This window comes from Mesorhizobium sp. (assembly GCF_004962245.1).
Classification (GTDB): Bacteria; Pseudomonadota; Alphaproteobacteria; order Rhizobiales; family Rhizobiaceae; genus Mesorhizobium.
On sequence record NZ_SUHQ01000034.1, the window covers coordinates 1 to 56518 of the forward strand.

A 56518-nucleotide genomic window follows, 5' to 3' on the forward strand; every position below is an offset into this window, starting at 1 on the left:
GACAACCTCAGCTTTCTCGGTCGGGGCCGAATGGACAACCTCCTGAAGGCTCACATCTAGTGCACCTGGGATTTGACCGACATCTACTGCATACCTGCTTAGCCAAACGAAACCTTGCATTCTGCTTCCAGCCATCGAGCAAGATCGTGGGCTTTACCAGACAGTTCAGTTTCTCCTGTCCATATGAGCCCGTAGTGGCTTCCGTCAGGATCGAAGCCGACCGGTGCGAGAGCCGCTCTCTATCTATGTCGTCGTTGCGAGGACCATGGGACTGAGGGCAACGCCCAACCCCGCCGATGCGGCTTCAACGATCAGAAAGTGATGGTCTTAGAAGCGAATTTCCGTTGGGCGTGGCACCGAGGGGTAGAGGGTTGGTGCGCGTCAGGCCTGACTTCCGGCTGATCTTCAGATAGCGGCGATGTCCAGCTTCGAACCGTCGACCAGACGCGACAGGCGGAACGGTGTAGGATCGACGCAAGGCGTGTCGTTTACGACGAGCTCTGCGGCCAGATGACCAAGCCCCGGGCCCAAACCGAAGCCGTGGCCCGAGCAGCCCGCCGCGAGGACGAGGCCTTTCACCCCGTCCACCTGCGACACCACAGGCACTGCGTCCGGCGTGCAATCGACGAAGCCGCCCCAGGCGCTATCGATCTCTATATCGCCGAGTTGAGGGAAGGTTTTCCGGACACTCTCCACCACTTGGCTTACCAGCCATTTCAAGGGTGGGGGATCCAACACGCGATTCTTTTCGAAGATCCGATCGTCGCTGGTCAGGAGCGCCGGCAATGAATCCGGCCCCGAAACGAACGATTTGCCGATGCCGAGCCTGACGTTCTTCAGGCGACGCAAGAACTGCGGCATGAATTCCCGGCTATACCGAATAGCCTGGGGCGTGATTTCGAGGTTCGCCTTGCCGCTGATCGCAAGCGTATAGCTGCCGTCCAGTCGGCGCGTGATCGTGCAGTAGGGTGTGGAGACCGCCTCGCCTATGTTGATTGTCGGGGTGGAACGCAGCGCGGTCTGTCGGATGCTCGCTTGGGGGAAACTGATCCCGAGCGGCCTAAGGAAGCGCGAGGACCAGGCGCCAGCGGCGCACAGCACCGCGCTGGTTCTGATGTAGCCCTTCTCCGTGTGCACGCCCGCAATCTTGCCATTGGCCAAGTCGAGCGCCCGCGCGGCGCATCCCTGGTGGATCGTGGCGCCCAGAGCTCTGGCCCCATCGGCGATAGCCGGCGCGGCGAGCGCAGGTTCGGCCTTACCGTCCCGGTCCGAATAGGTTCCTCCGACCCATTTGTCGCGCGCTTCGGGGACGCGCTCGGCCACTTCCGCCCGGCTCAGCACGCGGGTGTCGACTTCGTACTCCCTGGCGACCTCGCGCCACCTTTCCCAGCCGGCGAGCACAGCCTCGTTGTGGGTTGCATAGACGAGACCGCAGCGTCGAAATCCAAGGTCCCGATTGATATCGCGCGTCAGTTCGTCCCACAGTCGCATGGAGATCACCGAGAGCGGTAGTTCGCGCCGATCGCGGTTCTGCTGGCGGCACCAACCCCAGTTTCGGCTCGATTGTTCACAGGCGACGTGGCCCTTCTCGAGCAGAGCCACAGAGAGGCCACGCTTCGCCAAGAAATAGGCGGCCGTAGAGCCGAGGATGCCGCCGCCGACGATGACGACGTCGACCTCGGCCGGGAGACGCTCATCGCTGTGAATGCGTTCGACTCGGGGCGACATGTTCCAACCAACCTCGGCTGCCAAGAATGCGAAGCAAAGTTCCGATCACCCCTTCATCGCATCGTGCGTTCGAAAGAATGTGCCGAAATCATCCAGGACTTCGCCAGATATGCGGGTTTTTGATCGCTTGATCGATACGAGCTGCTCAAGCCCGATCGAGTGCCAGTTCCGCGCAGGGCGGCACCTGCTCGCGAGTGCGTCGGATCGCGCTTGAGGGTCTTGAGCCTGCGAGCGAAGTTGTAAGCGGCAACGAAGTCGGCGAGGTGTTACCTGAGCTGATCGTGGCTCTCCTAGTAGAAGCGTTTGACCGTGGCGTCCTTGATCGTGCGGTTCATCCTCTCGACCTGTCCATCGGTCCAGGGATGCTTGGCCTTAGTCGTACGGTGCTCGATGTCGTTCATGGCGCAGGCATATTCGAAGGCATAGAGGCAGTCATCCAGCGGCAGCAGCGTATAGCGTCGAAAGGCGACGATGACGGCCTCTTTCTCGACCGTGAGCACGGTCGACCGCGCCTCCTTCGGCCCGGTCGGTAGATCGAGGACACAGATCCGACTCTGCAACTTCGCGACGGTCTTCTGGTTGATTCCATAGCGCTTCGCCAGCGCCCTCAAGCTCCGCGGTGCCTCCAGCCGGGCCGCAGCGACGAATGGTCAAAAGGCCGCCCCCTTTGGCCGTCAGCGGCGGGCCCGCCACCAGGCGATCTTGTCCCGCAGCGCATAGCCCTTGATGATCGCCGGCAAGAACCAGGGATCGCCCCTATAGAAAGGGATGGAAGCTGGCGGTCGGAAGTCGAAAGCCGTGCCGGCGTCTTGCGCGCGACCCATCAGCTTGTAGGCGGCACGCGTGCCGACCCACGGTGCCCAGACCACGCCCGAACCGCAAAAGCCGGTGGCATAGACGATGTCATCCTTTTCAAAGATGCGGGGCAGCATGTCGCGGTTCATGGCCACGTTGCCGAACCAGCTGTACGAAAGGCGAACCTTCTCCAGCTCCGGGAAAATTTCTATCAGACCGTTACGCAGGCGGTGCGTTGGGGCTGTCGGATCGCTGTTGCCGCGGGAGCTGTCTCGCCCACCGAGCAGAATGCGCATGCCGTCGGGTGAAGGACGATAGTAGAAGCCCAGCTCCCGGTTCTCGCCCATCATCATCAGCTTGGGCATCAGCCGCGCCATCAATTCAGGCGGAAGCTCCTCGGTGACGATGATCCGGCTGCGGACGGGAACCAGGCGGCGGCGCAGGAAGGGCGCGCCGCCATCGGTATATCCGTTGGTGCAGACCAGCACCTGCCGAGCCTGCACAGTCCCGGCCGATGTCGCGACACGGAACCCGGACACATCTTTCTCGATGGAAATCACGGGCGTTCGTGAGTGGACCGTCAGCCCGGAAGCCAACGCCACCCGCAGGAGCTCGGCGTGCAACTTAGCCGGGTGCAAACCGCCAATGTCCATCCGAACCGTGCCGCCGCGGTAGAAGTCGGTGCCGATGTAGTTGCACTGCTCGGCATGCGGAACAGCGTAGGATTCGATCCCCAGCCTCTTCGCCAGCGCCTCGGCGCCGCGGGCCATCTTCTCGTACTGGTCGTATCCGAGAGCACCCATGAACCGGCCGACCAGCTGGAAATCGCAGTCGATCCCTTCCGTCTCGATGAAGTCGTAAAGGAACTCGCGCGCTCGCCGGCCCTCGGCTTCGATGGCGATCGCCTTTGCCTCGCCGAAGCGCCTGGTGATCGTCGCATAGTCCGGTCGGATGCTTCCGCTGGTGATCCCGCCGTTGCGCGACGAAGCTCCTTCCCCGGGGTTCATCGCATCGAAGGCCGCAACTGACCGTCCTTCACGCGCCAGCACCAGCCCGGCGGACAGCCCGGCATAGCCAGCGCCGACGATTGCCACATCGAGCCGCTTTGCCAGCGGCTGCGACGGCAGCGGCCTGACAGGTGCGGCTTCCCACCAGTAGGGCGTGTTCTTATCGGCGACTTTCTCCCCATGCACGTGCGCTACTGCCCGTTGCGTTTTTAGGATCTGCAGTGGGTCGCGTTTGCTGACGAAATCAGACACGGTCATCTCGCACGTCGAGCGCGTCGCGCAGTCCGTCACCGATGAAGTTGAAGCTGGTGACTGCGATGGTGATGGCGGCGCCGGGGATGATCGCCAGCCAAGGCGCGCTCGCCAGATACTGCTGGGCGCCTTCCAGCATGTTACCCCAGCTGGCCAGCGGCGGCTGAATGCCATAGCCCAGGAAGCTGATATAGGCTTCCAGAAGGATCGCGTGCGCAACTGTCAATGTGGCGGCCACGATGATCGGTCCCATGGCATTGGGCAGGATCTCCCGGAACATGATGTGGGCGCCGCTCAATCCCAGCATGCGCCCGGCGAGTACAAACTCGCGCTCGCGCAGAGAGCGGACCTCGGCCTCGACAATTCGGGCCACTTCCATCCAACTGGTGACCGCGATGATCACCGTAACCATGGCCGGGCTCGGCTTCAGTGCCACGGCCAAAGCGAGCAGCAGGAAGATCGACGGGAAGGACAGAAAGCCGTCGACCGTGCGCATCAGCGCCGCGCCGATCCAGCCGCCGCGATAGCCCGCGACTACGCCGACGAGCGTTCCGATCAGCGTCGACAGCAACATGGCGAAGAAGGCCACCGCCAGCGAGATCCTTCCCGCCATGAGCAATCTCGCTGCCAGATCGCGCCCCAACGGGTCTGTCCCGAGATAGTGGTGGCCGGTCAGCGGTGGGGAAAAGCGGGCGCGCAAATCGATGTAAAGCGAGTCATAGGGCAGGAGATAGGGGCCGAAGACGCATGCCAGCGTGAGGAGGGTGATCATCGCCAGCCCCAGCAGCGCCAGATGATGGCTCGTGAAACGGCGGACCGTGCGGCTGCGCCACCAGCGGCCTTGTCCTGCATTTGCGACGAGAGCGGTCATGTGGCTGCCTCCTGTCAGGCGTGAGATTGCGCGTTCAACCCAGGCGAATGCGCGGGTCGACGATCGCCACCGCGATGTCTGCGATCAGATTGCCCAGGATGACGAGGATGGCCGAGAACATCAGCAGCCCCATCACGACCGGGTAGTCGCTGTAGCCGAGGCTGTCGAGGAACAGCCGCCCCATCCCTGGCCAGGTAAACACGGTCTCCGTCACCAGTGCGCCGGTCAGAATGCTGGGAAGTTGCACCCCTGCCAGCGTGATCATCGGCAACAGTGCATTGCCAACGACGTGTTTCATTATGACTCGGCGCTCGGTCAGGCCCTTGGCGCGGGCAGTCTTGACGAAATCCTGGCTGATCGCGTCGAGGGTGGAGGTGCGCATGTAGCGGCTCCAGATCGCGACATGCACCAGCGACAGCACGATGCTTGGCAGGATCAGGTGGTGCAGATAGTTCAGCACCGAACCGTCACCGATGGTGTACATGTTGCCCGCGGGCACCCAGCCGAGCTTGAGCGAGAAGATGTAGATGCCGACGAGCCCGAACCAGAACGTCGGGATCGACAGCGCGACCATGGCGCCGACCGTCGCCAAATGGTCGAACAGCGAATAGCGGTGCGTGGCGCCACGGATGCCGATCCAGGTGCCGATAGCGATTGCGATCGCGGTGGATGTGCCCATCAGCAGCAACGTGGCGAAGAGATGCCGGCCGATCACTGAAAGCACCGGCGCGTTATCGCGGAAGGAGTGGCCCCAGTCGCCCTGGAGAAGCCGCCAGATCCAGTCGAGATATTGCATCCAAAGTGGACGGTTCAGCCCCAATTGCTCCTTCAGGCGATCGAGATCGTCCTGTGTCATGCCGGGATCGAGCCCGAATTGCGCTAGCGGCCCTCCCGGTAGCAGGTTCAGGACGACGAACCCGATGATCGACACGATCAGGAGCAGGATGAGGCTCTGCGAGAGCCGGTTGAGCAGGAAGCCGCGCATTCAACTCTCCTCTTTCAAGACGCCCGACGACAAGCCGCCGCCCTGAGGCGGCGGCTTAAGCATGTCAGTCCTTCCAATGCCATCCGGCGGCATGCCAGGATGCGACGCGGGCGTTGGAATTTGCCTCGAAACCCTCCAGCCCTTTCTTGCGGCCGAACACATTGGCGTAGGCAAACAGAGGCAGGAACGGCAGATCCTGACGAACAATTTCCTGAACACGCAGATAGATGGCGCGCCGCTCTTCCCGATCGAAGGTGCGGGTACCCTTGTCGAGCAGCGCATCAACCTCCGGGTTGGAGTATTGGCCTGTGTTCGAGCCCTTTCCGCCCTTCGCGACGATCGCCTTTGTGTGCAGGCGGTTGGCAACGTCGGGGTCGCCCGCGATGACATTGGTTACACCGGAGATAGCTGACTCGAACTGCGATTTGAGCCAGAAATCGCCCCACATGACGGCGGCCGGCAGGTTCGAAATGGTCATCTCCACCCCGATCTCGGCGAATGTCTGCTGCAAGAACTGCTGCGTCTGCTCGCGCAGGTGGTTGCCGGAGGTGGTGGAGTTTGCGAACGACAGGCGCACCCCGTCCTTCACTCGTATTCCATCGGATCCGGGTACCCAGCCGGCCTCGTCGAGGATCTGGCGCGCGCGCTCGATGTTGAACTCCTGCGCCGGCAGGTTCGGATTGTAGTAGTAGGAATTCTGCGGCATGAAGGTCTCGGTGGGGTTGTGGACCCCGTAATAAAGTCCTTCGAGGATCGCTTTCCTATCTATTGCGGCGTAGAGCGCCTGGCGAACCGCAGGGTCCTTGAATTGCGGCTTCTCAAGATTGAGATAGATCGACTCGACCGATGCTCCGCGCTCCAACATGACCACGCGATCCGGTAGTGTGCTGGCTTCCGCATAGTTGTCGGCGGTTATGAATGCCTGGTCGACAAGATCAATGTCGCCGCTCTTGAACTGGGTGTAGAGCACTGTCATGTCGGGGATGTATTTGAAGACGAGCCGCTCCAAATAGGGGCCCGCCCCGGCATAGTCCGTGTTCGCGACGAGTTCGATGTGATCGCCAGCGATGCGCTGCGCCCACTTGAATGCGCCAGTGCCGACAGGCGCCTGATTGAACGCGGCGGCGTTCGGGTCGGCCTCTTTTTCGAGGATGTGCTTGGGAACCATGAAGGTTTCGGCGAGAAACGACAGGTAAGGGGCGAAAGCCTCCTCCATCCGCCAGGTGAGCTCGGTCGGCGAGACCACCTTGATATCGCGGACCAGTGAATGGCCCGCCGTGCGCCACGCGCGGAATTTCGGATTGGTGATGAGCTCAAGCGTGAACTTCACGTCCTCGGCCGTGAAGGGTTGGCCGTCGTGCCAGCGGACGTCATCACGCAGGCGGATGCGCCACAAAAGTCCATCCTCCGAGATGCCGCCATTTTTTTGGCTTGGCACTTCGGCCACAAGATTGGGCTGAAGAACGCCCTTGGGGTCCATTCGAACGAGTGCATCAAACACTGAGAAATGCACAGCGTCGTCGCACTCGGTATGCGGCATCAGTGGATTGAAGACGGTGGGTTCCTGCGAAAATCCGACGATGACGCGGCCGGTTGGGCTCGCTGGAGGGTTCTGGGCGAAGGCAGGTTTGCCCAACAGATTGGGCGCTATGAGGCCTGCAGCACCGCCTAACGCCATCAATCGCAGTGCATCGCGCCGCGAGTAGTTTGGATTGGTGTTTGAGCGTTCAGTCATTGGAATTCCCCTTGTTCTGGCGGTATCCGCCGTGGCTCTTACCCATTTGCTGCCACCGGACGGGTCCCGTCCGGCTGCTCTCCTGGAATCGCCGCCACCAGCTCACGCGTGTAGGCTGATTGCGGGTCGAGGAAGATTTGCGAGGGTGGTCCGCGTTCAACGATCCGCCCTTTCTGCATCACCGCGATTTCGTCGCAGATCTGGCTGGCGACGCGCAGGTCGTGGGTGATGAAGATCATCGACACGCCGGTCTCCCGCTGGATCTGGTCCAGCAGCTGCAGGATCTGGGCCTGGATCGACACGTCGAGCGCCGAGACCGCCTCGTCGGCGATCAGCAACTTCGGCTTGAACATCAGCGCCCGAGCGATGCCGATGCGTTGGCGCTGCCCACCGGAAAATTCATGCGGATAGCGGCCGAAGGCGCCGGCATCGAGCCCGACATGAGCCAGAAGCGCTTTCGCCTCTTCACGCGCCTGGGCATAGGGCGAGCCGTGCGCGACCGGGCCAACAGTCAGGATGTGGCCGACAGTCGAACGCGGGTTGAGCGAGGCGAAGGGGTCTTGGAAGATCATCTGGACCCGCGGCCTCAACGGGCGGAACTCAGCTTCGGAAAGCTTGGCAATGTCGCGACCCTCGAACAGAATTCCGCCGCCGTCGCTATCCAGCAGTTTGATGAGAAGGCGGCCCAGAGATGACTTGCCGGAACCGCTCTCGCCGACAACGCCCAGCGTGCGCCCGGGCGCCAGATCGAACGAGACCTCGTTGACGGCGGGCACGACTCGCTGCTTGCCGAACAGCACACCGCCCTCGCGGTAGGTCTTCACCAGATTCTCGACCTTGAGGATCGGCGCTTTGTTGGCCGTTTCCAGAGGAACGCGATCTTCGCCGGTCAGGCGCGGGACGGCCGCGATAAGGCGTCGAGTGTAGGGATGGCTGGGCGACTTCAGGACCTGCTGGGCGCTGCCATGCTCGACGATGCGGCCCTTCTCCATCACGACGACGCTGTCAGCGATTTCTGCCACCACCCCGAAGTCGTGGGTGATGAACATGACACTCATGCCCTTGCGGCGCTGAATGTCTCGGACCAGTTCCAGAATCTGCGCCTGGGTGGTCACGTCGAGCGCGGTCGTCGGTTCATCCGCGATCAGGATGGTGGGCTCGAGCGCCAGCGCCATGGCGATCATCACCCGTTGCCGCTGCCCGCCGGAAAGGCGGAACGGATACTGGTGATACATGAGCTCTGGGTCAGGCAGCCCGACCTCGGTCAGCAGTTCGAGAGCGCGGCCGCGGCGAGACTTCGGAGTGCCGACGCCATGCGCCGCCATGACCTCGTCGATCTGTGCGCCCACGGTCATCAGCGGATTGAGCGCTGACAGCGGGTCCTGAAAGATCATCGACACGATGCGGCCGCGCAGGCTACGCAGCTTTTCGGACGGCATGCGTATGATGTTCGTGCCATCCAGATGGATGGAGCCCGAGGAGATCCGGATCACCCGGGGCAGAAGCCCCATGATCGCGTTGGCCGTGACCGACTTACCCGATCCGGATTCGCCGATAATGCACAGGATCTGGCCGCGCTTCAGATCGAAGGAGATGTTCTCGACCGCATGGGTCCGTTCCATACCCTGCGGCAAGGTAACCGTGAGGTCGCGGACCGAAAGTGCCACATCGTGGGGGGCTACAGCCTGGATGCTTGCGGCCATCGCGATCACCTCCCTTCTCAACGGAGTGGGTCCACACTATCTCGGACCGCATCATCGCCCTTTGAGCAGAAGCACGTCACCGAAGGGGCCATCGTCCGGCCATCTCGTCGCTTGCTGCCCTGCGGTTGCGAAAGAAGGATCCTATTCATCCTGGCGGCTCCCTTGCCGAGATTCAGTCCGCAGAGCGGACGCCGTTCCCTTTTCTTGGAGAACTCCCCGAGGGGACAAAACGCTGCCTATCGGGAGTCCTCTGGAGCCTGCCCCGCCACTAGGAAGGGTTGCTCCGTTCTTTCAGCCAGTCTGAATGTTCTGGTTCCGCAGAGTCATCGAAACTTGGCCGTCTCGCGGCACGAACTTCTGAAAAGAACGTCCAGATCGGCATTTCACTCTGCACCTCTTCCAGCGCGGAAACCGCGATCAGACCGTCATGACTATCCGGTAGTACGCGCCTGCCTGCATGGCGATACCGTCGAGCGGTGGTATCCGTGCCGCCCATCGCAATGTCGGCCAAGGTACTCGGAGCAAGGTCGACAGTGGCGCGCCGCGTTCCGAAAAGCCCATGCAGATGACGCGGCTGCACGAAGTGTACACCTGCTTGGACCGGTGAGGCGGGAGCTTTTCGCGCAACAATTGCCCGTCCTATAGGCGGCTAACGGCAGGATATTTCGTCCAGACAAAAACTCCGCAGCCTGCCACTCCGGACCGCAGGTTAGGATGTTTCAAAATTCCGGAGCCCCTTCCATGCCCGCGCCGCTCATGAACATCGAGTCCAGCCCGTCCTTGCCCCGGGAGGTGGACGTCGTCGTCATCGGCGGTGGCGTGGTGGGCGTGTTCACGGCATATTATCTGGCGCGTCGGGGCGTCGGCGTCGCCCTGCTGGAGAAGGGGCGCGTGGCCGGTGAACAGTCCAGCCGCAATTGGGGCTGGTGCCGCCAGCAAAACCGGGACGCGCGCGAGTTGCCGATGGCAACCAAGAGCCTCGATCTCTGGGAGAAAGTGGCGCAGGAGACCGGCGAGGACACCGGCTTCCGCCGCTGCGGGCTGCTTTACCTCTCTCAGGACGAAAACGAAGTGGCAGGCTGGGCAAAGTGGCGCGACTTTGCCCGGACGGCCGGCGTCACGACGCATATGTTGAGCGCGGAGGAGGCGACGGAACGAGGCAGGGCGACCGGTCGCAAATGGAAAGGCGGCGTGTTCTCCCCGACTGACGGAACCGCCGATCCTTCCAAGGCCGTGCCGGTTGCCGCGCGCGGCATCATGGCGGCGGGCGGAACTGTACACCAGCACTGCGCGGCCCGCGGTCTGGAGCTGAGCGCCGGCCGGGTCAGCGCTGTGGTGACCGAAGCCGGCACCATCCGGACGAAGACCGTGGTCATGGCCGGAGGCGCGTGGGCATCGTCGTTCTGTAACCAGCTCGGCATTCGTTTTCCGCAGGCTTCCGTGCGCCAGTCGATTCTTGCCGTGGCGCCCGGAGCTAACGGCGTGCCGGATGCCTTGCATACCGCGCACGTCTCGCTGACGCGGCGCGGCAACGGCGGATACACGCTGGCCATCAGCGGGCGAGCACGCGTCGACCCGACACCGCAGCAGTTGCGGTTTGCACGAGAATTCGTGCCCATGTTTGCCCGCCGTTGGCGCAGTTTGACGCCCGGCGGCCTCGAGGGCTGGCGGCAGGGCCATGAAACGCTTGCCAAATGGGCACCTGACGAGGTGCCCCCCATGGAACGGAACCGGATACTCGATCCCCGGCCGGACTTGCGTCAGATCAATCTCACCTATCGGCGCGCCTGCGAGCTGATCCCGGAGTTCCGACGCGTCACCATTGCCGATGCATGGGCCGGCTATATCGACAGCACGCCCGATGGCATCCCGGTCATCGGTGAGGTCGAGGGCGTTCCGGGCTTCATCCTGGCGGCCGGCTTCAGCGGTCACGGCTTCGGAATTGGCCCCGGCGCGGGACATATGATTGCAGACATTATCACAGGCAGCGGGCCGATCGTCGATCCGCGTCCGTACCGGCCAGAGCGTCTGAAGACGGCTGCGTGGGGCAAGGTCGCGGAATTCTGAACCCCTACTCCAGAGACCACGGAGTCGTCTTTATGCGCGAATACAACATCGCCGCCATTCCAGCCGACGGGATCGGCCCGGAAGTCATAGCTGCCGGCCTCCAGGTACTCGAGGCACTCGAGCAACGCTGCGGCGACTTCAAGCTTCGCGTCGAGCACTTCGACTGGGGCTCGGACTACTACAAGACGCACGGCCGCATGATGCCCGAAGACGGGGTGGCACAACTGAAAAGTTTTGATGCGATTTTCTTCGGCGCCGTCGGCGCTCCGGATGTGCCCGACGACATCACGCTCTGGGGTTTGAGGCTGCCGATCTGCCAGGGCTTCGACCAATACGCGAATGTGCGGCCGACCAGGATCCTGCCCGGGATTTCCTCGCCGCTCGCCGGCGTCGGCCCCGGCGATCTGGATTGGGTGATCGTACGCGAGAATTCCGAGGGCGAATACTCCGGCCATGGCGGGCGAGCTCACCGGGGCCTACCTGAGGAGGTCGGGACCGAGGTCGCAATCTTCACCCGCGCCGGTGTGACGCGCATCATGCGCTACGCGTTCGGGCTCGCCCAGTTGCGGCCGCGAAAGCTTTTGACCGTCGTCACCAAATCGAACGCCCAACGACACGGCATGATAATGTGGGACGAAATCGCCGCCGAGGTGGCGCGGGAGTTCCCCGATGTCACGTGGGACAAGATGTTGGTTGATGCTATGACGGTGCGCATGACACTTAAGCCGCGGACTCTCGACACTATCGTCGCTACCAATCTCCACGCGGATATTCTGTCCGATCTTGCCGGCGCCCTTGCGGGCAGCCTCGGCGTGGCGCCGACAGCCAACATTGATCCGGAGCGGCGTTATCCCTCGATGTTCGAACCCATCCATGGCTCTGCATTCGATATTACGGGCAAAGGGATCGCCAATCCTGTCGCCACATTCTGGACCGCCGCCCAGATGCTCGAGCACCTGGGCGAGCACGAAGCAGCCGCCCGATTGATGCGGGCCGTGGAAGCCGTGACGGCCGAAGGTGTGATGACGCCGGACGTAGGCGGCGATGCCACCACGCAGGAGGTGACGAATGCTGTGTGCCGGGCGATCCACGGCTCGAACGTTTGAGGTCTCCGATGAAGCTAGACAAGATCGACGTCAGGATCCTGTCCGAATTACAAAAGAACGGGCGCATATCCAATGTCGAGCTGGCGGAACTCGTCCACCTTTCACCGAGTCCCTGCCTTATGCGGATGAAGAAGCTTCAGGCGGAGGGCTTCATCACCGGCTATTCAGCGCAGATCGATGTCTCCAAGCTTGGGCAAACACTAACCGTCTTCACTGAGATCACGCTCAGGAACCATCGGCAGAACGACTTCGCACGGTTTCTTGCGACGGTCGAAAAGATCGATTCCGTCATCGAATGCCATCTCGTTTCAGGCGGCTACGACTATCTTGTCAAGTTCATCACGGCGGGAATTACGGAGTACCAGACGATCATGGAGCGCCTGATCGAAATGGATATCGGTATCGACAAGTATTTCAGCTTTGTCGTGCTGAAGTCGCCTATTGTAAAGACTCACCTGCCGCTTGACGCAATATTCGACCAGTGAGTAAGAGGCTGCCCCGCCCATGCGCAGCAGCAGCCCCGTCGGTCATCCTTTCATCACCGCCCGCACGTCCTTGTCTTCGAGCGTCCGATCGAGCGTTTCCCGCGTGCGTTCGATGATCCCGTCAATATCCTCATCCGTGCAGCAGAGCGGCGGCGCATAGCCCAGCACGCCTTGGGCAAAGGCGCGGATCACGAGGCCGTTCTGCCATGCGCGGTCGAAGATGCGGCGCGCTGGATCGGCTTCCTGCGGCAGGGGCGTCTTGCGCTCCTTGTCGGTCACCAGTTCGATCGCGGCGAGCATGCCGCGTCCGCGCACGTCACCGACCAGCGGATGATCGGCGAGTGAACGCAGGCCTTCCATCAGGCGCTTGCCGGCCTTTCGCCCGTTCTCCAGCAGGCCGTCCTCGTAGAGGCGCAGGCATTCGAGTGCGACCGCCGCGCTCACGGGATGGGCCGAGTAGGTATAACCATGGCCGACGAGCGCCTTGCCGGCTCCATCTGCGATCGTGTTGTAGACATGGTCGGACATGAAAACGGCGCCCATGGGCACATAGCCGGAGGTCAAACCCTTCGCCGTCGTCATGAAGTCGGGGACGATGTCGTCCTCTTCGCAGGCAAACAGCGGACCAGTGCGGCCGAAGCCGGTGATGACCTCATCGACAACGAACAGGATGTCGTGCTCCTTGCAGACGGCGCGCATCGCCTTCAACCAGCCCGCCGGCGGAACGAGCACGCCGGCCGATCCCTGGATCGGCTCCACGTAAAATGCGGCGATGCGGTCGGCGCCCAGCTCCGCGATCTTGGCCCGCAGGGCAGTAACCGATGCTTCGATGATCGCCTGCGGATCGGAACCGATAGGATTGCGATAGGGATAGTGGGAGGGAATCTTGTGCTGCCAGTCGTAGGGTACGCCAAAGCCAGCGTGAAAGACCGGCAGCGCGGTCAGGCCTGACCCCGCGGTCGATGATCCGTGGTAGCCATATTCGACCGAGATGAACTGGTCCTTCTGCGGCGTCCCCTTAGCGTGGTAGTAGTAGCGGATGAAGCGGATCGTGCTGTCCACCGCGTCGGAGCCGCCGAGAGTGAAATAGATGTGGTTCAGGTCGCCAGGCGCCAGTTCTGCCAGCCTGGCCGCCAGCCGAATGGCTGGTTCGGAGCCCAGACCGAAATAACCCGTTGCGTAGGGAAGCTCGCGCAACTGCTTGGTTGCGGCTTCGACGATGCTGTCTTGCCCGTATCCGACATTGACGCACCACAGGCCCGCAAATCCGTCGAGCAGGCTGTGTCCCGCGGCATCGGTGACAGTCGCGCCCCTCCCGGACTTCAGCACCCGGACGCCCATCGCCTCATGGCTGCGATAAGACGCGACCGGGTGAATCAGATGGGCGCGATCAAGTTCGATCAGCGAATTCGCAAGCATTTCTTCCTCCAAATCAACCGACTGCCTGAGGTGCATAGGCTAAACCGCGGAAGGCAGCAGTTCGTCCCGACCGCCGGCCATGCGCAACGCGTTTTCGCTATCCATGGCCGCCCGCGCCGCATCTTCTGCCGAAGTACTACCGACAAACCCGCCCCGCCAAAGCCGGAGGGGGACAGCTGGCGCAACTCTCTGCCAAACGTGCGGCGGAATACGAAATGATCTGCTTCAGATCGCGACGAATGCGGCCACTAGTCTTGCCGCTCGCAACCTATCGTGCTTGCGGTACAGGCACGCTGTGCCGAGAGGATTAGGAGGATGGTCGCTATGACCAAGTTCAGACCGAAATACATCACCTTCGACTGCTACGGCACGCTGACCAATTTCGACATGGCCGGTGCCGCGAAGCGCGTCTACGGCTCCCAACTATCCGCGGTTGCAATGACGCAGTTCATCAAGGACTTCGCCGCCTATCGCTTGGACGAGGTTCTAGGTGCCTGGAAGCACTATACCGAAGTCGTGCACAATGCCATCGAGCGTACGTGCAGGCGCAACGGTGTCCCATTCCGCCCGGAGGATGCCCAGCGCATCTATGAAGAAGTACCAACATGGGGCCCGCATCCCGATGTGCCGGCTGGCTTGGCCAAGGTCGCTAAGGAGATCCCGCTGGTGATCCTGTCGAACGCGATGAAGAGCCAGATCATGTCCAATGTCGAGAAGCTCGGCGCGCCGTTTCACATGGTCATCACCGCTGAGGAGACCGGCGTCTACAAGCCCCAGATGAAGGGTTTCGAATACATGCTCGACAAGCTCGGCTGCGGACCGGAGGACATCACCCATGTCTCCTCCTCGTTCCGCTATGACCTGATGACCGCCTACGACCTCGGCATCAAGAGTAAGGTCTGGGTGAACCGCGGCCACGAGCCGGCTAACCCGTTCTACGAATACACCGAGGTCAAGGATATCGGCGGGCTCGCCGCCGCCGTCGGACTAGAGCCCATTCGCAAGATCGCTTGAGGCTGGTCTTCCGCCTGTCGCGGCATCTGAAATTTCGAAATGAGAAAGGGGCGGTTTGACCGCCCCTTTCTCATTGCTAGTCGCGCTGTCGACGCTGGGCAAAGCCTCTAGTTCAGCCCGCCGACGTGAAGCGCCTTGACCTCGAGATACTCTTCGATACCGAGTTGCGAGCCCTCGCGTCCGAGCCCCGACTGCTTCACACCGCCGAACGGCGCGACCTCTGTCGAGATCAGGCCGGTGTTCAGCCCGACCATGCCGAACTCCAGCGCCTCGGCGACACGCCACGACCGCTTGAGGTTTTCCGTGTAAAAATAGGCGGCCAGGCCAAAGGGCGTGCCGTTGGCGATCGCAACGGCCTCCCCTTCTGTTTCGAAGCGGAAGAGCGGGGCCACCGGTCCGAACGTCTCTTCCGACGCCAAGAGCATTTCGGTCGTCGCGTCGCCGAGCAGAATGGGACGGGCATATTGCTTGCCCTCCGGCACCGCATCGCCCTGAGCGATGATCGTTGCGCCTTTCTCCAAGGCATCGGCGACATGCCGCTCGATCTTCTCGATGGCGGCACCGTTGATCATCGGCCCGATGACGACGCCTTCCTCCGTACCGGGGCCAACCTTCATCTCGGCAACTCGGCTGGCGAGCTTTCCGGCAAACGCCTCATAGACGCCGGCCTGCACCAGAATGCGGTTTGCGCAGACACAGGTCTGGCCACCATTGCGGAACTTCGAGTTTACCGCACCTTCGACGGCGAGATCGAGATCCGCATCATCGAAGACGATGAAGGGCGCATTCCCGCCGAGCTCAAGACTGAGTCTTTTGATGCTATCGGCGGCGCCCTTCATCAGAAGCGCGCCGACGCGGGTCGATCCGGTGAAGGAAATCTTGCGCACCGTTTCGTTGGCCATCAGCTCCTTGCCGATCTCCGCCGGCATGCCGGTCACAATGTTGATAACGCCTGCCGGAATTCCTGCCCGTTCCGCCAGAACGCCGAGCGCCAGCGCCGAGAACGGCGTGAATTCCGACGGCTTGATGACCACGGTGCAGCCGGCGGCCAGCGCCGGAGCCACCTTGCGGGTGATCATCGCGTTCGGAAAATTCCACGGGGTGATGATGGCGCAGACGCCGACGGCCTCCTTCAACACCACGATGCGGCGATCGGAAGTAGGCGACGGAATGGTCGATCCACCGATGCGGCGCGCCTCTTCCGCGAACCATTTGACGAACGAGGCGCCATAGCGGATTTCGCCACGCGCCTCGGCCAGCGGCTTCCCCTGTTCCAGCGTCAGCAGGAGCGCCAGATCCTCTTCGTGCTGGCGGATGAGGTCGTGCCAGCGCTCCAGCAGCGCCGCTCGCTCGGCGTGGGTCTTGTTTTTCCAGCTTTTGAATGCCTCGGCTGCGGCGTCGATCGCGGCTCTGGTCTCGCCGCCGCCCATCTGGGGAACGGTGCCGAGAACGCTCAGGCTGGCAGGGTCGACGACATCGACGGCCGCCTTCGTTTCCGCATCCCGCCAGATGCCGCCAATCAGCGCCTGCTGCCGGAACAGGTCGGCATCCTTCAAAATGCCAATCTTGGTCATCGCATTCATGGTGTTTCCTCTGCCCTTTCAGCTCAATGCCGCAAGCACGGCTTGCGTGATTGTCTTGGTCCTGTCCTTGCCTGCGATCGTGCCGATCCCCCGCGCGGTCACGGACTCGATTGCCGACATCACTTCGGACGCCGCAGGCCCCTCGCCGAGATGTTCGAGCATCATCGCGCCGGACCAGATCGCGGCGATCGGATTGGCGATGCCGAGATGCGCGATGTCGGGCGCCGAACCATGGACCGGCTCGAACATGGACGGCGCGCTGCGATCGGGATTGATGTTGGCCGAGGCGGCATAACCCAGTCCGCCCTGGATGGCTGCCCCAATATCCGTGAGGATGTCGCCGAACAGGTTCGAGGCGACGATCACGTCGAGGCTTTGCGGCGCCAGCACCATGCGGGCGGCCATGGCGTCGATGTGGTAGGGCGAGACCTCAACATCGGGATAGTCTTTGGCCACCTCGCGCGTGACCTCGTCCCAGAACACCATGGAATGTTTCTGCGCATTGGATTTGGTGACCGATGCGAGCTTCTTGCGGCGCGCCCGCGCCTGTACGAAACCGAAACGGAGAATCCGTTCGACACCCGCACGCGTGAAAATCGCCGTCTCGATCGCGACCTCGTTGGCCGTGCCGGAATGAACGCGTCCGCCGGCGCCTGAATATTCGCCTTCAGTATTCTCGCGGATGCAAAGGATGTCGAAGCCCTCCGAGCGGAGGGGGCCTTCGACACCCGGCAACAGCCGGTGCGGCCTTATGTTGGCATATTGCGTGAAGGTTTTCCGGATCGGCAGCAGTAGTCCATGGAGCGATACTGAATCGGGCACTTCCGCGGGCCAGCCTACAGCGCCGAGGAGGATCGCATCGAATTTCCGCAGTGTCTCGATGCCGTCCGGCGGCATCATCGCGCCGGTTTCGAGAAAGTAGGCGCAGGACCACGGGAAGCTTGTGCCATCGAGGGCGAAGCCGCCTCGCTTTGCCACCGCCAGCAGCACCTGCCATGCCGCTTCGGTGACGTCCTTGCCAACGCCGTCACCGGGGATGAGTGCTATGGAGTAGGTTTTCATAGACGGCACCTAAGGTCGAAATGACGTTTCTTGGATTCTCGATTGGTGAAACAATAGTCGACCGCGCGTCGCATTTTTCGTCGAGGATGACGCGCCGGACGGCGTCGAATCTCGTCCGGCGGGTCTTGGAAAGTCGATTATTCTGCGGTCGCTTCGCGCTCCGTTCGGAACGCGACTGTCGAAGTTAGTCATTCACGACGACGTAGATCTTGCGCACGGTCTCGATAGTGCGCCAGACGCCGACAAAGCCGGGCTTCATCACGAAACTGTCGCCGGCGCGGTAGGTCTTGGTCTCTCCGCCCTTCTCCTCGATTTCGATCACGCCCGAAAGGATGTGGCAGAACTCGTAGGTGGTGCCCTTGATCGAATGCGTCTCGCCGGGGGTCGCTTCCCAGATGCCACTGAGAACCTTCTCGCCTTTCGAGGCATCCTGCGGCCAGCTCTTGAAGGATGGAGCGCCGGAGATGAGCCGCTCCGGCAGTGGCAATGACTCCTTGGGAGCGAAGGAAGGATTCGTGTCGATCGTGATCAGAAGTGACATGTGAGATTCCCTGTTAGTAGCCAAGTGTCCGATCGACGACGCCGATCAGTTCTTTCCCGGCGCGGTGACGCCGGATGTTTTCGACGACCGATTGCGCCGCCGTATGCGGCTGGGTCACGGACGCGATGTGCGGGGTGATCATCACCCGGGGATGCGTCCACAGCGGATGGTTTTCCGGCAGCGGCTCCGGGTCAGTGACGTCGAGCATCGCCGCCGCAAGTTGGCCGCTGTCGAGCGCCTCGATCAGCGCGGTCTGGTCGAGTTGCGGGCCGCGGCCGACATGCAGCAGACGCGCTCCGGCAGGCAGCAGGGCGAAGAGCCGCGCATTTAACATGCCGCGTGTTCGTTGCGTCAGCGGCAGCAGACAGACGAGAATGTCCGTCTGCTTCAGAAAGCCGGCAAGCTGATCTTCGCCGTGAAAGCAGGTGACGCCCTCGATCCGCTTTTCGCTGCGGCTCCATCCGGCCAGGGGAAACTGGAACGGCTTCAGGCGCTCGATGGCCGCTTGCGCCAACATGCCAAGCCCCAGAAAGCCAACTCGACATTCATGGGCCTGCCGCGCGGGGATGCCCCTCCAGGTCTGCCTGCTCTGTTGGTCGAGGTAGGCCGGTAAGTCGCGGTGGAGTGCCAGCACACCGAGCGCGACATATTCCTGCATCATGCGGATGATGCCGTCCTCGACCATGCGAACCAAATTCACGTGGCCGGGCACGATATCCGCCTTGAACTGATCGACGCCCGCCCCGATGGAAAACAGCACTTCCAGCTTGCGGTAGCGTGAGATGTCGTCCGGTACGGTCCAGGTGATGAGATAGCGGATCTTCTCGGGGTCAACCTCTTCGCTGCAATGGAAGAACTCCAAATCCGGCAGCTCCCGCGCGAAGACCTGGCGAAAGACAGCACTGCGTGCTGCATCGGAATTGAAGAGAAACGCCATCGAAACCGCCCTTCTGTCACGCCGCAAGTCGTGCGCCGAGGTCCTCGATCATCTTCCGGCATGCCGCGAGTTCGCCGAGTTCGATGTATTCGTTCGGGCGATGGGCCTGCCCGATCTCGCCAGGACCGCAAATGATCGCGTCGATGCCGGCCTGCTGGTAAAGCCCTGCTTCAGTTCCATAGCTGACTGCCGTGAGCGGCTCCTGCCCGGTCAGCTGCGTCAGCGTGGCCGCCAGCTCACTTCCGTTCACGGGCGCAAGGGCGGGATAGGCGCTCATCTCGTGCCAGGCCACGTCGAAGCCGCTGTCGCGCAGGGCGAACAGCCGGGCTTTCACCGGCTCCAGCAGCGAAGTCGGGGAAACGCCCGGCACGGCACGCACCTCGATATCGGCAGTGCAGCGGTCAGGGATGATGTTGACGGCCTGTCCACCGGCGATGACGCCCACCTGCAAGGAAGAGTATGGCGGAGCGAAATTGTCATCGAGCGGCCCGTCGGCGAGCGATTGGCCATAGGCAACGGCATGCGTGATCACGCCAGCCATGGCGTGTACCGCATTGAGACCAAGGTCGGGCCGTGACGAATGGCCGGATCGGCCGATCACCTCGAGCCGTGCGGCCGCCTTGCCCTTGTGCGCGCGCACAGGCTGCATTCGGCTGGGCTCTCCGATGACCGCGCCAAGCGGCTTCTCGCACAGGCCCGGTAGCGCAGCCAGGAGATGCGGCACGCCACGGCATCCCGCCTCCTCGTCGTAGGAGAATGCAAGATGAACCGGCTGCCGCAGGTTCATCTCCGCAAGTCCTGGGAGCGCGGCCAATGCGCAGGCGAGAAAGCCCTTCATGTCGGTGGTGCCGCGGCCGTAGAGCCTATCACCGTCGCGGCGCAGGATGAACGGATCCGAGCTCCATTCAGGCTCGCCGGCCGGCACGACATCCACATGTCCGGAGATGATGTAGCCCCGATACTCGCGGGGGCCGATCGTGACGAACAGGTTGGACCGGTCGCCCTCGGGGCCGGGGAGAACCCTTACGTCGGCGCCTGCCGCCTCGCAGTACCTCCGTATCCAATCGACAATCGCGCCGTTTGGGGTGCCCACCACAGTGGGAAATGCAATCAGCCTCGCGAGAATCTCTTCCACGTTCATGACGGCCACTTCTGCTTGCGCAACTCGGCGGACGCGACCAGCGTAACCACCGGCAGGAGTGTTCCCTGCCGAATCGCGTCCAGCTTTGGCCGAAGATTTCGAAAAAGCGTCTCGAACCAGCGGAACCTGCTGGCTTTCCGATGTAAGCTTGCGGCAAAAGAGGACTGTCGCACACATGGCAATCGGCGGCAGGATCAAACACCGCGTGCTCGCAACCCTGGGGGCATTGGTTGAAGGAGCGGATCGACTGACATGCAGAGATCAGTGCGCCTGAAATCCTTTGAACTGTTCGCGCGGGACATCAACGATGTCGACGTTGCGCTGCTGCATGCGCTGTCGATCTCGGTTCGCTGGCCGCATCGGCCCAAGGACTGGGACCTGCTGCGTCGCGCCGGGCACGGCATCGTTGCTGTTGACGGTATTGGGCGCGTGTTCGGAAGCGCGATGTGGTTTCCCCACGGGAACGACTTTGCCACCATCGGCCTCGTAATCACTACGCCCCGTACTCAGGCTCAGGGCGGTGGCCGATGGCTCATGGACCAGGTCCTCGAGCGGTGCGGAGATCGCAATCTGGCGCTGAACTCCACCCATGTCGCCTATCCCCTGTATGTTTCGCTTGGCTTCACGAGCGAGGCGATTGTCTACATGCGCCAGGGAGAGGCCCCACAAGCACTCTCCTCAATGCCGGCCCTGGACGGGGACCTGGGTGACTTGCCCAACGACACGCTCAGCGAGATTACCGCGCTGGACGCGCGTGCATTCGGGACAGATCGTGCGAGGCTACTCGCGCTGCTCGCAGAGGATGCCTCGATAGCCACTCTGAGCCGTGGCGGCGAGATCGTTGGCTATTCCATGTGTCGGGAGTTCGGGCGCGGCTTTGTGATTGGCCCCACAGTAGCCCGAAACGACCAGGACGCGGTGCATCTCACGGCCGCCCATCTGAAGAAGCTGCAAGGCCGGTTCGTTCGCGTCGATACGCGCGAGAGAGATGGCGTGTTTGCCGAGTTTCTTCAGCAGAGCGGCCTTGGCATTGCCGAGACCGTGACGACGATGTCCAAGGGCCGCCGGTTTCTGAACCGGGACAGCAACGAGCCTTGGGTCTATGGATTGGCCGGCCACGCCCTGAGTTGAATACCAGTTCATGTCCGCCCTCAAGCGGTGGTCAAAAATGCGGCTATCGCGTTCCGCACGCTATCTTGAAGAAGGTCGTCGCTTATCCGAGGGTGCCCAGGCGCTCACGGTGCTTGCCCCTGGCGGTCAGCGAAGCTGTCTAACACGCCTAGACGCGTCGGGGCAGCCCAGGCGCCTCGCTTCGAGGGCGCCAGCCGACAACGCACCAGCATCTCCGCAAGACCGACCGCGGCGCTGACGCCATCCACGACCGGAAGAAGATGCTCGCGCTGCAGGTCTGCCGCGAATTGCGCCATGCCGGCGCAGCCGAGCACCACCCCTTCCGCACCGAGTGCGACGCCCTGCCGGATGAACTCTGAAATTCGCTCGAATGCACCGCTGTCCGGTTTCTCCAAGTCGAGCACCGGAATGTCCGATGCGAAGATCCGGCGGCAGCGACGGGAAAACCCATAGCGATGGATGTTGTCTTCGATGATGGGCGCCGACCGCGACAAGGTCGTCACAACACAGAAGCTGTGGGCAACCAGGCTCACGGCGTGAAACGATGCTTCACCGATGCCGATCACCGGTTTTGTTGCGAGAGCCCTGGCGGCATCCAGGCCGGTGTCATCGAAGCAGGCGATGATATGGGCGTCGGCGCCGTCCACCTCGGCCAAAAGGATCTGCTTCAAAAGGCCAGGAACAGACAGCGCTCCGTCGAACGGCCCCTCGATTGCTTCAGGGCCAATCAATGGCTGCAATCCTACGATCGCTGTTTCGGGACCCGCTGCGGCAGTCGCTGCGGCGACGATGCGTCCCGTCATCGAGACCGTCGTGTTCGGATTAATGACGGCAATTCGCATCAAGGCGCTCCAAATAGGTCCAGGCTCTCACACCAATGCCAGCGCCTTGGACATACGCTCGAGCCCTTTGCGCAACATCGGACGAGGGCAACCGACATTAAGGCGAATGAAGCCTTCGCCACCGGGTCCATAGACGCGCCCGTCGTACAAATTGACCCCGGCTCGGTCGACGAAAAACTGCTGGATGCCTCCTACCTTCCGATCGAGCTCGCACGCATCCAGCCACACCAGGAAGGAAGCATCCGGTCGCATCGGTGTTATGCCAGGCAAGCGGTCCTCGGCGAACTTGAAGACCAGATCGACATTCCCGTCGATGTAGCCCGTCAACTGGTCCACCCAAGGCGCGCCGGTGCTGTAAGCGACCTCTAACGCCAGCCGTCCGAAGAAGTTGGCGTTGACCATGAACGATGCCCGCATGGTGGCCAGAAGCGCTTCGCGCCGCTCCTTGTTAGCCACCGACACCGTTGCAGAGGGCACGCCGGCGAGATTGAAGGTCTTCGTTGGAGCCGTGCAGATGAATGACTTTTCCGCAGCATCCTCCGAGAGGGAAGAAAAGACGATGTGCGGACGGTCTGACAATCTGATGTCGCAATGGATATCATCAGAGATTACAAGGACGCCGTAGCGCTCGCAGACATCGTTCAGCGCCGTCAGTTCCTCGCGCGTCCACGCTTTTCCGGCGGGATTATGCGGATTGCAGAGCAGGAAGGCCTTGGCGCCGCTGGCTGCCAACCTCTCGAAGTTCTCCAGGTCGAGCTCGTATCGGTTATTTTGAAGCCTTAGCCTGTTGACCAGCAGCCTTCTTCCGCTCCCGTGAATTACCTCGAAATAGGGCGAATAAACGGGAGACTGCACAATCACGCCATCCCCGGGCTTCGTGAAGGTACGAAGCATAGCCGCTACAGACGGCATGATTGCCGGCGCCGGCAACAATGTCTCCAGCGCCGGAGCCCAATCGTGCCGACGCGCGAACCATGACTGCACAATCTCGTAGTGACGGGGATCGCGACGCGTGTAGCCGTAAATTCCATGGTCCGCCGCTTCGCGCAGGGCCGCGATGACGGCTTCAGGCGCGCGGAAATCCATATCCGCGGTCCATAGCGAAAGCAGGTTTTCGCCCTCGACCCGAGGCGAAAACTCGTCCCATTGATTGGCCCATTTGACTGACCCGAACTGGTGGCGGTCATAAACCCGGTCGAAGTCGACCGTTCCAGCGCTCCGATCCGCAACCGCCGAATACGATGTATCTGCACAAACCATTTGCTACTTCTCTGGTAAGATCATTGGCGGCTGCTCCACCTTGTCGCGTTCTACTTGAGGACTTGTGCCAGAAACTGTCGCGCCCTACCCGAACGAGGGTTGCCGAAGAACTCATGGGGCGTGTTCGCTTCCACGATCTCTCCGCGATCCATGAACACCACGCGATCGGCGACTTCCCGGGCGAAGCCCATTTCGTGCGTCACGCACAGCATCGTCCTACCCTCGCCGGCGAGCGATACCATCGTGTCGAGAACCTCCTTGACGATCTCGGGATCGAGCGAAGATGTCGGTTCATCGAAGAGCATGATCTTAGGATTCATGCACAGCGCGCGGGCAATCGCGGCGCGCTGTTGCTGGCCGCCCGACAACTGCCCCGGAAAGCTGTGCGCCTTCTCGGCGATCCGGACGCGGTCGAGGTAACGCCTAGCGACCTCTTCCGCGGCCTTGCGAGGCATCCTCCTCACCCAGATCAGCGCCAAGGTGCAATTGTCGAGCACGGTCAGATGCGGAAACAGGTTGAAATGCTGAAACACCATGCCGACATCTCTGCGGATCTCATCGATCTTGCGAAAGTCCTCGGTCAACGCTCTCCCGTTGACGATGATCTCGCCGGTCTGGTGCTCTTCGAGATGGTTGATGCATCGGATCATGGTCGACTTCCCGGATCCGGAAGGGCCGCAAATCACAATCCGTTCGCCTGGAGACACAGAGAGATTAATGTCCCTAAGGGCGTGAAACGAACCGAACCATTTGTTGACTTCGCGCAGCTCGATGGCCATCGCCGCTTCGCTCGTCACCACGCGTCTTGCTGAAACTGTCTGTCGTACCATTTCGCTTCCTAGCTCTTGTGGCCGCGCGCGAACTCGCGCTCCATCGCCTGCGAGTACCGGGACATGCCGAAGCAGAAGATCCAGTAGACCAGTCCGGCGAAGAGATAGCCCGTCGAGGAGATCGTCGGCCCCGCCCAGTTCGGGTCGACCCGCGCCGTTTCCACGGCTCTCAGGAAGTCGGCGATGCCGACTATCGCGACCAGCGTCGTGTCCTTGAACAGCCCGATGAAGGTGGAGACGATGCCCGGTATGACGATAGTAAGCGCCTGCGGGAGGATGATCAGACGCATGATCGTAAAATAGCTAAGGCCGAGCGCCTTTGCTGCCTCATATTGCCCCTTGGGAATGGCCTGAAGGCCGGCGCGCACCACCTCGGCCATGTAGGCTGACGAGAACAGCGCAATCGCAATCAGCGGACGCAGTAGCCGGTCGGGCGTCAGATAATCAGGCACGAAGAGCGGCATCATGAAGTTCGCCATGAACAGCACCGTGATGAACGGCACGCCCCTCACGACCTCGATGAAGATCACGCACACCGCTCTGACGAGGGGAAGCTCCGACCGTCGGCCGAGCGCGAGAAGCACGCCGATCGGGAGCGAGAAGACGATGCCCACGACCGACATGAGCAGCGTGATGAGCAGGCCTCCCCACAACACGGTGTCGATGACGGGCAGATTGAGGGACGCGACGCCACGCAACAGCACGAAGGCGACGACGGGATAGGCAATGAAGAACAGCAACGCCGCCACGTTGCGCTGTGGCGCCCGTTTCCACAGTAGCCAGACGATCAGGACGGCGCCAATTATCAGCGTCAGGTCTACCCGCCAGCGCTCGGCTACCGGATAGGCCCCGTACCGGAGATAGTCGAATTTCTCCACGATGAACGGCCAGCAGGCGCCGTCAGGGTTCGCGCGGCATTCCTCCTGTCCGCCGGTCCAGACTGCGTCGAATACCGCAAAACTCAGCAACTGGTACAAAAGCCATGCCGCGAGAGCCGTGAAGCAGATCGTGAGCACGCCGGAGAACGGCGTCGAAAACAGGTTCTTTCGCATCCAGGCCGCTGGGCTCCGCCGGATCCTCCATGGCGGTGCCGTAGGCGGCAGAAGTGAGCTGTTGGCGAGGGGCGAATGCAGGGAGTGACCGCTCATGCATCACCTCTCGACGATCGCGAAACGTCGATTGAAGGCGTTCATGACCATCGACGTGACGAGGGAAATCGCGAGATAGACCGACAGGGTAATCGCCATCACCTGGACGGCCGCGCCCGTTTGGTTGAGCACCGTTCCCGCAAAAATCTGAACGAGATCCGGGTAGCCGATGAACACAGCGAGCGAGGAATTCTTCGTGAGATTCAGGTACTGGCTGGTCAGGGGCGGGATGATGATGCGCAGTGCCTGGGGAACGGTGACCAAGCGAAGCGTCTTGCCCGGCGCAAGCCCCAGCGCGTGGGCGGCTTCGGTCTGGCCTTTCGGCACGGCCTGAATACCGCTGCGGACAATTTCCGCAATAAACGACGCGGTGTAGGCGGAGAGACCGATCAGAAGTGCGGCGAACTCCGGATAAAGCTGGTGTCCACCCCGAAAATTGAACCCCCTCAACTCCGGGGTCACGAACGATACGGGCGAACCGACCAGGAAGAAGACGATCAGAGGCAGTCCGATCAAGGCAGCGAGGCTGACCCGAAGCACGGGTAGCTGTTTGCCGGTGCGGTCCTGCACGCGCCTTGCATGGAACCTGTAAGCGAAGCAGAGCATGGTGCCCGCCAGGAAAGCAAGTCCGACGCTACCTGCTCCTTCATGGAGCTGAATTTCCGGAATGATGAGACCGCGATTGTTCAGATAGATGCCGCCGGGGAGTTCGATCGACGCCCTCGGCGTGGGCAGCGGTTTCAGAACAGCATTGTACCAGAAGAGAAGCTGCAGCAGCAGCGGGACGTTGCGTATGACCTCGACGTACGATGCGGCCACCTTCGCAACGATCCAGTTCGGCGACAGGCGTGCAATGCCGACCACAAAGCCCAAGAGTGTGGCCAACACGATTCCCAGCAAACTCACATAGAGCGTGTTGACCACGCCCACCCAGAACGCCTGGCCGTAGGTGGAGAGCGTGTCGTAAGGAATAAGGGTCTGGTTGATATCGAAACCGGCGGTCTCGTTCCAGAAGCCGAAGGATAGCGGAATCCCGCGCGCCCTCATGTTCGACGCGGTCTGAATGGCAATGCTTACGACCAATGCTAGCAGGCTGCCGGCCAGCAAAACCTGATACAGGACGCCCCGGACCTTGGCGTCGTGCAGAGAAAGGCTCCACAGCGAGCGCGGGGCGAGCAGCACTTCGGACATGATCCTGTTCCTGTTGGTGCGGAACCAAGGCATCGGCGCAATCGCCGACGCTATGACCAGAATTGGCCCTAGCGGACAGGTGGGGCGTACTGGAGACCACCCTGGTTCCAAAGTGCGTTCAGGCCGCGCTCCATTTTCAGCGGCGAGTCCTTGCCGATATTGCGATCGAAAACTTCGCCATAGTTGCCAACCTGCTTGATAACGTCGACAGACCAGGTATCGGCGAGCCCGAGATCCTTTCCAATGCTGCCCTCCACTCCGAGCAGCCGGCGGATGTTCGGGTTCTCTGACGACTTCATTTCATCGACGTTCTGCGATGTCACTCCGAGCTCCTCGGCAGAGACCATGACGAGGAGCGTCCATTTGGCCACGTTGAACCAATGATCGTCTCCCTGCCGCACGGCCGGCCCAAGTGGCTCCTTGGAGATGAGTTCGGGAAGCACGATGCTATCGTCGGAGTTCGCCATACGCTGGCGAGAGGCATTCAAGGTGGACGAGTCGGCGGAGAGAACGTCGCAGCGACCTTCCTCGTAGGCCTTCACGACGGCTTCTTCATCGGCGAAACCGACGGTCGAGTATGATATCGAATGCGACCGGAAGTAGTCGGCGAGGTTCAACTCGGTCGTGGTGCCTTGGGTGACGCAAATCGACGCGCCATCAAGATCTTTGGCCGAACCAATGTTCTCCGCTTTGCGAACCATGAAGCCCTGGCCATCATAGAAATACGTGCCCGCGAAAAGTATGCCGAGGGATGTGTCGCGGGACGACGTCCAGGTTGCGTTATGTGCGAGTATATCGATCTCGCCCGACTGCAGAGCGGTGAAGCGGTCCTTCGGCGTAAGCGGAATGAACCTTACCTTCTGTGCGTCCCCCAGAACGGCCGCCGCGACAGCGCGGCAATAATCGACGACGAACCCGGTCCATTTGCCCTCATTGTCCGGAAGACTGAAACCGGCTGTCGCTGAGTTGGTGCCGCAGGTCAGAATTCCATTCTTCTTGACGTCTTCGATCGTCGCGGCCGACGCGTTTGATGCCGCCAGTGCAACGGCTGCTGCCATCAGTCCTTTGAGAATCGCTTGCATCCTGGTTCCCCTTTTTTGCTTGTGGAGCATCAGGGTTGCGCAGGCGAAATTATTCGTCAAATTCATTCTCTTCATGCTGAATATGAGCAGCGTTCATGATGCCAAGAGAACGAATGATGCCAGGTATCGTATCCGCCATAGGTGAGCGTATCTTATGAATGTCCGTATTTGCGTTGAATCGCTAAGCAGATTTCCTTATCTGTTTGTCATGACTTTCGTTTTGCAAGAATTTCGTTCTTTTTTTTCTGAGACTCTCCATAAATCTTTGAGAGAATTTCTTTAAGCCAAACAGTCCCAGGATCCGTGGCCATCTGGGGGTGCAGAAGCAGCCAAGCACTCACGTTTGGGATGGGCACCGGCGGAGAAAGGAGTGTCACTTCACTCGCTTCATCAAGAATTTGGAGGACTCCGTCACCACAATGAGCAACCAGTTCGGTGCCTCGCAACACCCAGGGTAGTGCCAGGTAGTTCGATATCGTCGCGACAACATTGCGCCGCAAGCCAAGCTCCTTGAGGGCTGCATCGGCAAGCCCGCTGGAGACACCGTCGGCTGAAACCTGCAGGTGGGACGCTGACAGATATGTCTCCAAAGACATCGTTGAACGTGCGATTTCGCTGCCGCTCCAAACTGCGCAGAAGAGCCGATCCTGGCCCAGTTCGATCTTCAAGAGGCTTGGGTCGTCCTTGATCACCGCACCGGTCAGTGCACAGTCGATCTGTCGAAGATGAAGTGACGACGCAATTTCGATCCCATTCGCTGGAATAATGTTCAGCGTGGCGTGCGGGGCCTGCGTGGAAAATTCCCGGAGCAGACGCGGGATGATAATCATTGCATGGTAGTCGGTGAGTCCAACACGAAAGTTACGTCGTGTGGTTGCAGGATCGAAAATTTGATGGCGATCGATCGATGCTCGAATGGCTGCTAATCCCGCGGAGATGTCTGGCAGAAGCTCAACAGCGCGAGGGGTTGGCCTCATCACCCCACCATCGCGGGTGAACAGCTTGTCGTGAAAAAGGTGCCGCAATCTGGACAACGAATGGCTAATCGCAGATTGCGTTCTTCCCAGTTCATGGGCCGTGCGCGTAACGCTTCTTTCGCGCATCATCACGTCGAACACGCGTAGCAAATTCAGGTCAAGGTCATTGAAGCTCATGAGATTGCCCATGGATGCTTTGTCATGACATGAATCAGCACCGAAAGTTGACCCATTCATAGAGCCGATAAGGCCTTGGTTTTTCATCATGAAGCGAGAACGCCCGGGAGTCACGCGGGCCTCGTTTGCTGGCCCTATCACGGCTGCGGATTTGCAAGCACTTCATGCTTACATGGGGCCTCGGGTCTGACGGCTACGTTCGTAGGAATCGATACCGGATTTCAATGCTTGAGTGCTGCCCTCGTGGGCAACGCTCAGGTGCCCGGCTACTTGCCGGACGCTCGATGCGCCAGAAAAAGCGCGGCTTTTGCAGTATTTCCAGACAAGAAAGAGCGTCTATTGGCACCGCGCAGCTTCCCGAAACCCGCGTCTGCCGCTTACGTGACATTCGCCGGAGGATAAGACGTCGACTTTTGCCTCACTCTAACCGATTGTAATAGAACGTAAAATTGGCGCACCCGACAGGATTCGAACCTGTGACCTCTGCCTTCGGAGGGCAGCGCTCTATCCAGCTGAGCTACGGGTGCCTTCAGGATCGGCGATCCGGAAAACGGAGCCGGTAAACCGGCCAGCCACGGCTTCTTAGCGGAAGCCGGGGCGGGCTTCAACGGGCAAGTGGGTTGTATTGTTGTAAAGGTAAAGCCCACAGGTTCCGCCCGTTCGGGCGCCTAAAGTTGGCCGGGAGTGATTACTCGGCTCTGTCACAGGGGTGTGCCGCGTTAACCCGTTGATTGAAAGATCACCAGTTGACACTTGCCAGTTGGGTCTGCCGGGTAGTTAATAACCGAAAATCCGCCGCCGGGGGGCGACAGTGCTGACTTCACTTTCATATTGCGTGAACCGGTTGCTGCCGGTCGTTTGGTTATTATTGGCAGTTCAGTCGTGTTCTGCCCACGCTGCAGTTCAGTCGTTCGGTCCGTTTACGGTCGATGACGCCCATTCCGACGTCATTTCTCTCAATGGAGAGATCGATGCAGGGGCGGCGCTCAATTTCCGCCGCGCGGCCGAGGCCGCGCCCAATGCCAAGCTGGTCGTTCTCAATAGCTCTGGCGGTGTGGTTCAGATCGCCCTTTTGATCGCAGACGACGTGCACGAGCGGAAGCTCGCGACCTTCATCCCGAAAAAGGCAGGCTGCTATTCCGCATGTGCATACGTCTTCCTCGCAGGAGTCGAACGTCAGGTTGAAGGAGAACTGGGCGTCCATCAGATTTCCTCTGACTCCGCCGATCTGGTCAGCGCCCAGCTTTCCATCTCGGACATCATTGATCTTCTCAATCGCTTTGATACGCCGATCGAGGTGTTGACGGTGATGTTTAAGACGCCTCCCAACGACATGCATGTCTTCACACCTGATGAGGTCGCGCGCTATGGGATCGATCGCAGGCAGGGCAGTCAGACAAACACCGCCTCGAATGAGGCAAGCCCGCCCAGCAGATCGGCGGAACCGCCTTCGGCCACTACAATCCAATCGGCAGCCCCAATGCCAAAGCAGACCGATGCGGCAGATAGCCCGTCGCTCTCCAAACTGTCCTCGATCGAGGAATATACCCGACGCCCGACACGAATGGCCGTCTTTGCCGGCCTCGACCTCTACGGCGATGACATCAGTTCTCGCCGAACGGACGACGCTGCAAACTGCGCGAGAGCTTGTCTATCCATGGGTGGTGAATGCAAGGCATTTACATTCAATGTGGACCCGCACGTCGCCAGAGGTCCAAACTGCTTCCTGAAAGCCAGCCAAGGCAAAGCCGATGGCAACTCGGCTGCGATCTCCGGCAAGTTCCTGAGCAGCGCTGATCCAGACCCCAATACGTTCTCTATGGGAGTGATCGACCCGAAGACAGCATTGTTCGAAAATGTCGACCTGCCCGGTGGAGATTTGTCGCGGAGGCCCTTTGGGAGGAATGTCACCGCGCAGCAGTGCAGGCTGGCCTGTGTGGCGAACAAGCGTTGCATTGGATTCACCTACATGAAGCGCAAGAGCGAATGCTGGCTGAAAGGCACAGTCGGCACACCGCGCTTTGTCGAGGGCATGATCAGCGGTCTCAAGAAGATGACGACGTTTGCGCCTGCGTCGATCATCACCCTCGAATGACAGGTCGAGCCTCCGGCCGGCAAACCTGCGATTTTATCGGAGAATGGCGCCGAAGCCTGAAATGAAAAACCCGCCTCGGCGGGCGGGCGCAAATCAGCACTGTGAATAAATTCCTAGCATAACTGCCGTCACCTGTCAAGGTGAAACTGACACAGATCGCTGATCACGAGCTCGCCCCCGCCGAACGTCACTGCTCCTGCGCATACAGCAACCTTGTCGTCGCAGCCGATGCCGTCGCCAAACTGCGCTGGATCAGCGCTTCGACGTGGTCGTTGCGCTGGCGCGCGCTGTCGGCGCCCATCACCACGAGGATGAGCCGGCGGCCGTCGGCGTCGTAGGAGGTGACGATGTTGAAGCCGGAGGCCCTGATATAGCCTGTCTTGATGCCGTTGACGCCGCGGACGCGGCCGAGCATGTCGTTGTGGCCGCGCACCAGCCGGCCCCGGAACATGAAGTCGTTTTCGGAGAAATAGTGGAAATGCTGCGGGAAGCGGGCGCGCAGCGCCATGCCGAGCACCGCCATGTCGCGCGCCGTCGTCTGCTGCACGCCGTCCGGCAGGCCAGAAGCGTTGCGGAAGACGGTGCTGCGCATGCCGAGCTGGCGCGCCCTGGCGGTCATCGTCGCGGCAAACGCGTCTTCGCTGCCGCCGAGATATTCGGCGACGGCGACCGCCACGTCATTGGCCGATTTGACGACGATCGCCCGGATCGCCGATTCGACGTCGATCGTCTCGCCGCGCCTGAAGCGCAGCTTGGTCGGCGGCTGCCTGGCGGCGTTGGCCGAGACCGGGATCTGCGTTTGCTTGCTGATGCGGCCGGACTCCAGCGCCTCGAACAGAAGGTAGAGCGTCATCATCTTGGTCAGCGACGCCGGATAGCGCGGCGCCGTCGAATTCACCTCGAACAGCGTCTTGCCGCTGCTGCCATCGATGACGACAGCCGCATATTTCTGCGGCGCCGCCGGCACCGCCAGCATGGTCTCCGGCGGCGTCGTCGTGCAGCCGGCGACAAACAGCAGCAGCGCAAGTGCGGCGGCAAATCTTGGGATGAGCGGAAAGAGGCGCGGTTTGGACAAGATGGGTCTGAACGCAAGCTGTTGCTGAAACGGGGCGGAACCTAGCGTAACCCAATCGCGCCGTCCATTTGGTTAACACTGGTCGTGCGCGGGACCACCACCTGTCCACAGATCCTGGGACGGAGCCGGCGCGGCACTGGTCCTGGCGCGGAAAATGCCGGCGCTGCGCTTGCGCAACCGGTACCGGGCGGGCTTTGCTGACGTGGACAGAATCAGCAGGTGCGCCATGGGCGGGATCACGATCAAGGCTAAGGGCATTTCGGTCACGGTCGATCTCACCGTCGGCCATCTCGCCGAGATGGTGGTCGATATCGACGGGCGCCGGCCAAAACCGCTGCATCGCGCGCCCTGGATCGACGAGCCGCGCGAAACGCTGCCGCAGGACCTGCCCGCCGGCACCGTCCGCCTGTCCGGCGATTTTCTCTGCGCGCCGTTTTCGCGAAGCGATGTCGAGGCGGCACCCCTGCACGGCTGGCCGGCCAACAGTCCCTGGGACGTCGTCGACAGCGCGGCCACGGCCGATGGCTGGCGGGCCGTTTTCAGGCTGCGGCGCAAGGTCATGGGCGCGACGGTCGACAAGATCCTCACCCTGCGCGACGACCATCCCTTTCTCTATCAGGAACATGTCTTTTCCGGCGGTTCGGGCGCGATTTCCGTCGCCCATCACCCGATGACGGTGATGAAGGACGGCGGCAGGCTCGCCTTCTCGCCAAAGCGGTTGGCGGCAACGCCGGATGATCCGCTGGAGCCTGATCCGACCCGCGGCCGCTTCCGGCTTGCCTATCCCTCGCGCTCCACAGACCTGACGCGCTTTCCCGCTGCCGGCGGCGGCACGCTCGACCTGACCGAGTACCGCATGGACCAGAGCCGAGAGGATTTCGTCACGCTGGTCGAGGCCGACCATGGCGGACCGGGCTGGACCGCACTGGCGCGCAGGGCGGAAGCCGATCTTGTGCTGGTGCTGAAGAACCCGGCCGAACTGCCGGTCACCATGCTGTGGATCAGCAATGGCGGGCGCGACTACGCGCCATGGAGCGGCCGCCACCGCGGCGTGCTCGGCATCGAGGACGGCCGCACGGCGGTCGGCCATGCGGCGTCGCTGGGCGACAACTGGCTGAAGCGGGAAGGGGTGGCGACCGCCTTCGCGCTTGGCGAAGGCCGCGATGTCTCGTTCCGCCACGTCATCGGCGCCTTGCCCCAAGAAGCCGGCGGCGAGCCGCCGTGCGACATCGCAACCGCGCAGGGACGGATGCGTCTCCTGGCCGCCGACGGTTCGACGCGGGACGTCGCCTTCGACAGCGATTTCCTGCGTATCGGCCGATCCGTTCCTGCCTGATTGGTCTGTGTCCCGGAGCGATCGCGCCGACCTCGACAAATTGGTCGGCCTTTAACACCAGTGCGGATTTGAAATTCCCGCGAACTATCGCCAAGATGTGATCGAGAACACCCAGCCAGAAAGGCTCCCCAGAAAGGCTCCGATGTCCGAGGTCGCTCATCTCGCCGCCACCATCTTCAAGCGCGCCGGCAAGGCGCAGCGCTTTGTCGTCGCCATTGCCGGTCCTCCGGGTGCCGGCAAGTCGACGCTTTCGGCTCGCCTGCATGAACTGCTGCCGGAAGGTGCTGCCGAAATCGTGCCGATGGACGGCTTCCATTACGACGATGTCGTGCTCGAGGCGCGCGGCCTTCGCGCGCGAAAGGGCGCCCCGGAAACGTTTGACTTTGCCGGCTTCGAAACGTTGCTGAAGCGCATCCGCGCGGCCGAACCCGACATCGCCATTCCGGTGTTCGACAGGAACATGGAATTGTCGCGCGCCGCCGCCTCGATCATCGCTGCCGAGACCAAGTTCATCCTGGTCGAGGGCAATTACCTGCTGCTTGACGAGGAGCCCTGGTCGCGACTGGCGCCGCTGTTCGATTTCTCGATTTTCGTCGATGTGCCGCGCGCCGAGCTCGAGCGCCGGCTGCTTGAACGATGGCACGAGCACGGCCGCTCCGACGAGGACGCCCGCGCCTGGATCGCATCCAACGACATGCCCAACATCGAACGTGTGCTTGCCCGCCGCCGGCCGGCCGATCTGGTGATCGGCGATCAAGCCTGATTTGCGGGGAAGCGCGGCCGGAACCTTAAGACTTTCCGGCCGTTATGTCAGCTACGGCAATGATGCTGACATGAGGGAGCCGTCTGATGGCAACCAAGGCAAGAAAGCCTGCGCCCGCCAAGGGCAAGGCAACTCGATCAAAGGCAATTGAATCCAAGACAGGCGCTGGCCCGGCTGTCGCCGCGCGTTCCAAGGATGCGGCAAAGCCAAGCTTTGGCAAGGCGGCACCGAAGAAGGTGGTGCCGGCCGCAGCCAAGGCCACGGCAAAACCCGCCAAGCCCAGGAAACCGGCAACCGGCGGCAGATCCATGGCAGGCAGCGCAATGCGCACGGTCAAGGCGACAGCCAATGTCGCGGCCGGTGCTGTTGTCGCCACGGCCCGGGGTGCTGCGTCCCTTGCCGCGTCCGTCATGGGCAAGGGCGGCCCAAAAACCGGGGTCAAGGCAAAATAGGCAGAGCTGCCCTGCGGCTCTGCCCGCGTCAGGCTCTCGCCGGAATGTTCAGTCCCCTTTGCACCGCCGGCCGGGCAAGGCCGCGCTCCAGCCAAGCCGCGACATCGGGAAAATCGTCGAAGCCGACGAGTTCCCGCGCCTCATAGAAGCCGATCAAATTGCGCACCCAGCCCAGCATCGAGATGTCGGCGATGGTGTAGTCGTCGTCCATGATCCAGTTGCGGCCCTTCAGTCTCGTCTCGAGAACGCCGATCAGCCGCCGCGATTCGTCGCGATAGCGCTCCAGCGGGCGCTTGTCGGCGATCTCGCGTCCAGCGAATTTATGGAAGAAGCCGACCTGGCCGAACATCGGTCCGATGAAGGCCATCTGGAAGAACACCCACTGGATCGTTTCGTAGCGCCGGATAGGGTCGGCGGGGACCAGCCTGCCGGTCTTGTCACTGAGATAGAGCAGGATGGCGCCGGATTCAAACAGCCCGATCGGCTTGCCGCCCGGGCCGTTCGGATCGATCATCGCCGGTATCTTACCGTTGGGATTCAGCGACAGGAACTCCGGTGTCCAGCTTTCGTTTTTGCCGATGTTCACCGCATGCGCCTCGTAGGGCAGGCCGAGTTCCTCCAGCGCGATCGACACCTTCACCCCGTTCGGCGTCTGAGCCGAATAGAGCTGGATGCGGTCGGGATGGCTGGCCGGCCAGCGCGTGACGATCGGAAAGGCGGACAGGTCGGTCATCGAGAACTCCTGGTCGAGGATTTTACGCGGATGTGCGCGGCGCACGAAAAGTCCGCCCTATCGGGATGTGGATGGACCCGCGGTCAGACCGCCTTGAACGCCAGCACCGCATTGGTGCCGCCGAAGGCGAAGCCATTGCTGATCGTCGCACGCACCTTGCGCTCGCGCGCCACGTTCGGCGTGATGTCGAGATCGCAATCGGCGTCGGTTTCGCGAAAATTGGCGGTCGGCGGCACGATGCCTTCGCGGATCGCCATCACGCAGGCGATCAGCTCCAGGGCGCCCGACGCGCCGAGGCAGTGGGCGTGCATCGATTTGGTCGAGGAGATCGAAAGCCTGTAGGCATGGTCGCCGAAGACGCGCTTGATCGCCGCCGTCTCGATCTGGTCGTTGGCTTTGGTGCCGGTGCCATGCGCGTTGACATAGTCGATGTCTTCCGGGTTGAGCCCGGCATCGGCGAGGCAGAAGCGCATCGCCGCCTCCGGCCCTTCGATGGTCGGCGCGACGATGTCGGACGCGTCGCCGGAAAGGCCGGCGCCGGCGATTTCGGCCAGGATCGTGGCGCCGCGCGCCATGGCGTGCTCGTAGGTCTCCAGCACGGCCATGCCGGCGCCTTCGCCGAGCACCAGGCCCTGGCGATCGGCCGAAAACGGCCGGCACGTGTCGGGCGCCAGCACCCGCAGCGCCTCCCAGCCCTTCAGGACGCCCCAGACCAGCGGCGCATCGGTGCCGCCGGCGACCATGATATCGGCGCGGCCGAGCCTGATCTGGTCGACCGCCGATGCGATGGCATGGTTGGACGAGGAGCAGGCGGAGGTGATGCCGAAGACCGGTCCGCGCAGGCCGAGATTCATGCTGACATGGCCGGCCGCGGCGCCCGGCATCACTTTCGGCACGGTGAAGATGCCGACGCGATTCTTTCCTTCGAGCAGGACGGCGCGATAGCTCTCTTCAATCGCCTCCCAGCCGCAGACCCCGACGCCGACGATGGCGCCCATCCGGTAGGTGTTGGCCTCTTGCGAGGTCAATCCGGCCTGTTGCGCGGCTTCCCGCGCGGCGATCGTCGCCAGCAGGCTGAAGCGGTCCATCGACACGACCTGCTTGCGGTCGATGCCGTGATCGGGAAGCGTCCTGATTTCGCAGCCGACCCTGATTTTCAGGTCATGCAGCTCCGAATTGACAATTGGGCCGATGGCCGAGCGGCCGGCGCGCATCTCGCCCCAGATCGCGGGCGCATTGGTGCCAAGTCCGCATAGGCCGCCGATGCCGGTAATGACGACGCGCTTGTGCATTCAGTCAGGCTTTTTTCGCGATCAGCGCGCGAACCGCCTCGATCATGTCGCCGACGTTCTTCAGGTTGCTCCAGGCATCGACCGTGTTCATCTCGATCTCGATGCCATACTGTTCCTCGAGATCGAAGATAATCTCCGTCAGTTCCAGCGAATGGATGCCAAGTGAGGTCAGTTCGGTATTGGTAGTGATTTCTTCGCCACCGGGTTCGGCATGAGCCTTGATCTTCGCGATAATGTCTGTTGCCAGCTGGTCAGCCATTCGGTTCCTTCCCCAACCTTGTCGTTTCCCGACGCCAACTGATCAGCGCCTCTTTTTTTCCCCGGGTTCGAATCGTCATCGTCGCCTTTCCCGCCCGGCGCTGCATGACCGTACCAAGATGGCTCCTCTATAGAAACCGAAACGCTGTCAAGCAACAAGCTATATATCGACAAAGCCGTCGCAGTGCTTAACGTTGGCGCCGTGGACACGATCGAACATGACTTGACCTTTGCGCCGCCGGCCCAGCGCGTCGCCGGATTGGCGCAGCTCGGCTGCGACAGGAATGGCGGCCGCACACGCCTTCGGCGCCTCTATCAGGATGGTTCCGCCAAGATCCGCATGCCGGCAGTCTCGGCCGATCCGCTCGAAGCCGTGTTGATCAACACCGCCGGCGGGCTGACCGGCGGCGACCGCCTCCGCTGGGAGATCGATGTCGGCGCCGGCGCCTCCGCCACTATAACGACCCAGGCCTGCGAGAAGGTCTACCGCGCCGCATCCGATCGCGCCGAGGTGCGGGTGAAGCTGACGGTCGGCGCTGGCGGCCGAATCGCCTGGCTGCCGCAGGAAACCATCGTCTTTGATCGATCGGCCTTTGCCCGCAGGCTCGACCTGGAGCTTGCAGCCGATGCCGAGGCGCTGGTGCTCGAGGCGACCGTCTTCGGCCGTCTCGCCATGGGCGAAGGCGCGGCGCATGGCAATTTCCATGACCGCTGGCGCGTCAGCCAGGACGGAGCGCTCGTTCATGCCGAGGATTTCCGCATCGGGCCCGGCATTGCGGCCACTCTCAACCGTTCCGCGGTGGCCGGCGGCGCCATCGCCATGGCGACGGTGCTGATGATCTCGCCGCGGGTGGACGCTCTGCTCGATCCGGCCCGGGACATTATCGGCGGCCAGGGCGACGCCAGTGTCTGGAGCGTGAGGAAATCTGGCAAGCTTCTTGCGAGGCTGTTTGCCGAGGACGGCTACCAGCTCCGCAAGCGGCTGGTTCCGCTTGTCGAGTTGCTCAACGGACGGGCGGGTCTGCCCAAATTATGGTCACTCTGATTCCGATTACGTCACTCTCGATTACACCACTCTAGGGAAACGCATGAACCTGACGCCAAGGGAAAAGGACAAGCTGCTCATCGCCATGGCGGCGATCGTGGCGCGCAAGCGGCTCGAACGCGGCGTCAAGCTCAATCACCCGGAGGCGATCGCGTTGATCACCGACTTCGTCGTCGAAGGCGCCCGCGACGGCCGCCCGGTCGCCGAGCTGATGGAGGCCGGTGCCCATGTCGTCACCCGCGCGCAGGTGATGGAGGGCATCGCCGAGATGATCCACGACGTCCAGGTCGAGGCGACGTTTCCAGACGGCACCAAGCTGGTGACCGTGCACGAGCCAATACGGTGAGGAGAGGAAAATGCTTGAGCTGCGCCCCAACTGCGAATGTTGCGACAAGGACCTGCCGCCTGAGGCAACGGATGCGCTGATCTGCACCTTCGAGTGCACCTTCTGCGCCGAGTGCGTGGAACATGTGCTGGGTGGCGTTTGTCCGAACTGCGGCGGTGATTTCGCACCGCGACCGATCCGGCCGGCGGCGATGCTGAAGAAGTATCCCGCCTCGACAAAGCGCGTCCTCAAGGCCGAAGGCTGCGGCCCGGCCAGCAAGGCCGCGTGACGGCACGATCCTGACAACGGAAGGCATATCGATGATCCCCGCAACGATCAAACGCACGTTCCTCTCGGCGATCCTGCTTCTCGCCGCTGCAATGCCCGCCTATGCCCATGTCGGCATGGGCACGACCTCGTCCTTCAGCGCCGGCTTCATGCATCCGCTCTCCGGCCTCGACCACATGACGGTGATGATCGCGGTCGGGTTGTGGGCGGCGCTCAAGGGCGGCAAGGCGATTGTTGCCTGGCCGCTCGCCTTCGTCGGCGTCACGCTGGCGGGCGGTGCGCTCGGCATGCTGCAGGTGCCGGTACCGTTCGTCGAGCCGGGCATACTGGCGTCCGTCGTGGTGCTGGGACTGCTGGTCGCGCTCGCTGTCGATCTTCCCGTCTCGGCCGGCGTCGCCATCATCGGCCTGTTCGCGATGTTCCACGGTCACGCCCACGGCACCGAGGTGCCTGAGAACGCCGGCGGGCTCGACTATATGGCCGGCTTTGCCGTTGCCACCGCGCTGCTCCATGCCGTCGGCATCGTTGCCGGCCTTGGCTTTGGCATCAGATCCCCAGGCCTCGCCCGCGCCGCTGGCGGCGCCTGTGCGGCCATCGGCGCCGGCCTCGTCTTCGGCGTCTTGTGAGGCTGGCGATGATCCCCGGCGAAGTCATCGCAGCAGGCGGCGAGATCGAACTGAACAAGGGCCAGCCGACCGTCACCATGAAGGTGGCCAACAGCGGCGACCGGCCGATCCAAGTCGGCAGCCACTACCACTTCTTCGAAACCAATGAAGGCCTGAAATTCGATCGCGACAAGGCGCGGGGCATGCGCCTCGACATCGCCGCCGGCACGGCGATGCGCTTCGAGCCCGGCCAGGAACGCGACGTCACGTTGGTCCCGCTCGGCGGCAAGCGCGAGGTCTACGGGTTTCAGCAGAAGATCATGGGCGCGCTGTGAGATCCCGCCCTGTGCTATCCAAGGCGTCGAGCACTTTCAGCTCAGCTGGGCGGCTTGGCCGCCGCGTAGATGACGACCTTTCCAGAATCGTCGAATTCCACGGCGAGGACGTCTTCGGTCAGCACGCGTCGCGAGTCGATGGCGTTGAACAGCAATGCGTTCGCCTCGATCTCCTCGCGCAGTTCCGCAATGTCGTCCTGATGCTGCTCGACCTTGGTTTCTATCGCCGGCGGCAAACCGCCTTCCGTGCGCGCGGCGTCCGTAAGGAACACGATATCGACCTTGTCGAGCTTGGATGTCTTGCGCACTGTGCCGATGTTTTCACGCGTCCGGTCGATCGCCGTGGTGACCTTCCCGGCTTCCACAGCCGTGTTGGTCTCTTCCTGCCCGACCTCCGAACCGATGATCTTGTTGACGGTGTCCGGGCCTTCAAGGCCCTGTGCGTTCAGCGCGGCCTGAGGAACGCTCGCCGCGAGAAACGCAGTTGCGGCAATCATATGCAGCCATCTTGTGTCGGGGAAGGTGGTGATCGCCATCGCTCGCTCTCAGGGTCCCTTTCGAGACTCGTTGCTACGCCAAATAATCGAAACGTATCCTGCCCTGCGAAGGTTCCCTCCCCGATGCGGCAGGCCGACCTTGTGCCGGCCCGCCATAGCGCATCGTCAGCTCGCTTTCTTGGTGATCAAGGTCAGGGCGCCATTGGCGTCCATGCTGGCGGCGATCACTTGCGCCGAGGTGAGTCCCTTGGCTTCGAGCGCGGACTTGACCTGGGGCGTCGCGTCGATCGAACCGCGCAATTTCTGCAGGCCGTCCTCGCCGCGCTTGGCCATCACTTCGTTGACCTTGGTCTGCGTTTCCTTGGGCAGTTCCTCGATATCGACGATGTTGACGGTCTGAATCGTCGGCACGGCGGGCTGAGCGCCGGGTGCCGCGGGAGCGGGCGAAGCCGGCGGCTCGCCGGGTTGCTGAGCAGGCTGTTGCTGGGCGCTTGCAGCGGTTGCGAGCAGGAGGGCGGCGGCGGCTGCGAGCCGTATCGTTTTGCGCATGGATCTTCCTTTCCATCGATTGGCAAACGGTCGTTTTGGGGTGACCCTGCCACCTCAAACGTTAAATGGGATCGGAAAGTGTCGCCCAGCGGGTCATTGCGTGACCATAAGATGGCGACAATGTGGGGCCAGGCTTCGACAAGCTGGATTTCGGGCCGTATTTCGGGAGCAATTGCTGATGGCTAGAATCACCCGCGCCGCCTATGCCCAGATGTACGGCCCGACCGTCGGCGACAAGGTGCGGCTTGCCGATACCGAATTGTTCATCGAGGTGGAAAAGGATTTCACCCTTTATGGCGAAGAGGTGAAATTCGGCGGCGGCAAGGTCATTCGCGACGGCATGGGCCAGAGCCAGGTGTCCCGCGCGCAGGGCGCGGTCGACACCGTCATCACCAATGCGCTGGTCGTCGATGCGTCAGGCGGCATCTTCAAGGCCGATATCGGCCTCAAGGACGGACGCATCGCCGCGATCGGCAAGGCCGGCAATCCGGATACGCAAAACGGCGTCACCATCATCATCGGCCCCGGCACCGAGATCATCGCCGGCGAAGGCAAGATCCTCACCGCCGGCGGCTTCGACGCACATATCCATTTCATCTGCCCGCAGCAGATCGAGGAAGCGCTGATGTCCGGCATCACCACCATGCTGGGTGGCGGCACCGGACCGGCGCATGGTACGCTGGCAACGACCTGCACGCCTGGGCCGTGGCATATGGCGCGCATGATCCAGTCCTTCGACGCCTTTCCGATGAACATCGGCCTGTCGGGCAAGGGCAACGCCTCCTTGCCGGCCGCGCTTGAAGAAATGGTGCTGGGCGGTGCCTGCTCGCTGAAGCTGCACGAGGACTGGGGCACGACGCCCGCGGCGATCGACTGCTGTCTGTCGGTCGCCGACGATTACGACGTGCAGGTGATGATCCACACCGACACGCTCAACGAATCCGGCTTCGTCGAGAACACGGTCGCGGCGATCAAGGGCCGCACCATCCACGCCTTCCACACCGAGGGTGCCGGCGGCGGCCATGCGCCTGATATCATCAAGGTTTGCGGCCTGCCAAACGTCATCCCGTCCTCGACCAATCCGACCCGGCCCTACACGGTCAACACGCTGGCCGAGCATCTCGACATGCTGATGGTCTGCCATCATCTGTCGCCGTCGATCCCCGAAGACATCGCCTTTGCCGAAAGCCGCATCCGCAAGGAAACCATCGCCGCCGAAGACATCCTGCACGACATCGGCGCCTTCTCGATCATTTCGTCGGACAGTCAGGCTATGGGCCGCGTCGGCGAAGTGGCGATCCGCACCTGGCAGACCGCCGACAAGATGAAGCGCCAGCGCGGTTCGCTGCCGCAGGAGACCGGCGACAACGACAATTTCCGCGTCCGCCGCTACATCGCCAAATACACGATCAATCCGGCCATCGCGCATGGCCTGTCGAACGAGATCGGCTCGGTGGCGGTCGGCAAGCGCGCCGACCTGGTTCTGTGGAACCCGGCCTTCTTCGGCGTCAAGCCGGACATGGTGCTGATCGGCGGGATGATCGCCGCCGCCCCGATGGGCGATCCCAACGCCTCGATCCCAACGCCGCAGCCGATGCACTACCGACCGATGTTCGGCGCTTATGGCAAGGCGATGACCAATTCGTCGGTGACCTTCGTTTCCAGGGCGGCGCTCGATGCCGGCCTGCGCGGCAGGCTCGGCGTCGACAAGCAGATGGTCGCCGTCGAGAACACCCGCGGCGGCATCGGCAAGCATTCGATGGTGCTCAACGACGCCACCCCGCATGTCGAGGTCGATCCCGAGACCTACGAGGTCCGTGCCGACGGCGAGTTGCTCACCTGCGAGCCGGCGACCGTGCTGCCGATGGCGCAAAGGTACTTTCTGTTCTAGCGCGATGGCGCTAGAAGGCCTGATGCAGAACAGGCCGCGATAAATCCATGGAACAGCAGCTCGTCTCTGCCCATGACATCTTCCCGCATATCCGCATCGTCATGGGCATGGTGATTGGCCTCGGCGTCACGCGCCTTCTGTCAGGGCTCGCCCGCATCGTCCAGCATCCCGGCCAGTACCGGCTCTATCCCGTGCATCTGGCCTGGGTCGGCTCCATGCTGTTGTTGCTGGTGCATTTCTGGTGGTGGGAGTTCGGTCTCTACACGCTGGAGACCTGGACCTTCGGCAAATACCTGTTCATCATCTTCTATGCCGTCACGCTGTTCCTGCTCTGTGCGTTGCTGTTCCCGGACTCGATGCTCGACTACACCAGCTACGAGGATTTCTTCTATTCGCGCCGCGCCTGGTTCTTCGGCCTGCTGGCGACGACATATCTGCTCGACGTCGTCGACACGCTGCTGAAAGGGCCGGAGCATTTCGCCCATTTCGGCATTGAATATTTGCTCCGTACGCCGGTTTTCGTCGCGCTTTGCATTGTCGCGATACTTGTGCGTGACCGCCGCTTTCACGTCGCCTTCGTCGCCGGCACGCTGGTCTATCAGATATCCTTCATCCTGCGGCTCTTCGACACGATCGCCTGACTACAGCGCCGCGTCCTTTCGGACGCGCAAAGGACGCTGTAGAAACTTGATTTGGCGCATGATCCTTTCCGAAATCGAATACAATTTCGGGGTCATGCGCCGCCATTGGGCCGGTGGTCGCGATGGGTTAGGGTTACGGAAAAGGCAGGTTTTGACATGAAGCTCGACATCCGCACCGACTTCACCAAATTCCCGCGCGCCGTCTCGGTGCTCTCCGCCGGCGAGGCGGGAACGGTCACGCCCTATGATCGTGCCGTGCTTGCCCATGACGAGCGGCATCTGCGCCGCCGGGTCATCGAAACTGCTGGCGGTGACAGGGTGTTGGTCGATCTGCCCGAACCAATTGCCTTGGGCGATCGCGACCGGCTGGTGCTGGAGGATGGCCGCCATGTCGAGATCGTCGCGGCTGAGGAGCCGCTCTATGACATCCGTGCCTACAGCGCCGTGCATCTGGCCGAGCTCGCCTGGCATATCGGCAACCGGCATCTTGCGGCCGCCATCGAGGCGCAACGCATCCTCATCCTGCGCGACCATGTCATCAAGGCGATGCTGGAAGGCCTGGGTGCAACCGTGCGCGACGTCTCCGAACCGTTCGTACCGGTGCGCGGCGCCTACTCCGGCCACGGCCACGATCACGGTCATGCCGAGGCGCATGCGCGCAGCCACGCTGAGGCACATTCTCATGCCCATAGCGAGTCGCATTCCCACTCGCACAGCCATTCGCACGACCACGACAGCCATAACCATGACTGACCAGCCCTCCAACGTCGCCTTGTTGCGGCTGATGGCATGGCTGTCGCCTGCCTTCCCGGTCGGCGGCTTTTCCTACAGCCACGGCCTCGAACAAGCCGTGCATGCCGGGCTGGTCGCCGACAGCAGAGACCTCGCCGCATGGCTGGAGACGCTGGTCGAGATGGGCTCGGGCTGGAATGATGCGGTGCTGTTCGCCGAAAGCTGGCGGCGCGCCCGTCAAGCCGGCGATCTCGACGAGATCGCCGCACTCGCCGAGGCGCTGGCCGGCTCGCGCGAGCGCCATGCTGAGACCATGCTGCAGGGCGCAGCCTTCTTGAAGGCGGCATCGGCCTGGCCGTGTCAGGTGCTGGACCGTCTGCCGGCCGAGTGCGCTTATTGCGTCGCCGTCGGCGCCGTTGCCGGCGGCAACGCAATCGCCCTGCGGGACGCGCTCTCCGCATTCCTGCAGACCTTCTTTTCCAACCTCGTCCAGGCCGCGATCAGGCTCGGCGTTGTCGGCCAGACGGGCGCCACCGCGCTGCTCGCCGGCTTCGAGCCATTGGCGCTCAGCGTCGCCGCTCGTGCCGCCGGCTCGACGCTGGACGATCTCGGCGGCTGTGCCTTCGTCTCGGACGTCATGGCGATGAAGCACGAAACGCAATATTCGCGGCTGTTCCGCTCATGATCGTCCTCGCCTTCGCGCTCTCGCTCGTTCTGCTGCTGATCACCGCGCTGCATGTGTATTGGGGCATTGGCGGCATCTGGCCGGGCCGGGACGCTGCCTCCTGCGCCCGCGCGGTGGTCGGCTTTCGCGGTGTCGACGAAATGCCGGCGCCCTTCGCCAGCTTCGCCGTTGCCGCATGCCTCGGCCTGGCGACACTGTGGCCGATGGCGCTCGAGGGCGTGTTTGCCACGCCCTTTCCCAAAGCCGGGCTCGCCGCCACAGCGCTGCTCATCGCGCTGGTTTTCCTTGGTCGCGGCATCGCCGGCTTCACGCCCTGGTGGCGGCGGCTGGCGCCCGAACAGCCTTTCGCGCGGCTCGATGTCAGCTATTATTCGCCGCTGTGCCTGTTGATGGGGCTCGGCTTCGCCGTCCTCGCTATCACGGAGTTCCCCTAGATGACACAAGCCAACGGTCCTCTTCGCATCGGCATCGGCGGTCCCGTCGGTTCCGGCAAGACGACGCTCACCGAAAAGCTCTGCAAGGCGCTGCGCGACGAGTTCTCCATCGCCGTCGTCACCAACGACATCTACACAAGGGAAGACGCCATGATGCTGGCCAGGCTGCAGGCGCTGCCCGAGGATCGCATCATGGGGGTCGAGACCGGCGGCTGCCCGCACACCGCCATCCGCGAGGACGCCTCGATCAACCTGCAGGCGATCGCCGAGATGACCAAGAAATTTCCGGATCTCGACATCGTCTTCATCGAATCGGGTGGCGACAACCTTGCCGCCACGTTTTCCCCCGACCTTGCCGATCTGACGCTCTATGTCATCTCGGTCTGCCAGGGCGAGGAGATCCCGCGCAAGGGCGGGCCGGCGATCACCCGGTCCGACTTCCTGGTCATCAACAAGAGCGATCTCGCGCCTTATGTGAACGTCAATCTCGACGTCATGGAGAGCGACGCAGCCCGCATGCGCGGCAAGCGGCCCTTCGGCTTCACCGACCTGTCGCGCGGCAAGGGCCTGCAGGAGGTGATCGATTTCATCGTCGAGCAAGGCGGGCTCAGGGTTCGCGCCTCCACGAGCACGGTTGCGTAAGGCAACGGCTCTCGTCTGTGCCAAACGAAACCGGTTGCACGCCCCTCCGGCGCGCGGCATCCTTTGCTCCTTTCACGGAGGTTTTCGATGAGCATCGCCCGCCTGCAGAAGGAACCGCTGACCAACCTGCCCTTCCACGAGGAGCGCGTCGATCTGGCTTGCGCCTTCCGCTGGACGGCGCGGCTCAACATGCACGAGGCCGTGGCCAATCATTTCTCGCTGGCCGTCAACGATGACGGCTCGCAATTCCTGATGAACCCCAACCAGGTGCATTTCTCACGCATCAAGGCGAGCGACCTGCTTTTGATCGACGCCAACGATCCCGACACGCTCTCCGGCCCGAATGCGCCCGATCCGACGGCATGGGGCCTGCATGGCGCCATCCATCGCAATGTGCGTCATGCGCGCTGCGTCATGCATGTGCACTCGATCCACGCCACGGTGCTCGCTTCGCTCGCCGACTCGACGCTGCCGCCGATCGACCAGAACTCGGCGATCTTCTTCAACCGCCACGTCGTCGACGGCCATTATGGCGGGCTCGCCTTCGAGGAGGAGGGCGAACGCTGCTCGCAGCTGCTTACCGATCCGAAGGTCAAGGTGATGGTCATGGGCAATCATGGCGTGCTGGTCATCGGCGACACCGTCGCCGACACCTTCAACAGGATGTTCTATTTCGAACGTGCCGCCGAGACCTACATCAAGGCGCTGTGGACCGGCCGTCCGCTGCGGGTCCTGTCGGACGAGATCGCCGAAAAGGCGGCAAGGGAACAGGAAGACTATCCCGGCCAGGCCGAACGGCACCTCAGCGAATTGAAGGCGATCCTCGACGAGCAGGAGCCGGTCTACCGGAATTGATGCTTAAAGCCCCAGCTCAGCCTTCAATTCGTCGGCGCTGTTGATATTTGACGCGCCGGGCGGCCCTTCCATGGGCACTTCCGGCCAGAAGATCGTCCTCATCCCCGCCGCCAGCCCGGCCATAACGCCCGTCACGCTGTCGTCGACGGCCACGGCATCGGCTGGATCGACACCGGCCAGCCAGGCGGCCCGCAGGAACGGTTCGGCGTGCGGCTTGCCTTCATGCACGTCATTGCGGCTGACTGTCTTCATGCCGGGATAGACGAGGCCGACCGCGCGCAGATTGGCGTCGACGATCAGCCGGTCGGAATTGGACACCACCGCTTGCGCCACGCCAAGCGCGCGCAGTTCGTTGAAGATCTCGATCGCGCCAGGGCGCGGCTTCAGCGTCTCGGCCATCGGCAGATAGTGGTCGTATTTGCGTACGATCCAGTCGTCGAAGGGCAGGTCGAGGCCGAACTCGTCGCGCAGCATCTCGTAGACCGGCCGTGCGGCAATGCCGAGCACCCGCTCATGCAGGTTGGTCGGCGCCGCGATGCCGACGCTGTGCAGCGCCGCTACCAGCGCAGCTTCGTGCAACGGCTCGCTGTCGACCAGCGTGCCGTCCATGTCCCAGAAAACCGCTTTCGGCGTCATGCAAGAATCCCTTTTTCGATCCCCTTAAAGCGTTTGCGGTAGGAGATAAACCTTCGAACCGCCGTCAGCGATGCCGGCATGGCCGGATCCTCGCTCGTCCTTGCAGAAATATGCAAGCAATTGCTCTTATGATAGGCAATTGCGCGCAAGCGCATTCCCTGCAAGACTATGGCGCCCGTCTCAAATACTCGGGCGGGCTTGGAGGCAAAGGCTTGAATTCGCGGCAGGACAGCGGCAGCAGCAGATTGGACGACGCGGCACGCGCCGGCTGGCTCTATTATGTTGCCGGCAACACGCAGGACCAGATCGCCTCGACGCTCGGCATTTCTCGGCAGACGGCGCAGCGGTTGGTGTCGCTGGCGGTGTCGGAGGGGCTGATCAAGGTGCGTGTCGACCATCCGATCGCCAATTGCCTCGACCTCGCGGCGCGGCTGAAATTGCGCTTCGCGCTCGATCTGGTCGAGGTGGTGCCGAGCGATCCCGCTTCCTCTTCCACCGTCATCGGCGTCGCCGAGGCGGCGGCTGCCGAGATCGAGAGACGGTTGCGGTCGCCGACGCCGATCGTCATGGCGATCGGCACCGGCCGTACGCTGAAGGCGGCGATCGAGCAGCTGCCGCCGATGGAATGCCCGCAGCACAAGGTCGTGTCGCTGACCGGCAACATCTCGCCCGACGGCTCGGCCGCTTTCTACAACGTCATCTTCACCATGGCCGACAGGGTCAAGGCACGGTCGTTCCCGATGCCGCTGCCGGTCATCGCCTCCTCGCCGGAGGAGCGCGAGATGCTGCACAACCAGCCGATGATCCGGCCGACACTGGCGCTGGCGGCAGAGGCCGACGTCACGTTTGTCGGCATCGGCGATCTTGGCCCCAAGGCGCCGCTTTACGAGGACGGCTTCATTTCGGAGAGTGATTTGAAGGCGCTGCAAAAGGCGGGCGGCGTCGCCGAGATCGTTGGCTGGGTGTTCGATCGCGAAGGCCGTATGATCGAAGGCATCACCAACGACCGGGTATCGTCGGCTGCGTTGCCGTCGCGCGAAAAGTCGCTGGTGATCGCGCTCGCCATGGGCGAGCGGAAACTGCCGGGCATCCTTGCGGCTGTGAATCGGCGGCTGGTCAACGGCCTCATCACCGATGAGCGGACCGCCGCCGCCCTGCTGGCGGCGGGTTGATCTCCGATAAATTCGGTAGGTAGGTTCGGCGAGCTATTGGCGCCGGCCGCGAGGATCGTTGCCGTCCAGAAAACCCATGTCGCGCTGCAGATGCGGCGGCAACGCCATGAGGTCGAGATAGGCCCGTTTCCTGGCCCCGCGCCGTGCCAGTCCGCGCACCAGCCACGAAAGCCAGCTTTGGCCTGGAGTTAAGAGCAGCTTTTCCTGTACCGTGGTCATGATCATCGGCCTCCGCTATGTCTAGGGCATGTTGATCGTCCCAGCTCAGATATTGGCGGGATCGGCCGTCGCTACCAATCAAACGTCGATCATGGCCCATAAGGAGGGCTTATGCCTGAACTCAAGTCCCGGCAGGTCGCCCAGCTCCCGCCGCTTCAGGCGATCCGGGTGTTCGAGGCGGTGGCGCGGCATCTTTCCTTCACCAAGGCCGCCGGCGAGCTCGGCATGACGCAGGCGGCGGCGAGCTATCAGATCAAGCTTCTGGAGGAGCGCGTCGGCGCGCCTTTGTTCCTGCGCCGTCCCAAGCAGATCGTGCTGACCGAGGCGGGGCAACGCATGGCGCCCGCGGTCAGCGAGGCGTTCTCCCTGTTGAGTGGAGCCTATGCCGCCGCGCGCACCGGTGCCGACGGGGTGCTTTGTGTCTCGACGCTGCTGACGTTTGCCTCGAACTGGCTGGCGCAGCATCTCGGCTCGTTCCAGGTCGCGCACCCCTCGCTGGCCGTTCGTCTCGACACATCGAATCGCGTGGTCGATTTCGCCCGTGAGGATATCGACATCGCCATCCGTTCGGGCGGCGGGAACTGGCCGGGCGTGGAGGTGCACAAGCTTTTCAATGCGGACTTCACGCCGATGCTGAGCCCGAAACTTGCGGCAAGCATCGGCGGGGTGAAAGAGCCGGCCGATCTGTTGCGCCTGCCCATCCTCGACCCCGGCGATATCTGGTGGCGGGACTGGTTTACCGCCGCCGGCCTGCCGGTCGAGGAACTGGCCAAGCGCCCTGGCTCCAGCATGGGTGCGCAGGCCTATGAGGCGAACGCCGCGATCGCCGGGCAGGGCGTTGCGATCTTGACGGGCGCTCTTTTCAAGGCCGAGCTTGCCGACGGCCGCCTGATCCAGCCTTTCGACCTGGTCGGCGACGACGGCCACGCCTATTGGCTGGTCTATCCCCAGGCACGGCGCAACGTGCCGAAGATCCGCGCTTTTCGCGAATGGATACTGGCCGAGATCGCCAGCCAATAGGTCGATAACCTATCCGATCAAGCGGGCGCGAAATCCGATATTTCGAGCGCCGTGACCCGTCCCAATCGTCGTCAAATATCCTCGAAAGCGTCTGGAACCGGGATGCCGCACGAGCTTGCGTGCTGCGCTGCAGCAACGAATCCGCCTTGACATAATTCACGCAAAGTGAGTAATTGCTCACAGCCAAGGCAAATGCTCAGCTTGGTCTATGGGAGGAATTGATGAAACTTCGCACGCTCACCCTGGGTCTGTTGTCGGCCAGCACCCTCGCGTTCGCCGCGCATGCCGAATCCATCACCATCGCCACCGTCAACAATGGCGATATGGTCCGCATGCAGAAGCTGACCGACGACTTCACCGCCAAGAACCCGGACATCCAGCTCCAGTGGGTCACGCTCGAGGAAAACGTGCTGCGCGAGCGCGTCACCACCGACATCGCCACCAAGGGCGGCCAGTATGACGTGATGACCATCGGCACCTACGAGGTTCCGATCTGGGCCAAGCAGAGCTGGCTGCTGCCGCTCGACAAGCTCGGCGACGACTATGACGTCAAGGACATCATCCCGGCCATCGCCGGCGGCCTGTCGGTCGACGGCACGCTTTATGCGGCACCGTTCTACGGTGAAAGTTCCTTCGTCATGTATCGCAAGGATCTGATGGAGAAGGCCGGGCTGACCATGCCCGACGCGCCGACCTGGGACTTCATCAAGCAGGCCGCCGACAAGATGACGGATCGCGCCAACGGCGTGAACGGCGTCTGCCTGCGTGGCAAGGCCGGCTGGGGCGAGAACATGGCCTTCCTGACCGCCATGTCGAACTCCTTCGGCGCCCGCTGGTTCGATGAGAACTGGAAGCCGCAGTTCGACCAACCCGAATGGAAGAACACGCTGCAGTTCTACGTCGACCTGATGAAGGCCAATGGCCCCGAGGGTGCATCTTCCAACGGCTTCAACGAAAACCTGGCGCTGTTCCAGCAGGGCAAGTGCGGCATGTGGATCGATGCCACGGTCGCAGCCTCCTTCGTCTCAGACCCGAAGAATTCGACGGTCGCCGACAAGGTCGGCTATGCGCTGGCGCCGGACAACGGCTTGGGCAAGCGCGGCAATTGGCTGTGGGCCTGGTCGCTGGCGATCCCCGCCGGCACGCAAAAGGCGGATTCGGCGCAGAAGTTCGTTTCCTGGGCGACCAGCAAGGCCTACGCCGAACTCGTTGCCTCGAAGGAAGGCTGGGCCAACGTTCCGCCCGGAACGCGGTCCTCGCTCTACGCCAATCCCGAGTACCAGAAGGCGGCACCCTTCGCCAAGATGACGCTGGACTCGATCAATGCCGCCGATCCGACGCATCCGACCGTCAAGCCGGTTCCCTATGTCGGCGTTCAGTTCGTCGCCATTCCCGAGTTCCAGGGCCTTGGCACCACTGTCGGCCAGCTCTTCTCGGCCGCACTCGCCGGCCAGACGAGCGTCGACGACGCCTTGAAGCAGGCCCAGGACGCTGCCACCGCGACGATGACCGAGGGCGGTTATATCCAGTAAGGCTCCTCCCGGTGCCCGAACGCCGGTTGCCCATCATGGCCGGCAGGGGCCGCCCGGATCCCAGTTCGGGCGGCCGCCTTCACACCTCAAGAATTTTGGCTGACCTTTGAAGGGTGACCGTCATGGCTACTCAGCAGACCCGTTCGCTTGCCCGCTTCATGATGGCACCATCCGTGGTGCTGCTGCTGGTCTGGATGATTGTTCCGCTGGCATTCACCCTGTGGTTCTCCTTCCAGCAGTACAATCCGCTCAACCCGATCCGCGACGGGTTCATCGGCTTCTCGAACTACGCCCTTTTCTATTCCAACCCGGCATTCCTCCAATCGATCCTCAACACGCTCGCCATCGTCGGCAGCGTGCTTTTGATCACCGTGATCGGCGGCATCCTGCTGGCTCTCCTGATCGATCAGCCGATATGGGGACAGGGCATCGTCCGCATCCTCGTCATCTCGCCGTTCTTCGTCATGCCGCCGGTGGCAGCGCTGGTCTGGAAGAACATGATCATGCATCCGCAATACGGCGTCTTTGCCGATATCGCGCGCTTCTTCGGCGGGCAACCGATCGACTGGTTCGGGCAGTATCCGCTCACCGCGATCATCATTATCGTCGCCTGGCAGTGGCTGCCGTTTGCGACGCTGATCCTTTTGACCTCGCTGCAGTCGCTCGACGGCGAGCAGAAGGAGGCGGCCGAGATGGACGGCGCCGGCTTCGTCAGCCGTTTCATCTATTTGACGCTGCCGCACATGTCGCGTGCCATCACCGTCGTCATCCTGATCCAGACGATCTTCCTTCTGTCGGTCTATGCCGAGATCCTCGTCACCACCAATGGCGGGCCGGGTTATGCCTCCACCAACCTGCCCTTCCTCGTCTACCAGAAGGCATTGCTGGAGTTCAAAATCGGCCAGGCGTCCGCCGGCGGCATCATCGCCGTCATTCTCGCCAACATCGTCGCCTTCTTCGCCATGCGCGCGGTCGGCAAGAACCTGGACAAATAAGGGAGGATAAGATGGCACGTGCAGTCAGCACCCGGCACAAGACGATCGCGACCGCGGCCGCCTGGATCGTCGCCCTGCTGGTCTTCTTCCCGATCCTCTATACGATCATCACCTCGTTCAAGTCGGAGCAGGAGGCCATCCAGGGCTTCAACCTGTTTCCGTCGGGAACCACGGAGAGCTATATCGCGGTCGAAGCGCAGAACGGCTACTTCAAGTTTTTCCTCAATTCGGTGTTTCTGGCGGTCGGCTCCACCATCCTGGCTTTGCTTGTCGCCATACCCGCGGCATGGTCGATGGCTTTCTCGCCGGGCAAGTGGACCAAGGACATCCTGATGTGGATGCTTTCCACCAAGATGATGCCGGCAGTTGCCGTGCTGTTCCCGATCTACCTGATCTTCCGCGATACCGGATTGCTCGACAGCCGCATCGGCCTGATGATCATGCTGATGCTGATCAACCTGCCGATCGTGGTGTGGATGCTCTACACCTACTTTCGCGAGATCCCGGGCGAGATCCTGGAGGCGGCGCGCATGGACGGTGCGTCGCTCTGGAAGGAGATCGTCTACGTGCTGACGCCGATGGCTGTGCCGGGCATCGCCTCGACGATGCTGCTCAACATCATCCTGGCATGGAACGAGGCGTTCTGGACGATCCGGCTGACCACCACCGAGGCCGCCCCGCTCACCGCCTTCATCAGTTCATTCTCCAGCCCGCAAGGTCTGTTCTGGGCCAAGCTGTCGGCGGCCTCGACCCTGGCGATCGCGCCGATCCTGATCATGGGCTGGTTCAGCCAGAAGCAGCTGGTCCGCGGCCTGACCTTTGGCGCGGTGAAGTGATACCGCCGCAGCCGACGAATGACGGACAATAACCCCTCGGGGAGGAAACCATGGGAAACATCACGCTCAAGAACGTCTCCAAATCCTTCGGGGCGACGACGATCATTCCAAACATCGATCTGGTCATCGAGAACGGCGAATTCGTCGTCTTCGTCGGCCCGTCGGGCTGCGGCAAGTCCACGTTGCTGCGGCTGATCGCCGGGCTGGAGGACACCTCCGCCGGCACCATCAACATCGACGGCCGCGACGTGACCGGCGAGGCGCCGGCCAAACGCAAGCTGGCCATGGTGTTCCAGTCCTATGCGCTCTACCCGCACATGACGGTGGCCAAGAACATCGCCTTCCCGCTGAAGATGGCGGGGGAGGACCAGGCGACCATCGACAGGAAGGTGAAGGACGCGGCGCGCGTCCTGAATCTCACCGACTATCTCGATCGCCGCCCCGGCCAGCTCTCCGGCGGCCAGCGCCAGCGCGTCGCCATCGGCCGCGCCATCGTGCGCCAGCCGTCGGCGTTCCTGTTCGACGAACCCTTGTCCAACCTCGACGCGGCGCTGCGCGGCACCATGCGGCTGGAGATCAGCGAGTTGCATCATCAGCTCAAGACGACCATGATCTACGTCACCCACGATCAGGTCGAGGCCATGACCATGGCCGACAAGATCGTCGTGCTCAATGCCGGCAACGTCGAACAGGTCGGCTCGCCGATGGAGCTCTACAAGACGCCGAAGAACCTGTTCGTCGCCGGCTTCATCGGCTCGCCAAAGATGAACCTGTTCGAAGGCGCGCCGGCGGCCAAGTATGGCGCCAAGACCGTCGGCATCCGTCCCGAGCATATGAACATCTCGACGACCTCAGGCGAATGGAAGGCCACGGTCGGTGTCGCCGAGCATCTCGGCTCCGACACGTTCTTGCATGTGCAGACGGACGGCGTCGGGCCGCTGACGGTGCGCGCCGACGGCGAACTGGCCGTCAATCACGGCGACACGATCTACCTGACGCCCGACAAGGCCAAGCTGCATCGCTTCGATGCCGACGGGAAGGCGATGGCGCAGTGAGGCTGAAAGGTAAATCGGCGCTGATCACCGGATCGGCGCGCGGCATCGGCAGGGCGTTCGCCGAAGCCTATGTGCGCGAGGGTGCCACGGTTGCGATCGGCGACATCAATCTCGAAGCCGCGGAAAAGACGGCTTCGGAGATCGGTGGCAACGCTTACGCCGTGAAACTGGACGTCACCGATCTCGCTTCGATCGAGGCGGCGGTCAAGGCGGTCGAGACAAGGACCGGCGGACTGGACATTCTGATCAACAATGCCGCTCTGTTCGACCTGGCGCCGATCGTCGAGATATCGAAGGCAAGCTACGACAGATTGTTTTCCGTCAATGTCGCCGGCACGCTGTTCATGCTGCAGGCCGCCGCCCGTTCGATGATCGCGCGTGGCAAGGGCGGCAAGATCATCAACATGGCGAGCCAGGCTGGACGCCGCGGCGAGGCGTTGGTCGGCGTCTATTGCGCCACCAAGGCCGCCGTCATCTCGCTCACCCAGTCGGCGGGGCTCGACCTGATCAAGCACCGCATCAACGTCAATGCCATCGCGCCGGGTGTCGTCGACGGCGAGCACTGGGATCATGTCGATTCCCTGTTCGCCAAGTACGAGAACCGGCCGAAGGGCGAGAAGAAGAGACTGGTCGGCGAAGCCGTGCCTTACGGCCGCATGGGCACGGCGCAAGACCTCACCGGCATGGCCGTGTTCCTGGCCAGCGAGGACGCCGAATACATCGTCGCCCAGACCTACAATGTCGATGGCGGCCAGTGGATGAGTTGAGGGGGCGAAGGCGCTCTTCCCCCCATCCCCTCCATGGGGGGAAGAGCCGTCCCGCCAAAGGATAAAAGCAGATGACCGTGAAACTCTCGTCTTCAATCCTCGCCAACCTGCCCCCCAAGGTCGCCGGCCCCAAATACGATCGCGCCGCGCTCAAGGCCGGCATCGTCCATTTCGGCGTCGGCAATTTCCATCGCTCGCACCAGGCCGTCTATCTCGACGATCTGTTCAATGCGGGCGTCGGCCACGACTGGGCACTTGTCGGCGCCGGCGTCTTTGAGGGAGAGAAGGTCGGCCGCGGCAAGTTGCAGGAACAGGACTGGCTGACCACCGTGGTCGAGCAGGACACCGGTCATATGAGCGCCCGCGTCACCGGCGTCATGATCGACTTCCTGATGCCGGGCGACGCGGCCGCGATCATCGAACGGCTTGCCGATCCGGCGATAAGGATCGTTTCGCTGACCATCACCGAGGGGGGCTACTTCATCGATCCCGCGTCGGGGCGGTTCAATCCGACCCATCCCGATATCGTCGCGGATGCTGAGCCGGGAGCAACGCCGAAGACCGTCTTCGGCATCATCCTCGCCGGGCTGATGCGCCGCCGCGACGACGGCATCGTGCCCTTCACCATCATGTCCTGCGATAACATCCCCCATAATGGCCATGTCACCTCGGACGGCGTCATCGGTCTCGCCCGGCTGATCGATGAGGATCTGGCGACCTGGGTGAGCGAGAACGTCGCCTTTCCGAACGGCATGGTCGACCGCATCACGCCCGCCACCACCGACCGGGAGCGCGGCATTCTGTCGAGCGAATTCGGTCTCGACGACAATTGGCCGGTGTTCTGCGAGCCGTTCAGGCAATGGGTGCTGGAGGATCATTTCACCGACGGCCGCCCGCCGCTGGAAAAGGTGGGCGTGCAATTCGTCAGGGATGTCGCGCCCTACGAAGTCATGAAGATCCGCATCCTCAATGGCGGCCATGCGACCATCGCCTATCCCGCGGGATTGATGGACATCCATTTCGTCCACGAGGCGATGCAGGAACCGCTGGTGCGCGGCTTTCTCGCCAAGCTGGAGCATGACGAGATCATTCCGACCGTGCCGCCGGTGCCGGACACCGTGCTGGAGGACTATTATCAGCTCATCGAGCACCGCTTCTCCAATCCGAAGATCGGCGACACGATCCGCAGGCTTTGCCTCGACGGCTCAAACCGGCAGCCGAAATTCATCATCCCGACCATCGCCGACCGGCTGAAGGCCGGCAAGGGCTTCGCCGGCCTGGCGCTGGAATCGGCACTTTGGTGCCGCTACTGCTTCGGCACGACGGACAGCGGCGCCGTCATCGAACCCAACGATCCGAGCTGGGACCGGCTGCAGACGACCGCCAGGGCAGCGAAGGATGCGCCTGCCGTCTGGCTTGCGATGGAGGACATCTATGGCGATGTCGGCCGTTCGGCGCCGTTTGTCGAAGCCTTCGCCCATGCGCTCAAGGCGCTCTGGGCGGACGGTGCGCGCGCGACGCTGGCGCGCTATCTCGCCGGCGGCGATCTCTGAAATCGGCTCGATGCCCATGAAGCCCCGCCCATGAAGGCTTGCAATGACGCCTGACCTGGTCATTTTCGACTGCGACGGCGTGCTAGTCGATAGCGAGGCGCTGTCGGTCGCGGCGCTGCTTGGCATGATCGCCCTC

General features: G+C 62.3%; 57 protein-coding genes, 1 tRNA gene and 1 pseudogene (1 of these 59 cut by a window edge). 30 read left to right on the forward strand and 29 right to left on the reverse strand.

What is annotated here, in order from left to right; genetic code table 11:
* Window positions 1-405: 405 nt before the first annotated feature.
* The 7 genes and pseudogenes from E5X88_RS28025 to E5X88_RS28055 all read right to left on the reverse strand — a co-directional run bounded on the left by E5X88_RS28025 (window position 406) and on the right by E5X88_RS28055 (window position 9076).
* On the reverse strand, window positions 406-1728 hold the full coding sequence (locus tag E5X88_RS28025; RefSeq protein WP_292167111.1) for an FAD-binding oxidoreductase: 1323 nt from the start codon (window positions 1726-1728) through the stop codon (window positions 406-408).
* Window positions 1729-1997: 269 nt separating this feature from the next.
* A pseudogene (locus E5X88_RS28030) lies at window positions 1998-2357 on the reverse strand (hypothetical protein); the annotation flags it as partial.
* Between the two features lie 45 nt (window positions 2358-2402).
* Complete coding sequence (locus E5X88_RS28035) at window positions 2403-3716, reverse strand: FAD-dependent oxidoreductase (protein ID WP_292167277.1); 1314 nt, start codon at window positions 3714-3716, stop codon at window positions 2403-2405.
* Window positions 3717-3774: 58 nt separating this feature from the next.
* Entirely contained in the window at window positions 3775-4653 is an 879-nt protein-coding gene (locus E5X88_RS28040) for an ABC transporter permease (RefSeq protein WP_292167112.1), read from the reverse strand.
* Window positions 4654-4687: 34 nt separating this feature from the next.
* Window positions 4688-5638: an ABC transporter permease gene (locus tag E5X88_RS28045; protein WP_292167115.1), complete on the reverse strand. Its 951-nt coding sequence runs from the start codon at window positions 5636-5638 to the stop codon at window positions 4688-4690.
* A gap of 64 nt (window positions 5639-5702) precedes the next feature.
* On the reverse strand, window positions 5703-7373 hold the full coding sequence (locus E5X88_RS28050; protein ID WP_292167117.1) for a peptide ABC transporter substrate-binding protein: 1671 nt from the start codon (window positions 7371-7373) through the stop codon (window positions 5703-5705).
* Between the two features lie 38 nt (window positions 7374-7411).
* Window positions 7412-9076, reverse strand: coding sequence for an ABC transporter ATP-binding protein (locus E5X88_RS28055; RefSeq protein WP_292167118.1), 1665 nt, complete (start codon window positions 9074-9076; stop codon window positions 7412-7414).
* Window positions 9077-9817: 741 nt separating this feature from the next.
* Between E5X88_RS28055 and E5X88_RS28060 the strand changes: the two genes are divergently transcribed.
* From E5X88_RS28060 to E5X88_RS28070, 3 genes are read left to right on the forward strand one after another with little or no spacing between them, the layout of a single operon-like run.
* Entirely contained in the window at window positions 9818-11143 is a 1326-nt protein-coding gene (locus tag E5X88_RS28060; RefSeq protein ID WP_292167120.1) for an FAD-binding oxidoreductase, read from the forward strand.
* Between the two features lie 32 nt (window positions 11144-11175).
* Window positions 11176-12249 carry a tartrate dehydrogenase gene (locus tag E5X88_RS28065; RefSeq protein WP_292167138.1) on the forward strand — a complete coding sequence of 358 codons (1074 nt, stop codon included), beginning with the start codon at window positions 11176-11178 and terminating at the stop codon, window positions 12247-12249.
* An 8-nt stretch (window positions 12250-12257) separates the two neighbouring features.
* Window positions 12258-12734, forward strand: coding sequence for an Lrp/AsnC family transcriptional regulator (locus E5X88_RS28070; protein ID WP_292167139.1), 477 nt, complete (start codon window positions 12258-12260; stop codon window positions 12732-12734).
* A gap of 42 nt (window positions 12735-12776) precedes the next feature.
* Here E5X88_RS28070 and E5X88_RS28075 read toward each other — a convergent pair whose 3' ends face one another.
* Window positions 12777-14153 carry an aspartate aminotransferase family protein gene (locus E5X88_RS28075; protein WP_292167140.1) on the reverse strand — a complete coding sequence of 459 codons (1377 nt, stop codon included), beginning with the start codon at window positions 14151-14153 and terminating at the stop codon, window positions 12777-12779.
* A 324-nt stretch (window positions 14154-14477) separates the two neighbouring features.
* Between E5X88_RS28075 and E5X88_RS28080 the strand changes: the two genes are divergently transcribed.
* A complete protein-coding gene (locus E5X88_RS28080) occupies window positions 14478-15167 on the forward strand; it encodes a haloacid dehalogenase type II (RefSeq protein ID WP_292167142.1) in 690 nt (229 codons plus the stop codon).
* Window positions 15168-15274: 107 nt separating this feature from the next.
* On the opposite strand, the gene E5X88_RS28085 is transcribed toward E5X88_RS28080, so the two are convergent.
* The 5 genes from E5X88_RS28085 to argE all read right to left on the reverse strand — a co-directional run bounded on the left by E5X88_RS28085 (window position 15275) and on the right by argE (window position 20431).
* Window positions 15275-16741, reverse strand: a complete 1467-nt coding sequence (locus E5X88_RS28085) for an NAD-dependent succinate-semialdehyde dehydrogenase (RefSeq protein ID WP_292167279.1) — start codon at window positions 16739-16741, stop codon at window positions 15275-15277.
* A 27-nt stretch (window positions 16742-16768) separates the two neighbouring features.
* Window positions 16769-17812 (reverse strand): tartrate dehydrogenase, encoded by a 1044-nt coding sequence (locus E5X88_RS28090; RefSeq protein ID WP_292167145.1) that lies wholly within the window; start codon window positions 17810-17812, stop codon window positions 16769-16771.
* Window positions 17813-17996: 184 nt separating this feature from the next.
* Entirely contained in the window at window positions 17997-18353 is a 357-nt protein-coding gene (locus E5X88_RS28095) for a cupin domain-containing protein (RefSeq protein WP_292167146.1), read from the reverse strand.
* Between the two features lie 13 nt (window positions 18354-18366).
* Window positions 18367-19290, reverse strand: coding sequence for a glyoxylate/hydroxypyruvate reductase A (locus tag E5X88_RS28100; protein WP_292167148.1), 924 nt, complete (start codon window positions 19288-19290; stop codon window positions 18367-18369).
* Window positions 19291-19306: 16 nt separating this feature from the next.
* Complete coding sequence (gene argE / locus E5X88_RS28105; RefSeq protein WP_292167150.1) at window positions 19307-20431, reverse strand: acetylornithine deacetylase; 1125 nt, start codon at window positions 20429-20431, stop codon at window positions 19307-19309.
* Between the two features lie 252 nt (window positions 20432-20683).
* Between argE and E5X88_RS28110 the strand changes: the two genes are divergently transcribed.
* Entirely contained in the window at window positions 20684-21562 is an 879-nt protein-coding gene (locus tag E5X88_RS28110) for a GNAT family N-acetyltransferase (RefSeq protein ID WP_292167154.1), read from the forward strand.
* A gap of 104 nt (window positions 21563-21666) precedes the next feature.
* On the opposite strand, the gene E5X88_RS28115 is transcribed toward E5X88_RS28110, so the two are convergent.
* The 8 genes from E5X88_RS28115 to E5X88_RS28150 form a co-directional block, all read right to left on the reverse strand.
* Entirely contained in the window at window positions 21667-22404 is a 738-nt protein-coding gene (locus tag E5X88_RS28115) for an aspartate/glutamate racemase family protein (protein WP_292167156.1), read from the reverse strand.
* Window positions 22405-22431: 27 nt separating this feature from the next.
* Window positions 22432-23664, reverse strand: coding sequence for a MalY/PatB family protein (locus E5X88_RS28120; protein WP_292167158.1), 1233 nt, complete (start codon window positions 23662-23664; stop codon window positions 22432-22434).
* A 50-nt stretch (window positions 23665-23714) separates the two neighbouring features.
* The gene (locus tag E5X88_RS28125) at window positions 23715-24494 is read right to left on the reverse strand and encodes an amino acid ABC transporter ATP-binding protein (RefSeq protein ID WP_292167160.1); all 780 of its coding nucleotides are present in this window, start codon (window positions 24492-24494) and stop codon (window positions 23715-23717) included.
* 8 nt (window positions 24495-24502) lie between these two features.
* Window positions 24503-25546, reverse strand: coding sequence for an amino acid ABC transporter permease (locus E5X88_RS28130; RefSeq protein ID WP_292236751.1), 1044 nt, complete (start codon window positions 25544-25546; stop codon window positions 24503-24505).
* Between the two features lie 99 nt (window positions 25547-25645).
* Entirely contained in the window at window positions 25646-26833 is a 1188-nt protein-coding gene (locus tag E5X88_RS28135) for an amino acid ABC transporter permease (RefSeq protein WP_292167162.1), read from the reverse strand.
* A gap of 68 nt (window positions 26834-26901) precedes the next feature.
* Window positions 26902-27915 carry an amino acid ABC transporter substrate-binding protein gene (locus E5X88_RS28140; RefSeq protein ID WP_292167280.1) on the reverse strand — a complete coding sequence of 338 codons (1014 nt, stop codon included), beginning with the start codon at window positions 27913-27915 and terminating at the stop codon, window positions 26902-26904.
* A gap of 206 nt (window positions 27916-28121) precedes the next feature.
* On the reverse strand, window positions 28122-29081 hold the full coding sequence (locus tag E5X88_RS28145) for a LysR family transcriptional regulator (protein ID WP_292167163.1): 960 nt from the start codon (window positions 29079-29081) through the stop codon (window positions 28122-28124).
* A gap of 438 nt (window positions 29082-29519) precedes the next feature.
* Window positions 29520-29596: transfer RNA gene (locus tag E5X88_RS28150), tRNA-Arg, on the reverse strand.
* Between the two features lie 284 nt (window positions 29597-29880).
* Here E5X88_RS28150 and E5X88_RS28155 point away from each other — a divergent pair.
* Window positions 29881-31164, forward strand: a complete 1284-nt coding sequence (locus E5X88_RS28155) for a PAN domain-containing protein (protein WP_292167166.1) — start codon at window positions 29881-29883, stop codon at window positions 31162-31164.
* Window positions 31165-31351: 187 nt separating this feature from the next.
* On the opposite strand, the gene E5X88_RS28160 is transcribed toward E5X88_RS28155, so the two are convergent.
* Window positions 31352-32239, reverse strand: coding sequence for a D-alanyl-D-alanine carboxypeptidase family protein (locus tag E5X88_RS28160; RefSeq protein ID WP_292167169.1), 888 nt, complete (start codon window positions 32237-32239; stop codon window positions 31352-31354).
* Between the two features lie 226 nt (window positions 32240-32465).
* Here E5X88_RS28160 and E5X88_RS28165 point away from each other — a divergent pair, with 226 nt between their 5' ends.
* From E5X88_RS28165 to E5X88_RS28175, 3 genes are all read left to right on the forward strand, one after another.
* On the forward strand, window positions 32466-33575 hold the full coding sequence (locus E5X88_RS28165) for a hypothetical protein (RefSeq protein ID WP_292167170.1): 1110 nt from the start codon (window positions 32466-32468) through the stop codon (window positions 33573-33575).
* A 142-nt stretch (window positions 33576-33717) separates the two neighbouring features.
* Window positions 33718-34338: a nucleoside triphosphate hydrolase gene (locus tag E5X88_RS28170; protein WP_292167173.1), complete on the forward strand. Its 621-nt coding sequence runs from the start codon at window positions 33718-33720 to the stop codon at window positions 34336-34338.
* Between the two features lie 86 nt (window positions 34339-34424).
* Window positions 34425-34790 (forward strand): hypothetical protein, encoded by a 366-nt coding sequence (locus E5X88_RS28175; protein ID WP_292167176.1) that lies wholly within the window; start codon window positions 34425-34427, stop codon window positions 34788-34790.
* Window positions 34791-34818: 28 nt separating this feature from the next.
* Here the strand turns inward: E5X88_RS28175 and E5X88_RS28180 are convergent, their stop codons facing one another.
* The 3 genes from E5X88_RS28180 to E5X88_RS28190 form a co-directional block, all read right to left on the reverse strand.
* A complete protein-coding gene (locus tag E5X88_RS28180; RefSeq protein ID WP_292167179.1) occupies window positions 34819-35523 on the reverse strand; it encodes a glutathione S-transferase N-terminal domain-containing protein in 705 nt (234 codons plus the stop codon).
* Between the two features lie 83 nt (window positions 35524-35606).
* Complete coding sequence (locus E5X88_RS28185; RefSeq protein ID WP_292167182.1) at window positions 35607-36815, reverse strand: beta-ketoacyl synthase; 1209 nt, start codon at window positions 36813-36815, stop codon at window positions 35607-35609.
* A 4-nt stretch (window positions 36816-36819) separates the two neighbouring features.
* A complete protein-coding gene (locus tag E5X88_RS28190) occupies window positions 36820-37074 on the reverse strand; it encodes an acyl carrier protein (RefSeq protein WP_292167185.1) in 255 nt (84 codons plus the stop codon).
* Window positions 37075-37275: 201 nt separating this feature from the next.
* Here E5X88_RS28190 and E5X88_RS28195 point away from each other — a divergent pair, with 201 nt between their 5' ends.
* The 5 genes from E5X88_RS28195 to E5X88_RS28215 are packed head-to-tail and all read left to right on the forward strand — an operon-like array spanning window position 37276 to window position 39671.
* Window positions 37276-38118, forward strand: coding sequence for an urease accessory protein UreD (locus tag E5X88_RS28195; protein WP_292167188.1), 843 nt, complete (start codon window positions 37276-37278; stop codon window positions 38116-38118).
* 43 nt (window positions 38119-38161) lie between these two features.
* A complete protein-coding gene (locus tag E5X88_RS28200; RefSeq protein WP_023693076.1) occupies window positions 38162-38464 on the forward strand; it encodes an urease subunit gamma in 303 nt (100 codons plus the stop codon).
* 10 nt (window positions 38465-38474) lie between these two features.
* A complete protein-coding gene (locus tag E5X88_RS28205) occupies window positions 38475-38732 on the forward strand; it encodes a DUF1272 domain-containing protein (protein WP_292167196.1) in 258 nt (85 codons plus the stop codon).
* Window positions 38733-38763: 31 nt separating this feature from the next.
* Entirely contained in the window at window positions 38764-39357 is a 594-nt protein-coding gene (locus E5X88_RS28210; RefSeq protein ID WP_292167199.1) for a HupE/UreJ family protein, read from the forward strand.
* A gap of 8 nt (window positions 39358-39365) precedes the next feature.
* Entirely contained in the window at window positions 39366-39671 is a 306-nt protein-coding gene (locus tag E5X88_RS28215; protein WP_292167200.1) for an urease subunit beta, read from the forward strand.
* Window positions 39672-39712: 41 nt separating this feature from the next.
* Here E5X88_RS28215 and E5X88_RS28220 read toward each other — a convergent pair whose 3' ends face one another.
* Window positions 39713-40207: a hypothetical protein gene (locus tag E5X88_RS28220; RefSeq protein ID WP_292167201.1), complete on the reverse strand. Its 495-nt coding sequence runs from the start codon at window positions 40205-40207 to the stop codon at window positions 39713-39715.
* Between the two features lie 126 nt (window positions 40208-40333).
* Window positions 40334-40717, reverse strand: a complete 384-nt coding sequence (locus tag E5X88_RS28225; protein ID WP_292167203.1) for a hypothetical protein — start codon at window positions 40715-40717, stop codon at window positions 40334-40336.
* Window positions 40718-40892: 175 nt separating this feature from the next.
* Between E5X88_RS28225 and ureC the strand changes: the two genes are divergently transcribed.
* The 7 genes from ureC to E5X88_RS28260 all read left to right on the forward strand — a co-directional run bounded on the left by ureC (window position 40893) and on the right by E5X88_RS28260 (window position 46597).
* Complete coding sequence (gene ureC, locus E5X88_RS28230) at window positions 40893-42608, forward strand: urease subunit alpha (RefSeq protein ID WP_292167282.1); 1716 nt, start codon at window positions 40893-40895, stop codon at window positions 42606-42608.
* Window positions 42609-42655: 47 nt separating this feature from the next.
* Window positions 42656-43249: a hypothetical protein gene (locus E5X88_RS28235; protein ID WP_292167204.1), complete on the forward strand. Its 594-nt coding sequence runs from the start codon at window positions 42656-42658 to the stop codon at window positions 43247-43249.
* Between the two features lie 156 nt (window positions 43250-43405).
* Complete coding sequence (locus tag E5X88_RS28240) at window positions 43406-44002, forward strand: urease accessory protein UreE (protein WP_292167206.1); 597 nt, start codon at window positions 43406-43408, stop codon at window positions 44000-44002.
* Window positions 43995-44666, forward strand: coding sequence for an urease accessory protein UreF (locus E5X88_RS28245; RefSeq protein ID WP_292167208.1), 672 nt, complete (start codon window positions 43995-43997; stop codon window positions 44664-44666). Before E5X88_RS28240 ends, E5X88_RS28245 begins: the two co-directional genes overlap by 8 nt.
* Complete coding sequence (locus E5X88_RS28250; protein ID WP_292167211.1) at window positions 44663-45100, forward strand: DUF3995 domain-containing protein; 438 nt, start codon at window positions 44663-44665, stop codon at window positions 45098-45100. The genes E5X88_RS28245 and E5X88_RS28250 overlap by 4 nt, the downstream gene beginning before the upstream one ends.
* On the forward strand, window positions 45101-45742 hold the full coding sequence (gene ureG / locus E5X88_RS28255) for an urease accessory protein UreG (RefSeq protein WP_292167214.1): 642 nt from the start codon (window positions 45101-45103) through the stop codon (window positions 45740-45742).
* Between the two features lie 87 nt (window positions 45743-45829).
* Window positions 45830-46597 carry a class II aldolase and adducin N-terminal domain-containing protein gene (locus tag E5X88_RS28260; protein ID WP_292167217.1) on the forward strand — a complete coding sequence of 256 codons (768 nt, stop codon included), beginning with the start codon at window positions 45830-45832 and terminating at the stop codon, window positions 46595-46597.
* Between the two features lie 3 nt (window positions 46598-46600).
* Here the strand turns inward: E5X88_RS28260 and E5X88_RS28265 are convergent, their stop codons facing one another.
* Complete coding sequence (locus E5X88_RS28265) at window positions 46601-47233, reverse strand: HAD family phosphatase (protein WP_292167218.1); 633 nt, start codon at window positions 47231-47233, stop codon at window positions 46601-46603.
* Window positions 47234-47445: 212 nt separating this feature from the next.
* Here E5X88_RS28265 and E5X88_RS28270 point away from each other — a divergent pair, with 212 nt between their 5' ends.
* Complete coding sequence (locus tag E5X88_RS28270; protein ID WP_292167221.1) at window positions 47446-48405, forward strand: sugar-binding transcriptional regulator; 960 nt, start codon at window positions 47446-47448, stop codon at window positions 48403-48405.
* A 33-nt stretch (window positions 48406-48438) separates the two neighbouring features.
* On the opposite strand, the gene E5X88_RS28275 is transcribed toward E5X88_RS28270, so the two are convergent.
* Window positions 48439-48624 carry a hypothetical protein gene (locus tag E5X88_RS28275; protein WP_292167224.1) on the reverse strand — a complete coding sequence of 62 codons (186 nt, stop codon included), beginning with the start codon at window positions 48622-48624 and terminating at the stop codon, window positions 48439-48441.
* Window positions 48625-48735: 111 nt separating this feature from the next.
* Between E5X88_RS28275 and gcvA the strand changes: the two genes are divergently transcribed.
* From gcvA to E5X88_RS28315, 8 genes are all read left to right on the forward strand, one after another.
* Window positions 48736-49644 carry a transcriptional regulator GcvA gene (gcvA, locus tag E5X88_RS28280; protein WP_292167227.1) on the forward strand — a complete coding sequence of 303 codons (909 nt, stop codon included), beginning with the start codon at window positions 48736-48738 and terminating at the stop codon, window positions 49642-49644.
* A gap of 221 nt (window positions 49645-49865) precedes the next feature.
* Window positions 49866-51176: a sugar ABC transporter substrate-binding protein gene (locus E5X88_RS28285; RefSeq protein ID WP_292167229.1), complete on the forward strand. Its 1311-nt coding sequence runs from the start codon at window positions 49866-49868 to the stop codon at window positions 51174-51176.
* A 122-nt stretch (window positions 51177-51298) separates the two neighbouring features.
* The gene (locus E5X88_RS28290) at window positions 51299-52171 is read left to right on the forward strand and encodes a carbohydrate ABC transporter permease (RefSeq protein ID WP_292167232.1); all 873 of its coding nucleotides are present in this window, start codon (window positions 51299-51301) and stop codon (window positions 52169-52171) included.
* A gap of 11 nt (window positions 52172-52182) precedes the next feature.
* Window positions 52183-53007, forward strand: a complete 825-nt coding sequence (locus E5X88_RS28295; RefSeq protein ID WP_292167235.1) for a carbohydrate ABC transporter permease — start codon at window positions 52183-52185, stop codon at window positions 53005-53007.
* 50 nt (window positions 53008-53057) lie between these two features.
* On the forward strand, window positions 53058-54062 hold the full coding sequence (locus E5X88_RS28300; RefSeq protein WP_292167237.1) for an ABC transporter ATP-binding protein: 1005 nt from the start codon (window positions 53058-53060) through the stop codon (window positions 54060-54062).
* Entirely contained in the window at window positions 54059-54829 is a 771-nt protein-coding gene (locus tag E5X88_RS28305) for an L-iditol 2-dehydrogenase (RefSeq protein WP_292167238.1), read from the forward strand. Before E5X88_RS28300 ends, E5X88_RS28305 begins: the two co-directional genes overlap by 4 nt.
* A gap of 71 nt (window positions 54830-54900) precedes the next feature.
* Window positions 54901-56382 carry a mannitol dehydrogenase family protein gene (locus tag E5X88_RS28310; RefSeq protein ID WP_292167240.1) on the forward strand — a complete coding sequence of 494 codons (1482 nt, stop codon included), beginning with the start codon at window positions 54901-54903 and terminating at the stop codon, window positions 56380-56382.
* 43 nt (window positions 56383-56425) lie between these two features.
* On the forward strand, window positions 56426-56518 hold the start of the coding sequence (locus E5X88_RS28315; RefSeq protein WP_292167243.1) for an HAD-IA family hydrolase. It continues 591 nt past the right edge of the window; only the first 93 of its 684 coding nucleotides appear in the window; the start codon lies at window positions 56426-56428; the stop codon falls past the right edge of the window.

Coding starts and splice junctions, on each gene's coding strand:
- E5X88_RS28025 (WP_292167111.1), bottom strand. CDS start 1,728: ATGTCGCCCCGAGTCGAACGCATTCACAGCGATGAGCGTCTCCCGGCC.
- E5X88_RS28040 (WP_292167112.1), bottom strand. CDS start 4,653: ATGACCGCTCTCGTCGCAAATGCAGGACAAGGCCGCTGGTGGCGCAGC.
- E5X88_RS28045 (WP_292167115.1), bottom strand. CDS start 5,638: ATGCGCGGCTTCCTGCTCAACCGGCTCTCGCAGAGCCTCATCCTGCTC.
- E5X88_RS28050 (WP_292167117.1), bottom strand. CDS start 7,373: ATGACTGAACGCTCAAACACCAATCCAAACTACTCGCGGCGCGATGCA.
- E5X88_RS28055 (WP_292167118.1), bottom strand. CDS start 9,076: ATGGCCGCAAGCATCCAGGCTGTAGCCCCCCACGATGTGGCACTTTCG.
- E5X88_RS28060 (WP_292167120.1), top strand. CDS start 9,818: ATGCCCGCGCCGCTCATGAACATCGAGTCCAGCCCGTCCTTGCCCCGG.
- E5X88_RS28065 (WP_292167138.1), top strand. CDS start 11,176: ATGCGCGAATACAACATCGCCGCCATTCCAGCCGACGGGATCGGCCCG.
- E5X88_RS28070 (WP_292167139.1), top strand. CDS start 12,258: ATGAAGCTAGACAAGATCGACGTCAGGATCCTGTCCGAATTACAAAAG.
- E5X88_RS28075 (WP_292167140.1), bottom strand. CDS start 14,153: ATGCTTGCGAATTCGCTGATCGAACTTGATCGCGCCCATCTGATTCAC.
- E5X88_RS28080 (WP_292167142.1), top strand. CDS start 14,478: ATGACCAAGTTCAGACCGAAATACATCACCTTCGACTGCTACGGCACG.
- E5X88_RS28085 (WP_292167279.1), bottom strand. CDS start 16,741: ATGACCAAGATTGGCATTTTGAAGGATGCCGACCTGTTCCGGCAGCAG.
- E5X88_RS28090 (WP_292167145.1), bottom strand. CDS start 17,812: ATGAAAACCTACTCCATAGCACTCATCCCCGGTGACGGCGTTGGCAAG.
- E5X88_RS28095 (WP_292167146.1), bottom strand. CDS start 18,353: ATGTCACTTCTGATCACGATCGACACGAATCCTTCCTTCGCTCCCAAG.
- E5X88_RS28100 (WP_292167148.1), bottom strand. CDS start 19,290: ATGGCGTTTCTCTTCAATTCCGATGCAGCACGCAGTGCTGTCTTTCGC.
- argE (WP_292167150.1), bottom strand. CDS start 20,431: ATGAACGTGGAAGAGATTCTCGCGAGGCTGATTGCATTTCCCACTGTG.
- E5X88_RS28110 (WP_292167154.1), top strand. CDS start 20,684: ATGCAGAGATCAGTGCGCCTGAAATCCTTTGAACTGTTCGCGCGGGAC.
- E5X88_RS28115 (WP_292167156.1), bottom strand. CDS start 22,404: ATGCGAATTGCCGTCATTAATCCGAACACGACGGTCTCGATGACGGGA.
- E5X88_RS28120 (WP_292167158.1), bottom strand. CDS start 23,664: ATGGTTTGTGCAGATACATCGTATTCGGCGGTTGCGGATCGGAGCGCT.
- E5X88_RS28125 (WP_292167160.1), bottom strand. CDS start 24,494: ATGGTACGACAGACAGTTTCAGCAAGACGCGTGGTGACGAGCGAAGCG.
- E5X88_RS28130 (WP_292236751.1), bottom strand. CDS start 25,546: ATGCGAAAGAACCTGTTTTCGACGCCGTTCTCCGGCGTGCTCACGATC.
- E5X88_RS28135 (WP_292167162.1), bottom strand. CDS start 26,833: ATGTCCGAAGTGCTGCTCGCCCCGCGCTCGCTGTGGAGCCTTTCTCTG.
- E5X88_RS28140 (WP_292167280.1), bottom strand. CDS start 27,915: ATGCAAGCGATTCTCAAAGGACTGATGGCAGCAGCCGTTGCACTGGCG.
- E5X88_RS28145 (WP_292167163.1), bottom strand. CDS start 29,081: ATGGGCAATCTCATGAGCTTCAATGACCTTGACCTGAATTTGCTACGC.
- E5X88_RS28165 (WP_292167170.1), top strand. CDS start 32,466: ATGGGCGGGATCACGATCAAGGCTAAGGGCATTTCGGTCACGGTCGAT.
- E5X88_RS28170 (WP_292167173.1), top strand. CDS start 33,718: ATGTCCGAGGTCGCTCATCTCGCCGCCACCATCTTCAAGCGCGCCGGC.
- E5X88_RS28175 (WP_292167176.1), top strand. CDS start 34,425: ATGGCAACCAAGGCAAGAAAGCCTGCGCCCGCCAAGGGCAAGGCAACT.
- E5X88_RS28180 (WP_292167179.1), bottom strand. CDS start 35,523: ATGACCGACCTGTCCGCCTTTCCGATCGTCACGCGCTGGCCGGCCAGC.
- E5X88_RS28185 (WP_292167182.1), bottom strand. CDS start 36,815: ATGCACAAGCGCGTCGTCATTACCGGCATCGGCGGCCTATGCGGACTT.
- E5X88_RS28190 (WP_292167185.1), bottom strand. CDS start 37,074: ATGGCTGACCAGCTGGCAACAGACATTATCGCGAAGATCAAGGCTCAT.
- E5X88_RS28200 (WP_023693076.1), top strand. CDS start 38,162: ATGAACCTGACGCCAAGGGAAAAGGACAAGCTGCTCATCGCCATGGCG.
- E5X88_RS28205 (WP_292167196.1), top strand. CDS start 38,475: ATGCTTGAGCTGCGCCCCAACTGCGAATGTTGCGACAAGGACCTGCCG.
- E5X88_RS28210 (WP_292167199.1), top strand. CDS start 38,764: ATGATCCCCGCAACGATCAAACGCACGTTCCTCTCGGCGATCCTGCTT.
- E5X88_RS28215 (WP_292167200.1), top strand. CDS start 39,366: ATGATCCCCGGCGAAGTCATCGCAGCAGGCGGCGAGATCGAACTGAAC.
- E5X88_RS28220 (WP_292167201.1), bottom strand. CDS start 40,207: ATGGCGATCACCACCTTCCCCGACACAAGATGGCTGCATATGATTGCC.
- E5X88_RS28225 (WP_292167203.1), bottom strand. CDS start 40,717: ATGCGCAAAACGATACGGCTCGCAGCCGCCGCCGCCCTCCTGCTCGCA.
- E5X88_RS28235 (WP_292167204.1), top strand. CDS start 42,656: ATGGAACAGCAGCTCGTCTCTGCCCATGACATCTTCCCGCATATCCGC.
- E5X88_RS28240 (WP_292167206.1), top strand. CDS start 43,406: ATGAAGCTCGACATCCGCACCGACTTCACCAAATTCCCGCGCGCCGTC.
- E5X88_RS28245 (WP_292167208.1), top strand. CDS start 43,995: ATGACTGACCAGCCCTCCAACGTCGCCTTGTTGCGGCTGATGGCATGG.
- E5X88_RS28250 (WP_292167211.1), top strand. CDS start 44,663: ATGATCGTCCTCGCCTTCGCGCTCTCGCTCGTTCTGCTGCTGATCACC.
- ureG (WP_292167214.1), top strand. CDS start 45,101: ATGACACAAGCCAACGGTCCTCTTCGCATCGGCATCGGCGGTCCCGTC.
- E5X88_RS28260 (WP_292167217.1), top strand. CDS start 45,830: ATGAGCATCGCCCGCCTGCAGAAGGAACCGCTGACCAACCTGCCCTTC.
- E5X88_RS28265 (WP_292167218.1), bottom strand. CDS start 47,233: ATGACGCCGAAAGCGGTTTTCTGGGACATGGACGGCACGCTGGTCGAC.
- E5X88_RS28275 (WP_292167224.1), bottom strand. CDS start 48,624: ATGACCACGGTACAGGAAAAGCTGCTCTTAACTCCAGGCCAAAGCTGG.
- gcvA (WP_292167227.1), top strand. CDS start 48,736: ATGCCTGAACTCAAGTCCCGGCAGGTCGCCCAGCTCCCGCCGCTTCAG.
- E5X88_RS28285 (WP_292167229.1), top strand. CDS start 49,866: ATGAAACTTCGCACGCTCACCCTGGGTCTGTTGTCGGCCAGCACCCTC.
- E5X88_RS28290 (WP_292167232.1), top strand. CDS start 51,299: ATGGCTACTCAGCAGACCCGTTCGCTTGCCCGCTTCATGATGGCACCA.
- E5X88_RS28295 (WP_292167235.1), top strand. CDS start 52,183: ATGGCACGTGCAGTCAGCACCCGGCACAAGACGATCGCGACCGCGGCC.
- E5X88_RS28300 (WP_292167237.1), top strand. CDS start 53,058: ATGGGAAACATCACGCTCAAGAACGTCTCCAAATCCTTCGGGGCGACG.
- E5X88_RS28310 (WP_292167240.1), top strand. CDS start 54,901: ATGACCGTGAAACTCTCGTCTTCAATCCTCGCCAACCTGCCCCCCAAG.